Annotated in this window: 57 protein-coding genes (1 of these 57 cut by a window edge); 36 read left to right on the top strand and 21 right to left on the bottom strand. The window is 62.0% G+C overall.

Annotated features, from left to right (window positions below):
- The 8 genes from GSQ88_RS08590 to GSQ88_RS08555 form a co-directional block, all read left to right on the top strand.
- Window positions 1-1,149 carry the 3' portion of an ABC transporter substrate-binding protein gene (locus tag GSQ88_RS08590; RefSeq protein WP_159007348.1) on the top strand. It extends 51 nt beyond the left edge of the window, so the window shows 1,149 of its 1,200 coding nt (coding positions 52-1,200); the start codon falls outside the window, past its left edge; it ends in the stop codon at window positions 1,147-1,149.
- A 44-nt stretch (window positions 1,150-1,193) separates the two neighbouring features.
- Window positions 1,194-2,543: an aromatic ring-hydroxylating oxygenase subunit alpha gene (locus GSQ88_RS08585; protein WP_159007084.1), complete on the top strand. Its 1,350-nt coding sequence runs from the start codon at window positions 1,194-1,196 to the stop codon at window positions 2,541-2,543.
- A complete protein-coding gene (locus GSQ88_RS08580) occupies window positions 2,540-3,355 on the top strand; it encodes an SDR family NAD(P)-dependent oxidoreductase (RefSeq protein WP_159007083.1) in 816 nt (271 codons plus the stop codon). Before GSQ88_RS08585 ends, GSQ88_RS08580 begins: the two co-directional genes overlap by 4 nt.
- A gap of 30 nt (window positions 3,356-3,385) precedes the next feature.
- Window positions 3,386-3,997 (top strand): 3-phenylpropionate/cinnamic acid dioxygenase subunit beta, encoded by a 612-nt coding sequence (locus GSQ88_RS08575; RefSeq protein WP_159007081.1) that lies wholly within the window; start codon window positions 3,386-3,388, stop codon window positions 3,995-3,997.
- Between the two features lie 33 nt (window positions 3,998-4,030).
- Window positions 4,031-4,237 carry a hypothetical protein gene (locus GSQ88_RS08570; RefSeq protein ID WP_246735133.1) on the top strand — a complete coding sequence of 69 codons (207 nt, stop codon included), beginning with the start codon at window positions 4,031-4,033 and terminating at the stop codon, window positions 4,235-4,237.
- Between the two features lie 16 nt (window positions 4,238-4,253).
- Window positions 4,254-4,649: a hypothetical protein gene (locus tag GSQ88_RS08565; protein ID WP_159007079.1), complete on the top strand. Its 396-nt coding sequence runs from the start codon at window positions 4,254-4,256 to the stop codon at window positions 4,647-4,649.
- Window positions 4,650-4,679: 30 nt separating this feature from the next.
- On the top strand, window positions 4,680-5,879 hold the full coding sequence (locus tag GSQ88_RS08560; protein WP_159007077.1) for an FAD-dependent monooxygenase: 1,200 nt from the start codon (window positions 4,680-4,682) through the stop codon (window positions 5,877-5,879).
- 68 nt (window positions 5,880-5,947) lie between these two features.
- Window positions 5,948-6,778 carry an aspartate dehydrogenase gene (locus GSQ88_RS08555; protein WP_159007075.1) on the top strand — a complete coding sequence of 277 codons (831 nt, stop codon included), beginning with the start codon at window positions 5,948-5,950 and terminating at the stop codon, window positions 6,776-6,778.
- A gap of 3 nt (window positions 6,779-6,781) precedes the next feature.
- Here the strand turns inward: GSQ88_RS08555 and GSQ88_RS08550 are convergent, their stop codons facing one another.
- Window positions 6,782-7,684 carry a LysR family transcriptional regulator gene (locus GSQ88_RS08550; protein ID WP_159007073.1) on the bottom strand — a complete coding sequence of 301 codons (903 nt, stop codon included), beginning with the start codon at window positions 7,682-7,684 and terminating at the stop codon, window positions 6,782-6,784.
- 177 nt (window positions 7,685-7,861) lie between these two features.
- Here GSQ88_RS08550 and GSQ88_RS08545 point away from each other — a divergent pair, with 177 nt between their 5' ends.
- From GSQ88_RS08545 to cnbZ, 6 genes are read left to right on the top strand one after another with little or no spacing between them, the layout of a single operon-like run.
- Complete coding sequence (locus GSQ88_RS08545; RefSeq protein ID WP_159007071.1) at window positions 7,862-9,082, top strand: amino acid ABC transporter substrate-binding protein; 1,221 nt, start codon at window positions 7,862-7,864, stop codon at window positions 9,080-9,082.
- Between the two features lie 31 nt (window positions 9,083-9,113).
- On the top strand, window positions 9,114-9,980 hold the full coding sequence (locus tag GSQ88_RS08540; RefSeq protein WP_159007069.1) for a branched-chain amino acid ABC transporter permease: 867 nt from the start codon (window positions 9,114-9,116) through the stop codon (window positions 9,978-9,980).
- A complete protein-coding gene (locus GSQ88_RS08535; protein WP_159007067.1) occupies window positions 9,977-10,912 on the top strand; it encodes a branched-chain amino acid ABC transporter permease in 936 nt (311 codons plus the stop codon). The genes GSQ88_RS08540 and GSQ88_RS08535 overlap by 4 nt, the downstream gene beginning before the upstream one ends.
- A complete protein-coding gene (locus tag GSQ88_RS08530; protein ID WP_159007065.1) occupies window positions 10,905-11,654 on the top strand; it encodes an ABC transporter ATP-binding protein in 750 nt (249 codons plus the stop codon). The genes GSQ88_RS08535 and GSQ88_RS08530 overlap by 8 nt, the downstream gene beginning before the upstream one ends.
- On the top strand, window positions 11,647-12,378 hold the full coding sequence (locus tag GSQ88_RS08525; protein ID WP_159007063.1) for an ABC transporter ATP-binding protein: 732 nt from the start codon (window positions 11,647-11,649) through the stop codon (window positions 12,376-12,378). Before GSQ88_RS08530 ends, GSQ88_RS08525 begins: the two co-directional genes overlap by 8 nt.
- 43 nt (window positions 12,379-12,421) lie before the next feature.
- On the top strand, window positions 12,422-13,177 hold the full coding sequence (cnbZ, locus tag GSQ88_RS08520; protein ID WP_159007061.1) for a 2-amino-5-chloromuconate deaminase CnbZ: 756 nt from the start codon (window positions 12,422-12,424) through the stop codon (window positions 13,175-13,177).
- Here cnbZ and GSQ88_RS08515 read toward each other — a convergent pair whose 3' ends face one another.
- Window positions 13,178-13,669: an Lrp/AsnC family transcriptional regulator gene (locus tag GSQ88_RS08515; RefSeq protein WP_159007059.1), complete on the bottom strand. Its 492-nt coding sequence runs from the start codon at window positions 13,667-13,669 to the stop codon at window positions 13,178-13,180.
- Window positions 13,670-13,813: 144 nt separating this feature from the next.
- Here GSQ88_RS08515 and GSQ88_RS08510 point away from each other — a divergent pair, with 144 nt between their 5' ends.
- The 4 genes from GSQ88_RS08510 (at window position 13,814) to GSQ88_RS08495 (ending at window position 18,010) form a co-directional block, all read left to right on the top strand.
- Entirely contained in the window at window positions 13,814-14,827 is a 1,014-nt protein-coding gene (locus tag GSQ88_RS08510) for a 1-aminocyclopropane-1-carboxylate deaminase (protein WP_159007057.1), read from the top strand.
- A gap of 67 nt (window positions 14,828-14,894) precedes the next feature.
- Window positions 14,895-16,061, top strand: coding sequence for a transporter substrate-binding domain-containing protein (locus tag GSQ88_RS08505; protein ID WP_159007055.1), 1,167 nt, complete (start codon window positions 14,895-14,897; stop codon window positions 16,059-16,061).
- A 10-nt stretch (window positions 16,062-16,071) separates the two neighbouring features.
- The gene (locus tag GSQ88_RS08500) at window positions 16,072-16,680 is read left to right on the top strand and encodes an ANTAR domain-containing response regulator (RefSeq protein WP_159007053.1); all 609 of its coding nucleotides are present in this window, start codon (window positions 16,072-16,074) and stop codon (window positions 16,678-16,680) included.
- A 292-nt stretch (window positions 16,681-16,972) separates the two neighbouring features.
- On the top strand, window positions 16,973-18,010 hold the full coding sequence (locus tag GSQ88_RS08495; RefSeq protein WP_159007051.1) for an aliphatic amidase: 1,038 nt from the start codon (window positions 16,973-16,975) through the stop codon (window positions 18,008-18,010).
- A 188-nt stretch (window positions 18,011-18,198) separates the two neighbouring features.
- Here GSQ88_RS08495 and GSQ88_RS08490 read toward each other — a convergent pair whose 3' ends face one another.
- The 3 genes from GSQ88_RS08490 to GSQ88_RS08480 all read right to left on the bottom strand — a co-directional run bounded on the left by GSQ88_RS08490 (window position 18,199) and on the right by GSQ88_RS08480 (window position 22,184).
- Window positions 18,199-20,490 carry a nitric oxide reductase activation protein NorD gene (locus tag GSQ88_RS08490; RefSeq protein WP_159007049.1) on the bottom strand — a complete coding sequence of 764 codons (2,292 nt, stop codon included), beginning with the start codon at window positions 20,488-20,490 and terminating at the stop codon, window positions 18,199-18,201.
- A 29-nt stretch (window positions 20,491-20,519) separates the two neighbouring features.
- Complete coding sequence (locus GSQ88_RS08485) at window positions 20,520-21,320, bottom strand: CbbQ/NirQ/NorQ/GpvN family protein (protein ID WP_159007047.1); 801 nt, start codon at window positions 21,318-21,320, stop codon at window positions 20,520-20,522.
- A 261-nt stretch (window positions 21,321-21,581) separates the two neighbouring features.
- Window positions 21,582-22,184 carry a helix-turn-helix domain-containing protein gene (locus GSQ88_RS08480; protein WP_159007046.1) on the bottom strand — a complete coding sequence of 201 codons (603 nt, stop codon included), beginning with the start codon at window positions 22,182-22,184 and terminating at the stop codon, window positions 21,582-21,584.
- Between the two features lie 333 nt (window positions 22,185-22,517).
- Here GSQ88_RS08480 and GSQ88_RS08475 point away from each other — a divergent pair, with 333 nt between their 5' ends.
- The 5 genes from GSQ88_RS08475 to GSQ88_RS08455 all read left to right on the top strand — a co-directional run bounded on the left by GSQ88_RS08475 (window position 22,518) and on the right by GSQ88_RS08455 (window position 26,464).
- Window positions 22,518-22,865 carry a RidA family protein gene (locus tag GSQ88_RS08475; RefSeq protein ID WP_159007044.1) on the top strand — a complete coding sequence of 116 codons (348 nt, stop codon included), beginning with the start codon at window positions 22,518-22,520 and terminating at the stop codon, window positions 22,863-22,865.
- A 131-nt stretch (window positions 22,866-22,996) separates the two neighbouring features.
- The gene (locus GSQ88_RS08470; RefSeq protein WP_159007042.1) at window positions 22,997-24,307 is read left to right on the top strand and encodes an MFS transporter; all 1,311 of its coding nucleotides are present in this window, start codon (window positions 22,997-22,999) and stop codon (window positions 24,305-24,307) included.
- A 186-nt stretch (window positions 24,308-24,493) separates the two neighbouring features.
- Window positions 24,494-24,913, top strand: coding sequence for an MOSC domain-containing protein (locus tag GSQ88_RS08465; protein ID WP_246735170.1), 420 nt, complete (start codon window positions 24,494-24,496; stop codon window positions 24,911-24,913).
- A complete protein-coding gene (locus GSQ88_RS08460) occupies window positions 24,910-25,866 on the top strand; it encodes a PDR/VanB family oxidoreductase (protein WP_159007040.1) in 957 nt (318 codons plus the stop codon). Before GSQ88_RS08465 ends, GSQ88_RS08460 begins: the two co-directional genes overlap by 4 nt.
- A gap of 433 nt (window positions 25,867-26,299) precedes the next feature.
- Window positions 26,300-26,464, top strand: coding sequence for a hypothetical protein (locus tag GSQ88_RS08455; protein WP_159007038.1), 165 nt, complete (start codon window positions 26,300-26,302; stop codon window positions 26,462-26,464).
- Between the two features lie 42 nt (window positions 26,465-26,506).
- Here GSQ88_RS08455 and GSQ88_RS08450 read toward each other — a convergent pair whose 3' ends face one another.
- From GSQ88_RS08450 to GSQ88_RS08440, 3 genes are read right to left on the bottom strand one after another with little or no spacing between them, the layout of a single operon-like run.
- Window positions 26,507-26,722, bottom strand: a complete 216-nt coding sequence (locus GSQ88_RS08450) for a hypothetical protein (protein ID WP_159007036.1) — start codon at window positions 26,720-26,722, stop codon at window positions 26,507-26,509.
- Window positions 26,723-26,743: 21 nt separating this feature from the next.
- Complete coding sequence (locus tag GSQ88_RS08445) at window positions 26,744-27,142, bottom strand: hypothetical protein (RefSeq protein ID WP_159007035.1); 399 nt, start codon at window positions 27,140-27,142, stop codon at window positions 26,744-26,746.
- Window positions 27,143-27,165: 23 nt separating this feature from the next.
- Window positions 27,166-27,969 (bottom strand): sterol desaturase family protein, encoded by an 804-nt coding sequence (locus tag GSQ88_RS08440; protein WP_159007033.1) that lies wholly within the window; start codon window positions 27,967-27,969, stop codon window positions 27,166-27,168.
- A gap of 213 nt (window positions 27,970-28,182) precedes the next feature.
- Here GSQ88_RS08440 and GSQ88_RS08435 point away from each other — a divergent pair, with 213 nt between their 5' ends.
- Together GSQ88_RS08435 and GSQ88_RS08430 are read left to right on the top strand one after the other, a co-directional pair.
- Window positions 28,183-28,491, top strand: a complete 309-nt coding sequence (locus GSQ88_RS08435) for a DUF6166 domain-containing protein (protein ID WP_159007031.1) — start codon at window positions 28,183-28,185, stop codon at window positions 28,489-28,491.
- Window positions 28,491-29,603 carry a Zn-dependent alcohol dehydrogenase gene (locus GSQ88_RS08430; protein ID WP_159007029.1) on the top strand — a complete coding sequence of 371 codons (1,113 nt, stop codon included), beginning with the start codon at window positions 28,491-28,493 and terminating at the stop codon, window positions 29,601-29,603. The genes GSQ88_RS08435 and GSQ88_RS08430 overlap by 1 nt, the downstream gene beginning before the upstream one ends.
- A 12-nt stretch (window positions 29,604-29,615) precedes the next feature.
- Here the strand turns inward: GSQ88_RS08430 and GSQ88_RS08425 are convergent, their stop codons facing one another.
- Together GSQ88_RS08425 and GSQ88_RS08420 are read right to left on the bottom strand one after the other, a co-directional pair.
- The gene (locus GSQ88_RS08425; RefSeq protein ID WP_159007027.1) at window positions 29,616-30,302 is read right to left on the bottom strand and encodes a GntR family transcriptional regulator; all 687 of its coding nucleotides are present in this window, start codon (window positions 30,300-30,302) and stop codon (window positions 29,616-29,618) included.
- Between the two features lie 110 nt (window positions 30,303-30,412).
- Entirely contained in the window at window positions 30,413-32,494 is a 2,082-nt protein-coding gene (locus tag GSQ88_RS08420; protein WP_159007025.1) for a methyl-accepting chemotaxis protein, read from the bottom strand.
- A 332-nt stretch (window positions 32,495-32,826) separates the two neighbouring features.
- Here GSQ88_RS08420 and GSQ88_RS08415 point away from each other — a divergent pair, with 332 nt between their 5' ends.
- Complete coding sequence (locus GSQ88_RS08415; RefSeq protein ID WP_159007023.1) at window positions 32,827-33,927, top strand: amidohydrolase family protein; 1,101 nt, start codon at window positions 32,827-32,829, stop codon at window positions 33,925-33,927.
- Between the two features lie 278 nt (window positions 33,928-34,205).
- On the opposite strand, the gene GSQ88_RS08410 is transcribed toward GSQ88_RS08415, so the two are convergent.
- The 3 genes from GSQ88_RS08410 to GSQ88_RS08400 form a co-directional block, all read right to left on the bottom strand.
- A complete protein-coding gene (locus GSQ88_RS08410) occupies window positions 34,206-35,219 on the bottom strand; it encodes an NHL repeat-containing protein (RefSeq protein ID WP_246735131.1) in 1,014 nt (337 codons plus the stop codon).
- A 313-nt stretch (window positions 35,220-35,532) separates the two neighbouring features.
- Window positions 35,533-36,102 (bottom strand): methylated-DNA--[protein]-cysteine S-methyltransferase, encoded by a 570-nt coding sequence (locus GSQ88_RS08405; protein ID WP_174247955.1) that lies wholly within the window; start codon window positions 36,100-36,102, stop codon window positions 35,533-35,535.
- Between the two features lie 141 nt (window positions 36,103-36,243).
- Complete coding sequence (locus tag GSQ88_RS08400) at window positions 36,244-36,669, bottom strand: GFA family protein (protein WP_159007022.1); 426 nt, start codon at window positions 36,667-36,669, stop codon at window positions 36,244-36,246.
- A gap of 165 nt (window positions 36,670-36,834) precedes the next feature.
- On the opposite strand from GSQ88_RS08400, the gene GSQ88_RS08395 reads away from it, so the two are divergent.
- A complete protein-coding gene (locus tag GSQ88_RS08395) occupies window positions 36,835-37,539 on the top strand; it encodes an L-2-amino-thiazoline-4-carboxylic acid hydrolase (protein ID WP_159007020.1) in 705 nt (234 codons plus the stop codon).
- A 65-nt stretch (window positions 37,540-37,604) separates the two neighbouring features.
- On the opposite strand, the gene GSQ88_RS08390 is transcribed toward GSQ88_RS08395, so the two are convergent.
- Genes GSQ88_RS08390 through GSQ88_RS08375 form a run of 4 tightly spaced genes read right to left on the bottom strand, consistent with a single transcriptional unit; the run spans window position 37,605 to window position 41,214 of the window.
- The gene (locus GSQ88_RS08390; protein ID WP_159007018.1) at window positions 37,605-38,360 is read right to left on the bottom strand and encodes a GntR family transcriptional regulator; all 756 of its coding nucleotides are present in this window, start codon (window positions 38,358-38,360) and stop codon (window positions 37,605-37,607) included.
- Window positions 38,350-39,324: a Gfo/Idh/MocA family protein gene (locus GSQ88_RS08385; RefSeq protein ID WP_159007016.1), complete on the bottom strand. Its 975-nt coding sequence runs from the start codon at window positions 39,322-39,324 to the stop codon at window positions 38,350-38,352. Before GSQ88_RS08385 ends, GSQ88_RS08390 begins: the two co-directional genes overlap by 11 nt.
- The gene (locus GSQ88_RS08380; RefSeq protein WP_159007014.1) at window positions 39,321-40,214 is read right to left on the bottom strand and encodes an NAD(P)-dependent oxidoreductase; all 894 of its coding nucleotides are present in this window, start codon (window positions 40,212-40,214) and stop codon (window positions 39,321-39,323) included. The genes GSQ88_RS08385 and GSQ88_RS08380 overlap by 4 nt, the downstream gene beginning before the upstream one ends.
- 34 nt (window positions 40,215-40,248) lie before the next feature.
- Window positions 40,249-41,214, bottom strand: coding sequence for a Bug family tripartite tricarboxylate transporter substrate binding protein (locus tag GSQ88_RS08375; protein ID WP_159007012.1), 966 nt, complete (start codon window positions 41,212-41,214; stop codon window positions 40,249-40,251).
- Between the two features lie 154 nt (window positions 41,215-41,368).
- On the opposite strand from GSQ88_RS08375, the gene GSQ88_RS08370 reads away from it, so the two are divergent.
- Entirely contained in the window at window positions 41,369-41,788 is a 420-nt protein-coding gene (locus tag GSQ88_RS08370) for a carboxymuconolactone decarboxylase family protein (protein WP_159007010.1), read from the top strand.
- Window positions 41,789-41,800: 12 nt separating this feature from the next.
- Entirely contained in the window at window positions 41,801-42,694 is an 894-nt protein-coding gene (locus GSQ88_RS08365) for an amidohydrolase family protein (protein ID WP_159007008.1), read from the top strand.
- Window positions 42,695-42,942: 248 nt separating this feature from the next.
- Here the strand turns inward: GSQ88_RS08365 and GSQ88_RS08360 are convergent, their stop codons facing one another.
- The 4 genes from GSQ88_RS08360 to GSQ88_RS08345 form a co-directional block, all read right to left on the bottom strand.
- Window positions 42,943-43,824 (bottom strand): Bug family tripartite tricarboxylate transporter substrate binding protein, encoded by an 882-nt coding sequence (locus tag GSQ88_RS08360; protein WP_210253771.1) that lies wholly within the window; start codon window positions 43,822-43,824, stop codon window positions 42,943-42,945.
- 116 nt (window positions 43,825-43,940) lie between these two features.
- On the bottom strand, window positions 43,941-44,786 hold the full coding sequence (locus GSQ88_RS08355; RefSeq protein WP_159007005.1) for an alpha/beta fold hydrolase: 846 nt from the start codon (window positions 44,784-44,786) through the stop codon (window positions 43,941-43,943).
- On the bottom strand, window positions 44,779-45,177 hold the full coding sequence (locus tag GSQ88_RS08350) for a carboxymuconolactone decarboxylase family protein (RefSeq protein ID WP_159007003.1): 399 nt from the start codon (window positions 45,175-45,177) through the stop codon (window positions 44,779-44,781). The genes GSQ88_RS08355 and GSQ88_RS08350 overlap by 8 nt, the downstream gene beginning before the upstream one ends.
- 34 nt (window positions 45,178-45,211) lie before the next feature.
- Complete coding sequence (locus GSQ88_RS08345; protein WP_159007001.1) at window positions 45,212-46,354, bottom strand: FAD-dependent monooxygenase; 1,143 nt, start codon at window positions 46,352-46,354, stop codon at window positions 45,212-45,214.
- A gap of 453 nt (window positions 46,355-46,807) precedes the next feature.
- Here GSQ88_RS08345 and GSQ88_RS08340 point away from each other — a divergent pair, with 453 nt between their 5' ends.
- The 7 genes from GSQ88_RS08340 (at window position 46,808) to GSQ88_RS08310 (ending at window position 54,480) form a co-directional block, all read left to right on the top strand.
- The gene (locus GSQ88_RS08340; RefSeq protein WP_159006999.1) at window positions 46,808-47,737 is read left to right on the top strand and encodes a LysR substrate-binding domain-containing protein; all 930 of its coding nucleotides are present in this window, start codon (window positions 46,808-46,810) and stop codon (window positions 47,735-47,737) included.
- Between the two features lie 246 nt (window positions 47,738-47,983).
- Window positions 47,984-48,970 (top strand): ABC transporter substrate-binding protein, encoded by a 987-nt coding sequence (locus GSQ88_RS08335; RefSeq protein ID WP_159006997.1) that lies wholly within the window; start codon window positions 47,984-47,986, stop codon window positions 48,968-48,970.
- Window positions 48,967-49,782: an ABC transporter permease gene (locus GSQ88_RS08330; RefSeq protein ID WP_159006995.1), complete on the top strand. Its 816-nt coding sequence runs from the start codon at window positions 48,967-48,969 to the stop codon at window positions 49,780-49,782. Before GSQ88_RS08335 ends, GSQ88_RS08330 begins: the two co-directional genes overlap by 4 nt.
- Window positions 49,779-50,549 carry an ABC transporter ATP-binding protein gene (locus GSQ88_RS08325; RefSeq protein WP_159006993.1) on the top strand — a complete coding sequence of 257 codons (771 nt, stop codon included), beginning with the start codon at window positions 49,779-49,781 and terminating at the stop codon, window positions 50,547-50,549. The genes GSQ88_RS08330 and GSQ88_RS08325 overlap by 4 nt, the downstream gene beginning before the upstream one ends.
- 168 nt (window positions 50,550-50,717) lie before the next feature.
- Window positions 50,718-51,479 (top strand): gluconate 2-dehydrogenase subunit 3 family protein, encoded by a 762-nt coding sequence (locus GSQ88_RS08320; RefSeq protein ID WP_159006991.1) that lies wholly within the window; start codon window positions 50,718-50,720, stop codon window positions 51,477-51,479.
- Window positions 51,479-53,242, top strand: coding sequence for a GMC family oxidoreductase (locus GSQ88_RS08315; RefSeq protein ID WP_159006989.1), 1,764 nt, complete (start codon window positions 51,479-51,481; stop codon window positions 53,240-53,242). Before GSQ88_RS08320 ends, GSQ88_RS08315 begins: the two co-directional genes overlap by 1 nt.
- On the top strand, window positions 53,239-54,480 hold the full coding sequence (locus GSQ88_RS08310; RefSeq protein ID WP_159006987.1) for a c-type cytochrome: 1,242 nt from the start codon (window positions 53,239-53,241) through the stop codon (window positions 54,478-54,480). The genes GSQ88_RS08315 and GSQ88_RS08310 overlap by 4 nt, the downstream gene beginning before the upstream one ends.
- Window positions 54,481-54,612 lie beyond the last annotated feature (132 nt).

The raw sequence follows: 54,612 nt of genomic DNA, 5'->3' as shown, positions 1-54,612 counted from the left end.
CAGCAAGACGGCTCCGCCATTTCCGACGGCGTGGTTCGCATCGGCGTGCTCGGCGATTACGGCAGCGGCCGCGACCTCGGCGGGCCGGGGTCGGTGACCGCGGCAAAGCTCGCTGCCGAGGATTTTAACAACAGGGTGCTGGGCAAACCGATCGAGATCGTCGCGGCGGACCATCAGAACAAGCCCGACGTTGCGGTCGGGATCGCGCGGCAATGGTTCGACATCGATCACGTCGATGCGGTGACGGATCTTGCGGTGAGTTCGGTTGGCCTGGCGGTGGCCGGCCTTGCCACCCAAAGCAACCGAACCGTGCTGGTGTCGGGCGCCGCGACCTCCGAACTGACGGGATCGAAATGTTCACCGGTCATCACGCACTGGGCTGACGATACTTACGCACTATCCGCGGGTCTGGTGAACGAATTGGCCAAGCGGGTCGGCAAGGATTGGTTCTTTGTCGCGGTCGACTATTCGTTCGGCACCGCGATGGTGCGCGATGCATCCAAGGCGGTGACGGACGCGGGCGGCAAAGTCGTCGGCGCCGTGCGCTATCCCTTCAATACCACCGACTTCTCGTCGTTCCTGCTGGCGGCGCAAGGCTCGGGCGCCAAGGTCGTAGCGCTGGCGGGCACCGGCGCGGACACGGTTGCGGCAGTGAAGCAGGCCCACGAATTCGGCTTGCAGGCGGCGGGACAGACCATCGTCGGCATGCTGACGTTCATTTCCGACGTTCATTCGATCGGCCTGAACGACGCGCAAGGCATGTACATCGCGGCGCAATATTATTGGGACGATGATGACGGCACGCGGGCTTTCGCCAGGCGTTTCTTCGAGATCGAAAAGCGCGAGCCGACCAAGCTGCAGGCGGCGACCTATGCCGCGGTCCGCCATTACCTGAGGGCGGTCGAAGCGGGCGGCACCGATGAGGCGAAGGCCGTCAACATCCAGATGCGGAAGATGCCGGTCGATTTCTTCGGCAGGCCCGGGCACATCAGGCAGGACGGCCGCGTGGTCTACGATCTCTCGCTCTATCGCGTGAAAACGCCGTCTGCGAGCCGCACCCCCTGGGACTATTACGAAAAGATCTCGGTCATTCCAGGTGAAACCGCGTTCCGTCCCGAGAGCGACGGCGCCTGCAAGTTCGATAGATGATGCCGACCAGATCCGCTGCTGCGTTCTTGAACAAGGAGAAATCCATGGCCGTGAAGAGCGATTTCGACCAGCTCGTCGATCTCAACAGAGGCTTCATCAGCCGCGAGATCTTTGTCGATGCCGATATCTACCGAGAAGAGCTCGACAAGGTGTTCACGCGGGCCTGGCTCCTGGTCGGCCATGAGAGCCTGATCCCCAATCCCGGCGATTTCTACACCTCACGGATGGGAGAAGAGTCGGTCATCCTCTGCCGCGACAAGAAGAGCGAGATCCACGTCTTCCTGAACTCGTGCCGGCATCGCGGCATGAAGGTGTGCCGCTACGAGTCCGGCAACACGTCGCTGTTCACGTGCCCCTATCATAGCTGGACCTACACCACGGACGGCAAATTGCAGGGCGTTCCGCTCTATCGATCCCTGTATGACGGCGTGCTGGATCGCGACGCCAACTCGCTGGTATCGGTAGCCAGGCTTTGCAACTACAAGGGATCGATCTGGGCCACCTGGGACAAGGATGCGCCCGACTTCATCACCTATCTCGGCGATGCCAAGGTCCATCTCGACCAGGCGCTCGACTGCCGCGACGGACGTGAGGGCGGCTCCGAGGTGATCGGCGTGCACAAATGGGTGTTTCCCGCCAACTGGAAGTTCGCCGCTGAAAACTTTCTCGGTGACACCTATCACAACCCCAGCCATCGGTCGGTCGACATGATCGGCATCGGACCGAGTGCTGCCGCCGGCAAGAAAGGCCGCCGCGACGACGAACTGGAAAAGGCCCAGCACGTCTGGATCAGTTTCCCGGAAGGCCATGGCGTGCACAGCGCGATCCAGCCCGATGCCAACGAGTATGTCGAATCGTTCCTCGATAACCCCGTGCTCGAACAATATTTCCGGCACTGTTTCGAAGAACGCAAGCGCCGGCTTGGCGAACAGGCAAAACTGTTGCCGTTCGTCGGCACGATCTTTCCCAACACGTCCTATCATGGACGCCAGCCGCGCGGCCTCTGCGCCTGGCATCCGCACAGCCCGACCTCGACGGAAGGATGGCGCTTCTTTCTCGTCGACAAGGACGCGCCGGCCGAAGTCAAAGACTATCTGCGCCGTTACTACATGCGCTATTCCGGACCGGCCGGCATGACCGAACAGGATGACATGGAGAACTGGCTCTATGCGACCGCCGCCTCGACCGGCACGGTGGCGCGGCGCTACCCCTTCAACTATCAGCAGTCGATGGGAGCGTTCGCGACCGATCATCCGCTCGGTGGCGAGGTCAGCACGCAGATCACCGAACAGATCGCGCGTGGCTTCTATCGCCGCTGGACCACCTATATGCAGGGCGGCGACTGGAATGAACTGCTCGGTGCGCCCGCCGGCAACCGGCAGGCCGCGGAATGAGCGGCGCGGGCAAAGTCGTTCTGGTCAGTGGCGGCACCTTCGGGATCGGGCGCGCGATCACGCTTGGCCTCGCGGCGCGCGGCCATTCCGTGGTGGCGTTCGGGCTGGAAGCGCCGCAGGTCTCCAGCATTGCGCAGGCGGCGATTCCGGGTTTACGCGGTGAACTCGCGCAGCGCGGACTCTCAGCCGAATTGATGGAAGCCGATGTCTCGCAATCCCGCGACGTCGCCAGGGTCGTCGATGCGGCGTTGGCAAAATTCGGCCGCATCGACGCGATCGTCAACAACGCCGCGATCGGTCCGCTGGGCACGGTGCTCGACACCGATGAGGCGCTGTTCGACCGCGTCGTTGCCGTTAATCTGAAGGGGCCCTATCTGATGAGCCGTGCGGTGCTGCCGCACATGATCCGCCAGGGCGGCGGCTCGATCGTCAACATCGGCTCCGGCGCCGGCTGGGGCAAGCCGAATATGGCGGTCTACAGCGCGAGCAAGGGCGGGCTCGCGGCGTTGAGCACCGCGATGGCCTACGACTTCATCCACGACAGGATCCGCATCAACACCGTGATCCCCGGCGGCGGCGGTATCGTCAGCGGCATGAGCCTCGGCCGCGTCGGCGGCGACGAGAGCCGCTTTGGCAAGGGCACGCCTGGCACCGCGGCGGGACGGGCGGCGACCGGCGACGATGTGGCCAATGTGGTTGGGTTCCTGCTGTCGGCGGAGGCGGAAACCCTGTCGGGGACCGTGATCGACGTCGGATGCTTTTCGCATCAGGGCGGTCCGGTGCCGCCGAAACCAGCGGCCAAAGCCAGCTAGCACAATGCGTTTCTCGCAGAGGACATGCTCATGAGTGCGATCGTTCAGGATAAGGAAAAGGGCGCAATGGCGCCCGTCGCGAATTCATCGATCGAGAGATCGGCCGCCTATTATCGGCTGAAGGCCGATATCGAAGATTTCTACTATCATGAGGCGGACCTGCTCGACGATCGGCGGTTCCGCGACTGGCTGGATATCCTGGCCGAGGACATCAGCTACTTCATGCCGATCCGGCGCAACGTGAAGTTCGGTCAGCACGCTACCCGCGAAAACACCAGGATCGGCGAAGGCATCAGCTGGTTCGACGAGGACAAGTGGACGCTGACAAAGCGCGTCGAGCAGATCCTCACCGGCGTGCACTATGCCGAAGAGCCGTTGTCGCGGATCAGCCACATGGTCAGCAATGTCCAGATCAAGGCGGTTCGCCCGAACCCTGAGCAGCCGGCGGAAGTCGACGTCATCAGCCGCTTTCTGGTGTATCAGAACCGGGTCGAATACGAGACCTACACCTTTGTCGGCCGGCGCAATGACACGCTCCGCGCGACGCAAGGCACGACACAGGCCAACTGGAAGGTCGCAAAACGTGAAATTCTCCTGGAGCAGAACATCCTGCTTGCCAAGAATTTGACGATGTTCTTTTGAGCGAGACGAGACGCACGGGCCGAGCGTGACGCCATGATCAATGTGATGACCATCAAGGTGGGCGAGCGCCTGCAATTGCGCGAGGGCATCGTGGCCGAAGTGCTGGAAAACATGGAGGACGGCATGTGGCTACAGGTGCGCTATCTCGAATTTCCAGGCAGCCCACAGGATGTAGGGACGGAGGAACTCTGCCATGCGCAGGATATTGTCAGGGTTCTGGGCGGTCCCGAAGCTCAGTAGATGTCAGAAGCGGATCATGCTGCGATTTGAATACATGCCGAGCGACTTCAATCCGCTGTTCCTGTTCATCGGGGAGGGCGCGGATCTCGCGGCATTGGCAAAACTGCTGCGCCGTTTTGCCGATCATCCGCAGGAAATCGCAATTGCCGAGCGAATTCCCGGCGCCACATCGCGGGCGCCCCTGGTGTTGGCGCCGGCCGATCATGAGTTCGGCATGCGTGATCTCGGCGGCAGCTTTCGCTGGAAGCTGAACGGCTGGCAGGCGGCGCGGATCGCCGAACGCATCGAGCTCTTGACGCCGCAGCACGCCAAATCGGGCTCGGACATCATCGAGGTCGGCAGCGACGGCGAAATCCCCGTCAAGGTATCGCGCGGCGAGTTCACCGACGATTTCCTGATTTCCAAACGATGACACGATGAGCCAAGGCGGAATGGAGATGATATGACGGAACGGATCGTCGTTTCCGGCGCAGGCATCGGCGGATTATGCGCGGCACTCGCGCTGATCCAGCGCGGCTTTGCCGTCACCGTTTGTGAGCAGGCCTCGCAATTGAAGGAGGTCGGGGCCGGTGTGCAACTCAGCCCGAACGGAACACGCGTGCTGGCGTCGCTGGGTGTTCTGGAAGACCTCCGGGCGGTCGCGGTGGAAGCGGAAGCCAAGGAAATCCGGCTGTGGAATTCCGGGGAGAAATGGCCGCTGTTCGATCTCGGCGCTGCGGCGATGGCGGAATACGGCTTTCCGTATCTGATGGTGCATCGCGGCGACCTGCAAACGGTGCTCGCCAACGCCGTCGAGCGTGTGGCGCCTGGTACCATCAAGCTGGGCGCCGAAGTAGTAGATGTCAGGGACCGCGGCGAGTTCGCCTCTGCCATCCTCGCCGATGGCAGCGCGATCGACGGCCGATTGGTGATCGGCGCCGACGGCATTCATTCCAAGCTCAGAGCCCGCACGCTCGGCGCGGGCAAGGCCGCCTTCACCGGATGCATCGCCTGGCGCGGCGTCGTGCCGTCCGGTCGGCTGCCGGCTCATTTGCGGCGCGCGGTCGGCGCCAATTGGGTCGGTCCCGGCCGTCACGTCGTTACGTACCCGCTGCGGCGGGGTGAGCTCGTCAACTTCGTCGGCGTGGTCGAACGCCAGGGCTGGGAGACGGAATCATGGACCGCGCGCGGCAGCCGGGAAGATTGCGCGGCGGATTTTGCGGGCTGGCACCCGGACGTTCATGCGCTGATCGACAATATCGACGAGCATTATCGCTGGGCGCTGATGAGCCGGCCGCCGATCGAGCGCTGGTCGAGCGGAAATGTCGTGCTGGTGGGTGACGCCTGCCATCCGATGCTGCCGTTCATGGCGCAGGGCGCGGTGATGGCGATCGAGGACGGGCTGTTGCTGGCGCGTTGCATCGAGGCGCATCGCGACGATCGCGCGGCGGCCATTCGGGCGTATGAAACCCTGCGTGTCGAACGCGCCAATCGTTGCGTGCGCGCCGCGGATCGTAACCGCGAGGTATTCCACAATGATCGTCTGCTCGATCGCGAGGATGCGACGCGCTACGTCTCGACCCAGTGGAATGAGGAAAAAGTTCGCGAACGCTATCACTGGCTGTTCTCCTATGACGCCGTCGGCTGTCCGCTCGAAAGCTAGAGTGGCTTGACTCGCGCCGAGACCGATGGGATGCGATATCTGTATTCAGGTGATCGAGAGACCGGGCAATGGCAGATTCAGCAGCAAATAGCCGCAACAACCAGCGTGTCGCCGTGGTCGGGCTCGGGCCGATCGGCAGGAAAGTGGTGGAAGCCCTCGACAAGGGCATCGACGGACTGGTTCTGGCGGCGGTGTCGGTCCAGGACCCTGCCAAGCATCGGGACTTTCTGGCTGGGCTGAGCAAGCCGCCGGCGATCCTGCCGATCGACGGCCTTGTCGATATCGCCGACCTCGTCATCGAATGCGCGCCCGCCAAACTCGTCAGATCGATCGTCGCGCCCTTTGTCAGCCGCGGCAAAACCGCCGTCGTGCTCAGTGCCGGCGCGCTGCTGGAGAATGAAGACCTGATCGCGCTCGCCAAACAAAACGGCGGCCAGATCGTGGTGCCCACCGGGGCGCTGATCGGCCTCGACGCGATGACCGCGGCGGCCGAGGGCAATATCCTGTCGGTCAGGATGGTGACGCGCAAGCCGGTGAAAGGCCTGGTCGGCGCGCCCTATCTTGTCGCCAACAACATCGACATCGAAGGCATCACCGAGCCGCTCAGGGTGTTCGAGGGCACGGCACGGGAGGCGGCAAAAGGCTTTCCCGCCAACCTCAACGTCGCGGTCGCGCTGTCGCTGGCCGGTCTCGGACCCGACCGCACCCGGCTGGAGATCTGGGCCGATCCGGCATTGACGCGCAACGTGCACCGGATGGAGGTGGACTCCGATTCGGCGCGCTTCTCGATGTCGATTGAAAATATTCCGTCCGAAAATCCGAAGACCGGACGCATCACGGCGTTGTCGGTGATCGCTTATTTGCGCAAGCAGCGTTCGGCGTTGCGGGTCGGGACTTAAGCTTCAATCCTTCACCGCCTTCATCCTGCCGACCAGCAAATCGGCGACCAGGCGGCCGGACGGCGACATGTTGCGCGCCGCCAATTGCACGAGCGTCACTTGCGTTGCTTCCAGCCGCGCGTCGCGCAGCGGCACGGCCACCAGCAATCCCGCGTCGAGCGAGGGCATCGCCGTGTCGCGGGGTAAGAAGGTGGCGAGGTCGGTGCGCGCGGCGAGCGTCTGGGCGAAATTGAGCGAATTGGTTTCGTTGCAGATTTCGAGCCGTATCTTGTTGTTGGCGCAGGCCCGATCGATTTCCTGCCGGATGCCAAAGGATGGATCCGGCACCACCACGCGCAGACCTGCGAGATCCTTGACCGAACAACTGTCGCGGTTTGCCAGCGGATGGCGCGGCGAAACGATCAGGCACAATGATTGCCGCATTCGCGCCAGTTCGATCAGGTCGCGCCGCGGCGAACGGCCGAACACCAGACCGAGATCGACGTCGTTGTGTCCCACCATCTCGGCGACGTCGCGGGAGCCCACCACCGTGGTGGAGATCGAAATACCGGGATAATCACCGGCCAGCTCGACGACGAAATTCGACAGGAAGTTCGCCAGCATCCCCTCCACCGTCGCGATCTTGACCTGACCGCGGCGCATGGTGTCGAATTCCTGCACCTTGACCCGGATGCCATCGAGCTGAATGCGGTTGTCGACGGCATAGCGATAGAGCAGGTGACCGGCGTCGGTCAGAACCATGCCGCGGGCGCTGCGTTCAAACAGTTTGACCGACAATTCCTCCTCGATCGCCTGCATCTGCCGGCTGATGGCGCTGGGCGCGATTCGCAGCGAGGTCGCGGCCTTCTTGATCGAGCCGCTCTCGGTTACCGCGCGGAAATATCTGACCGCGGTCGATTCAATCATGCTCTGTCCCCGTCTTGACTTGCTCAAGATCGCTTGGCCTGCTCAAGATCGCGGCAGGTTTTGGCTAGCGTTCGAATTATTCGACCTCATACCTCTAATTTCAATGCTTTTATTCGAATGCGCGATTTGCCATGCTGGATCGCCGTCACCATTGCCGGTTCCGAAATGGGGGTCTGGATGTCTGGTTCGAAGTTGATCCATTGGTCGGCCGTGCTGGGTACGGCCGTCATGGCGATCGCGTCCTGGAGTGCGTCGGGATCCCCGGTCAGGGCTGAAGACGTTATCCGGTTTGGCGCGCCGCTGCCGTTGACGGGACCGCTGGCACCCGAGGGCATCAAGCAGCAGCAGGGATATGACCTCTGGGCCGAGCAGGCCAACAAGGCCGGCGGCATCTCGGTCGGCGGCAAGAAATACAAGGTCGAGATCGTCTACGCCGACTATCAATCCAGCACGCCGCGCGCGGTGCAGACCACCGAGCAGATGATCACCCAGGACAACATCAACTTCCTGTTCGGGGCGTTCGGCTCCGGCGCTGCGAAAGCCGCGAGCACGGTCTCGGAAAAGTACAAAGTGCCGACCATCGCCGCCGCGGCGTCCTCGTCGCAGGTCTACGATCAGGGCTACAAATATTTGTTCGGCACCTTCACGCCGAACGATACGCTGACCACGCCGCTGACACAGATCATCAAGTCCAAAGCGCCCGACGTCAAGAAAGTGGCCATTCTCGCGCGCAACGACCTGTTCCCGCTGGCGATCGCCCAGGAGATGGAAAAGTCGGCCAAGGCGAATGGGCTGGAGGTGGTCTATTTCGAGAAATACGCCATCGGCACGCTCGATCACTCGGCCGCGTTGTCGCAGATCAAGTCGCTCGATCCGCAGTGGATATTCATCACCGGCTACATCAACGATCTGTTGCTGGCCCGCAAGCAGATGGTCGATCAGGAATTGAAGGCGCAGGTGGTCACGATGATCGCAGGTCCGGCCTATCAGGACTTCATTGAATCGGCGGGCGAGAGCGCCGAGAATGTCACCAGCGCCTCGTGGTGGCATCCCGCCGAGCGGTATGACGGCAAGGATATTTTTGGCTCGACCGAAAATTTCGTGAAACTGTTCCACGACAAATACAAGAGCGACCCGGATTACGGTCAAGCGTCGGCGGCGGTTTGCGGTGCGTTGTTCCAGATGGCGATCGAACGCGCCGGCTCGCTCGATCGCGACAAGGTGCGCGACGAACTGGCAAAGCTCGACGTCGTGACGTTCTGGGGTCCGGTGAAATTCGGCCCCAACGGCCAGATCAACTCGCTGGAGCCGCCGGTATTCCAGATCCAGGGCAGCAAGCCCGTCGTGCTTTTCCCGCTGGCGATCAAGCAGGGCGAGCTGAAGCTGGGCGTGAACTGAACCATCGTCGCGACCGGCGAAGGGCCCGGATATGCTGGCTGCGCAGATCATCATCAACGCCCTGGTGCTGGGCTGCCTCTACGCCTGCATCGCGATCGGCTTTTCGCTGGTGTGGGGCGTGCTCAACGTCATCAACCTGATTCACGGATCGATCATCGTTCTCGGCGCCTATCTGGCCTGGGGCGCGTATCAGTCGATGGCGATTTCGCCGTGGTACGTGCTGCCCGTGGCGGTGCCGGTGTTTTTCGTGTTCGGCTATCTCTTGCAGCGATTGCTGCTCAATCGCGTGCTGCATGCGCCGGTATTGGTGACGTTGACGCTGACATTCGGGCTCGATCTGATCCTGAACAACGCGATGATTTACTTTTTCAAGGCGGATTATCGCAAACTGACCTTGAAGCCGCCGATGGGTTCGGTCTCGCTGTTTCATGTCGTCGTCCCCGTCGACCGGCTGATCGCAACGGTGCTGGCGCTGGCGCTGACCGGGCTGCTTTATCTGCTGCTGCGCCACTCGCGGATCGGGCGCGCCATCGTCGCGGTCAGGCTCGATCGCGATGCGGCGATCCTGATGGGCGTCGATGTCCGGTCGATCTATGCGATCGCGTTCGGGATCGGCGCGGCGCTGGCCGGCTGCGCAGGCGTGCTGATGGCGCTGATTTTCCCGATCTCGGCGCTGACGTCGTCCTCCTATCTCGACAAGGCCTTTGTCGTCTGCGTGCTCGGCGGGCTCGGCAGCGTGTCCGGCGCGCTGGCCGGTGGACTGTTGTTGGCGCTGGTGGAGGGCATCGGCTCGGCCGCGATCGGGCCGGCTTACGCCACGACGTTGTCGTTCGCGCTGCTGATCGTGTTCCTGCTGTTCAGGCCGCAGGGACTGCTCGGCCGGAAAGGCTTCGAATGAAGCGAGCCAATCTGGCGCTGCTGATCGTGCTGGCCTGCCTGGCCGCGTTACCGCTGGTCGGCGGCGCTTACGCGTTGCGGCTTGGGACCATGGCCTGCATGTACGCGATCCTGGCGCTGTCGTGGAACGTGGTCGGCGGCCTCGCCGGCTATCCCTCCTTCGCGACGGCGGCGTTCTTTGGCTTCGGCGCCTATGCGACCGGCGTGTTGCTCAACGCAGGCCTGCCGCTGACCGTGTCGATCCTGGCGGCGCTGATTGGCTCATTCGTCCTTGCGGGCCTGCTTGGCGCGGTGTTGTTGCGCTTGCGTGGCCATTACTTCGCGATCGCCAGCCTTTCGCTGGTGGGCGTGTTGCGCGAACTCGTCAACAACGCCACGGATCTCACCGGCGGCGGCATGGGGCTGAACATCCCGCTGGCGTCCGGCTCCAGCATCATGGCCGATGCCTTGTTCTTCTTCTACGGCATGTGGGGATTGCTGTTGGCGACCGCGCTGATGGTGATCGCGGTCTCGGCATCCAAACTCGGCTTCGGACTGGTCTGCATCCGGCAGAATGAAACCGCGGCCAACATGATCGGCTTAAACGCTACGCTTTATAAAAGCATCGCGTTCGGATTATCGGCATGTTTCGTCGCGGCCGCCGGCGGCCTCTATGCCGCGTGGGTGCATTACATCGACCCATCCGACGTGTTCGACATCCTCTATTCGGTCAAGCCGATCGTGATGACCCTGATGGGCGGCCTCGGATCGCCGCTCGGCGCGGCCTGCGGCGCCTTTCTTTATTTGGTGCTCGAGGAAGTGGTCTGGCGCAACTATATCCAGATTCACAGCGGCGTGCTCGGTGTGCTGATCGTGGCGCTGTTGCTGCTGTTGCCGCATGGCCTCGTTTCGCTGCGCTTCCGCAATTTCTGGCGAAAGGCGAAGCATGTCTGAGATCCTGCGCCTCGATCGCGTATCACGCCGGTTCAGCGGCCTTCAGGCGCTGCGTGAGGTCACGCTCGGGATCAACAAGGGCGAAGTGCTGGGCTTGATCGGCCCCAACGGCGCCGGCAAGACCACGCTGGTCAATACCGTCTGCGGCGTGACGCCAGCCAATTCCGGCACCATTACGTTCGATGGCCAGGACATCACGCGCATCAAGACCTTTCAGGCGGCGCGGCTCGGGCTGTCACGCACGTTCCAGATCGTGCAGCCCTTCGCCGAGTTCTCCGCGCTCGACAATGTCGCCGCCGCCGCGCTGTTTTCGCAGCCCGGTGAGAGCTTGAAGTCCGCCCGGGAGGAAGCCCGGGCGCATCTGGCGTTCGTGGGCCTAGAGGCGCAGGCCAGCCAATCCGCGGCGACGCTGACCTTGGCGATGCGCAAGCGGCTGGAACTGGCGAAAGCGCTGGCGATGAAGCCCAAGCTGTTGTTTCTCGATGAGGTCAATGCCGGGCTGAATAGCGCGGAGGTCGAGCGGGCGACCAAGCTGATTCACCAGTTGGCGGCGGACGGCATCACCATCGTGATGATCGAGCACCTGATGAAAGTCGTCCTCAACGTCTGTACCCGCATCGTCGTGCTCCACAACGGACAACTGATCGCCGACGGGGAGCCGCGCGACGTCATCAAGAATCCCGCCGTGGTCGACGCCTATCTCGGCCAGCAATACGCGCAACGGAATGCCGCCAATGGCTGATTCACCGATCGTCGAACTGCAGGGCCTGTGTGCCGGCTATGGCGAGATCCAGGTGCTCTGGGGCATCGACATCGCGGTGCGCCGCGGCGAGATCACGGCACTGATCGGCTCCAACGGCGCCGGCAAAACCACCCTGATGCGCGCGTTGTCCGGCCTCATCCCAACGCAGGGCGGCATCTATTTCGCCGACGACAAGGATGTCACGGGGGACCGCGCGGCGCAGATTCTCGCCCGCGGCATCGTGCACGTCCCGGAAGGCCGGCGACTGTTCGGCGCCATGAGCGTCGAGGACAATCTGTTGATGGGAGCCTATTCGCGAAAGGTGTCGAGGGGCGAATTGAACCGTGATCTCGACCGGGTCTATGGCACGTTCCCGAAATTGTGCGATCGCCGGCACCAGGCGGCGGCGACGCTGTCCGGCGGCGAGCAGCAGATGTGCGCGATCGGCCGTGGGCTGATGAGCGCTCCCCGGCTCCTGATGATCGACGAATTGTCGCTCGGATTGTCGCCGCTGCTGGTCGAGCAACTCGTCGCCGCGTTGCGCGCCCTGAACGCCGAGGGGATGTCGATCCTGCTGGTCGAGCAGGATGTGATCACCGCGCTCGATCTCTGCCATTCCGCCTTCATCATGGATATGGGCCGCATCGTGCGGCACGGCGAGGGCGCGCAATTACTTGCCGATCCCATCATTCGCGACGCCTATCTCGGCGTGCTCGAGACGTGAAATTCAAATCCGACAGAAAATGTCGACAATTTAGAGAGGCACTATGATCGAGACGGTTGAAGCGCCAAATGGCGGCTACAGGTTCATGCCCGGCGTCAGTCAATATTCATGCGGCATCGGCGCGCTGCCCGGCTTTGCGATCGAGCGGGTTCGTTTTGCAAAGGTGGTCCCGCTGAAGCAGGGGTTCGAGAAGATCGCGGAAATCATCAGGGCGACGGGCCGGCCGCTGACGGCGTTCGGCGCCTGTGAGTTGCGCTCTCCCGCGCCGTTCACCGAAGAGGGTTTTAAGGCCTTTAACGAGATCTACATCAAGACGCTGGTCGATTGGGGGCTCATGAAGGACGGCGTCAATCCGGTGGCGCGCAGCAATGTCTGTCCGAAGATCGATCCGCCCTCGGAACCGGGTTTTCATGCCTTTTCGTTTACGACCGTCGCGCTCAACGCGCCCGCGTCATTCGTCGTTGCCGGCAGCGGCGAGTCGGTGGAAGGCAAAGCCAACTACCGCGACCATACGGTTCGCCTCGGTGAGACCAGCCCTGAAGCCATGCTCGAAAAGGCAAAGTGGGTGCTGGATGAAATGGAGCGGCGCATGGGCGCGTTTGGCGGCGATTGGAGCCAGACCACCGGTGTTCAGCTCTACACCGTGCAGGACGTCTATTCGATCCTTGAAAGCGAGCTCGGCCGGCGCGGCGTATTTCGCAACGGCCTGACCTGGCATTTCAACCGGCCACCCGTCGTCAACCTCGAATACGAAATGGACTGCCGGCGCGTGCATGTCGAACGCGTCGTTGAGGTGTAGCTAAAAATCCAGCGGCGCGTTGTCGACGACTTCCTTCATCACGAAAAATGTTCGCGTTTGCCGCACGCCCGGCAACGCGATCAGCTTCTCGCCGTGGATCCTGTTGAAGTCCGCCATATCGCCGACCCGGATTTTCAGGAAGTAATCGAAGTCTCCGGCTACCAAATGGCAGTCGAGAACGAATTTGAGCTTTGCCGCCGCCTTTTCGAAGTCGGCGAAACTCTCCGGTGTGGAGCGGTCGAGCACCACGCCGACCATCACCAGCGCGCCACGATTGACCTTTTTGGGATTGATCATCGCGCGCACCTGCGTGACATATCCCTGCTCCAGCAGCCGTTGGGTTCGCCGGTGGCAGGTCGCCGGGCTGACATCAACCGCTTGGGCGAGCTCCGCGTTTGAAATTCGGCCGTCCTTTTGCAGCGCGCGCAGCATCTTGAGGTCGATGCCGTCGATCGCCTCGGGTGTGAAAGAATCTTTCAGATTTGTTGCCATATTGATACGATGTCGCAGATGGATGCCGAGAAATCGAGATGGAATATCATATTTTCCTACAAACTTGAAAGCACCATTCGTGCGGAAAATGCTAGGCATCGTGGCGCCGGAATACTAGACCGATCAGACACAAGAGGTTGCCCCATGCTGAAGAAGTTCGCGCGATATCCCCTCACATTCGGGCCGACCCCGATCGAGAAGCTGGAGCGCCTGAGCCAGCATCTCGGTGGCAAGGTGCAGCTTTACGCCAAGCGCGAGGACTGCAATTCCGGTCTCGCCTTCGGCGGCAACAAGCTGCGCAAGCTCGAATATATCATTCCCGACGCCATCGCCTCCAACGCCGACACCCTGGTGTCGATCGGCGGCGTTCAGTCGAACCACACCAGGATGATCGCCGCGGTCGCGGCCAAGATCGGCTTCAAGTGCCGGCTGGTGCAGGAGAGCTGGGTGCCGCATGAGGATGCCGTCTATGACCGCGTCGGTAATATCTTGCTCAGCCGGATCATGGGGGCCGACGTGCAGATGGTCGACGAAGGATTCGATATCGGTATTCGCCAAAGCTGGGAAGACGCCATCGCCGACGTCAAGGCCAAGGGCGGCAAGCCCTATGCGATCCCGGCCGGCGCCTCCGTGCACAAATTCGGCGGCCTCGGCTATGTCGGCTTTGCCGAGGAGGTTCGCGCACAGGAAAAGGAACTGGGCTTTGCCTTCGACTACATCGTCGTCTGCACCGTGACCGGTTCAACCCATGCCGGCATGCTGGTGGGCTTTGCCGCGGACGGACGCGAGCGCCGCGTGATCGGCATCGATGCGTCCTTTACCCCAAAACAGACCAAGGCGCAGGTGCTGGAGATCGTGCGCAGGACGGCCGAACTGGTTGAACTCGGCAAAGAGCTCGGCGAAGACGACGTTGTGCTGCTGGAAGACTACGCCTATCCGGCCTACGGCGTGCCTTCCAACGAGACCAAGGATGCGATCCGCCTCAGCGCACGGCTGGAGGGCATGATCACCGACCCGGTCTATGAGGGCAAGTCGATGCAGGGCATGATCGATCTGGTGCAAAAGGGCTACTTTCCCGAAGGCTCGAAAGTTCTCTACGCCCATCTCGGCGGCGCGCCGGCGCTCAACGGCTACGCTTATGCGTTCCGCAACGGCTGACCGGTGATTTGAGTTTCCCGGGATCTGACGTACAGTCGCCGGATCTCAGGAGTGGTTCAAGTCGGTCATGAGTTCCAGCGAAGATAGCAAAGCGCCGTGGCGCGTCGGCGTATTGTTCTCACAGACCGGGGTGACGTCCGCGGTCGAGCAATCCCAACTGAATGCGACGCTGCTCGCCATCGGCGAGATCAATTCCGCCGGTGGCGTGCTCGATCGCCTGATCGAACCCGTGATCTACGATCCGGCCTCCGACCCGAAGCAGTTCCGCTCCTTGGCGGAGCGGCTGTTTCAGGTCGATCGCATCCGGCTGTTGTTCGGCTGCTACATGTCGAGCACGCGCAAGGCCGTGCTGCCCGTCGTCGAAAGCCATCGCGGGCTGCTGTTTTACCCGACGTTGTACGAGGGCTTCGAATATTCACGGCACTGCATCTATGCGGGTGCGGCGCCGAACCAGAATTCGCTGCAACTGGCAAAATTCCTGCTGTCGACCTATGGCAATCGTTTCCTGCTGGTGGGGTCGAACTACATCTATCCTTACGAGTCCAATCGCCTGATGGCCGACTTCGTCGTGCAGGGCCGCGGCGAGGTGCTGGACGAAATCTACGTTCCGCTCGCAGCGGAGCCGAAGGATTTCGACAAGGTCATCAACCGGATCAAGAAGACCTCGCCCGACGTGATCTTTTCGACGGTGGTGGGGAAGGGCACCTCGGTGCTCTACGAGGCCTACCGAAAGGCAGGATTCGACTCCGCCAAGATGCCGATCGCAAGTCTCACCACCAGCGAGGCCGAAGTGGCGGAGATGCACCAGGAAGCGGCCGAGGGTCATATCACCGCGGCGCCCTTCTTCGAAACGTCTTCTTCGCCTTCGGCGCGGCGCTTCGTGGCGAGCTTCAAGGAAAAATACGGCGCCGATGCGCCGGTGACGGCAGCGGCGGAAGCCGCCTATTTCCAGGTGCATCTGGCGATGCGCGCGTTGGCGCGCTGCGGTTCGGATGATCCGGAACGCGTGCTGCCGGAATTACGCGATTCCGAGTTCGACGCCCCGCAGGGACGGGTTCGGATCGATCCGGAAAACAACCACACTTATCTCTGGCCGCGGATCGCGCGGCTGGACAAATCGGGTCGCTTCCAGACGGTCTGGAATCCCGGCGTGCGGATCAAGCCCGACCCCTATTGCGTCGTGCAGAGCCTCGACGACTGGTCGGCCGAAGACCTCCAGACCGTCAATCACTGAGGACCCGGTGGTGGCGATCCAGATCCTTCGTGACCTTCGCGGACTTCGGGTCCAGGTGGTTCACCCGCCGGACAGTGAACGCGTCAGCCTTGTCGAACATCTGCGCCGCATCGGATGCATGGTCGAAACGCAATGGCCGGTTCCGGAATGCTGGAGCGACAGCGCCGATGTGATGCTGCTGGCCGTCGAACACGATGTTCGCGGCGACATTCAGCGGCTCCTGAAGTCGGGTGACGGCTTGCGTCCGACGCTGATCGCGATCGTCGGTTATGAGGATCCGTCGACGCTGCAACTGGTGCTGGAGGCAGGCGCGGTCGCCGTCATCGAGCGCCCGATCCGCCCGTTTGGCCTGCTCACCAATTTGACCATCGCCCGCAGCATCTGGCTCGAGAAACGCGAAACCGACAAGCGCATCCGCAAGCTCGAGCGCAAGCTGTCGGGCATCCAGCGAATCCAAAAGGCGAAATCGATCCTGATGGATGGCCAGGGACTGAGCGAGGCGGAAGCGTATGAAAATATCCGCCGCCAGGCGATGGCCAAGCGGTTATCGATGGACGACATGGCATCTGCGATCATCCACGCAAATGAACTCTTGCAGTACCGAATAAAAGATGTTTAGTTTTGCACCTGACTGCGATTGGACAAGGATGTTTCAACCGTAGTCATTTGCCGAACCACCAGTGACGTTGGTTTGGCGTTGGCTAGGTAGCCCGAAGAATCCGCGAGGATTCGTCGGGCTTTTTTGCGTTTGGCGACCTGCGATCGGCACGGATTGAATCGGATCCGCGGGCCTCGGACGACTTTGGAATTTTTTCGGGGCGGGATGCGCGCTATCTGCGGGCGCGAACCGGACCGGCGGACTGAACCGACGAACTGAGCGGATTTGCAAACAGCGCTAAGGAGAGAGCGACATGATGCACGGCGATATTTCATCGAGCAATGACACGGTCGGCGTTGCCGTCGTGAACTACAAGATGCCTCGCCTTCACACCAAGGCGGAGGTTTTGGCGAATGCCAGGAAGATCGGCGAGATGATCGTCGGCATGAAGACCGGCCTGCCCGGAATGGATCTGGTGATCTTCCCGGAATATTCGACCCACGGCATCATGTACGACTCCAAGGAAATGTACGACACCGCGTCCGTCGTGCCCGGCGAGGAGACCGAGATTTTCGCCGAAGCTTGCCGCAAGGCGAAAGTCTGGGGCGTGTTCTCGCTCACCGGCGAACGTCACGAGGAACATCCGAAGAAGGCGCCCTACAACACGCTGATCCTGATGAACGACAAGGGCGAGGTGGTTCAGAAATACCGCAAGATCATGCCGTGGGTTCCGATCGAGGGCTGGTACCCCGGCAACTGCACCTACGTCTCCGACGGGCCGAAGGGCATGAAGGTTTCGCTGATCATTTGCGATGACGGCAACTATCCGGAAATCTGGCGCGACTGCGCCATGAAGGGCGCCGAGCTGATCGTGCGCTGCCAGGGCTACATGTATCCGGCCAAGGACCAGCAGGTCATCATGGCGAAGGCGATGGCGTGGGCGAATAATTGTTACGTCGCGGTTTCCAATGCCGCGGGCTTCGACGGGGTCTATTCTTATTTTGGCCATTCGGCGATCATCGGCTTCGATGGCCGCACGCTCGGCGAATGCGGCGAGGAAGAATACGGCATCCAGTATGCCCAGCTTTCGAAGATGCTGATCCGCGATGCCCGCCGCACCGGACAATCGGAAAACCATCTCTTCAAGCTGGTGCATCGCGGCTACACCGGGTTGATCAACTCCGGCGAGGGCGACCGCGGTCTCGCGGCCTGTCCTTATGAGTTCTACAACAAATGGATCGCCGATCCGGAAGGCACCCGCGAAATGGTCGAGTCCTTTACCCGGCCGACGGTGGGAACGGATGAGGCGCCGATCGAAGGCATCCCCAACAAGGTCGCAGCGCACCGCTAGCTGGAGCGGCGTTTCTCCGTCATTGCGAGCCAACGGGTCGGGCGAATGCCCGCCCGATGACAGGCTCCGCGAAGCAATCCAGGGCAAAAAGCAAGGACTGGATTGCTTCGTCGCAAGGGCTCCTCGCAATGACGAACAAAAAACCCAAACTCTATTGACTGCCTTTCAAGTCAGACATCGATGATGCTCTACCGCCGCGCCAGTCGGAAATACAATTCCGACAGGCGCGCCGGCAGATCTTCGACCCGCGGCACCAGCATGGTATTGCCGCGACCGAAAATACGCGCGGCCGAATTCACCGCACTGGAGCCGAGCACGACACCGAACCCGTCGATGCCGCGCGCGCGCAGACCGATCGCGGCGCGCCGGGCGTCCTCGACAAGATCGAGCGGGTCGGCGACGTCGATATCGGAGGGCTCACCATCGGTCAGGACGATGACGAGCTTTCGGAAGCTTTTGACATGGCTGATCGCCTCGCCGGCATGACGAATAGCTGCGCCTAGCCGGGTCGACAGCCCCGACGATAGCGCCGCCAACCGGCCGATGCAGGCGCGATCATAGGGTTGATCGAACGCCTTGACGGTCGTCATCTCCACATCCTCCCGTCCATTCGAGGCAAAGGCGAGCAGGCTGAAGGGATCGCCGAGCGCGCCCATGGCTTCGGCCAGCACCGCAACCGCCAGCCGTTCGACGTCGAGGATCGAGGCCCCGGATGCGAGACGATCCCGCGTCGATTCCGAGATATCGAGCAGCAGCAACGCTGCGAGGTCGCGATGCTTGGAGATCGTCGCGCGAAAGATGCGTGGATCGGGTTGCTGGCCCATGCGCAGCGCGATGCCGGCATCGAGCATGGCATCGACGTCGAGGTCATGGCCATCGAGCTGGCGCTTGAGCCTGATGGCGCGGCCGACGCTGATACCACGGACCAGCCGGCGGATCCGGTTTCGCAGCACGTCGGCGCGATCAAGCGCTTCCTCCACAATGAGCGGATCGCCCTGCCGCGCGGCGACTTCCCGCACCGTCGTCCATTCCGGCCGCTCGACATGGTGGGCGCGGTCCCATTCCGGATATTTCGCGATCACGATGCCGCGCTGGTCCGGCGGCACCGGGCGGGCGCGGCCGGCGGCATTTTCGCCTGCCTGCACGTCGGGATGCAGCGACGGCTGATCGGGATCCTCGCGCTGTTCAAGTCGCGCTGCGTCAACCGCGAGATCGGGCGTCTCGGCGGAGGCGGGTGCATCGTCGCCAAAGTCCCACAGGCCCAGCCCGTCGTCGCGATAGACCGGCTCGACCACATAGGTCTTGGCGTTGAACTGGATCCGCATCTGGCCGAGATCGTTGCCAAGCAGCATGCCGACCTCGCGGCTGATGGACGGGTCTTCGAGGCGCGAGATTCGGCCCTCGAACATCAGGCGTCCTTTGGCAACAAAGCTGTCATCGTCCTCATAGGACGGGTCGAACAGCGCGCGGGCCAGCCGGGCGAGCAAGGTCGGTGCGGTGGCGACCCCGGCCGGCGTGGCGACGTGATAGGACGACCACAGTCTTCGCAGACCGGGTAGTTGCCGCACCGCCAGCGATTCGATGCGGGCATCCTCGATCAGGGTGACCAGCGCGATCTGCAGCGGTTTCAGGGTTCCGACCGCAAACCGTGTGCCGCCGAACATCAGATGGGCCTGCGCGTGCGCCGCCGCCGCGCGGTATAGCGCGTAGGCGGCGTCGCCCTGCACGCCGCGATAGATCGCGGGCAGGCGGATCAACGGTCCCGCGATCCCGGCGCGGCGTTGCGGGGCCTGGCCGGTGCCGCCTGAAAAACTGCGCAACAGCGGCGGGCGGCCCCATAACGCCGTGACGAACGCCTTGGTCTGGCGCTCGGTCTCGGCGAATCCGGCGCCAGCCGTGGCGCGTTCCACCAGTTGCTGCGCGAGTTCATCCTGCAACGTGAAGAAGGCCAGCCGCTTCTGCTTGTTGCCGGCTGCGAGCTTCAGGCCCGCCGCGATAAAACTCTCAAAGGATTGGATATCGCCGGCGCCGAGGATTTCGGCCATGCGCGCCGCCGCGGCCACTACCGATTCCGGTGCGCGCTGCGCCAGATCGTCCATCGCGCGCCACCACCGCGACAGGCCAGGCGCCGCGGTCAGGATCTTTTTGGTGACCGCGACGGCGTTGAGCGTCGCCGCGGCGGCCTGCGCGCCGGCGTAACGGCAGATATTGGCCGATGTCTGCGCCGCCACGATCAGCGGCGCGATGCCATCTGCGGTCGGCTGGTCGCGGCTGACCTGCCAGAACGCCACCAGGCAGGAGGGGCCGGCATTGACGTCGGCGAGATCAAGCACGCCGGCCGCCCAGCCCTCAAGCTTGTCGGCGTGAAAGCGCGCCGCCAGATTGTCCCAGGCCAGCCGAAACGGCGGCCGCAACGCTTCGCGCTGTCGCATCAAGAGATGAACGCGGCGGGCCGCGCCGCCGGCTGGGGCAGCAACCATGCGCAGCGATGCCAAGCGGGGCGCAGCACTCACCGGATGCAGGCCTCGATCGCGGCGCTGAGGGCTTCGCGGATATCGTGATTGTCGGTGATCGGCAGCACGATGCTCGATCGCACCGCGGTTGCAAGCGGCAGGCCGGCGCGGACCAGCCGGCCGGCATGGATCAGCATCCGGGTCGAGGCGCCTTCCTCAAGCCCATGCCCCTGCAGATGCCGCGACCGCTCGGCGATTGCGACCAACGTGCCGGCCAACTCGACATCGGTTCCGGCCTCGCGGGCCACGATGGCGGCTTCGACCGCGGCCGGCGGATAATTGAAATCGATCGCAAGGAAACGCTGCTTGGTCGATTCCTTCAGATCCTTCACCGCGCTCTGGTAGCCGGGATTGTAGGAGATGGTGAGCTGGAAATCGGCGTGGGCCGGCACGATCTCATTGTGCTTCTCCAGCGGCAGGATGCGCCGCGCATCGGTCAGCGGATGGATCACGACGGTAGTGTCCTGGCGCGCTTCGACGATTTCATCGAGGTAGCAGATCGCGCCGTACCTGACGGCCATGGTCAGCGGGCCGTCGTGCCAGACGGTGCCGCTTGGCTCCAGCAGGTACCTGCCGGCGAGGTCCGAGGCAGTCATGTCCTCATGCGCGGCAACGGTGACCAGCGGCTTTGCCAGCCGCCAGGCCATGTGTTCGACAAAACGGGTTTTTCCGCAGCCGGTCGGCCCCTTCAACATCAAGGGAAGCCGCTCGGCGAAGGCCGCTTCAAATATCGCGATCTCGTCGCCGACGGGCTGGTAATAGGGTTCCGAAGCGATCCGGTAAGCATCGAGGTTCATGCGCATCTCCACGAATGGGTCGTGGGGAAAAGCGCCTGCCCATGTCCCGAGCCTATGTCCCGAGCTCATGTGACGACATCTCCTCCCCCTTTCGAAAGCGGGTTGGGCAAACATCGCCTTATGGGCGCGCCACGGCCTTGGAGCGCGCGAAACAGGCATTCTTTCGAACGCCTCGGTCAATATTAGATCGTTAATCCCGATGTCGCACAAGTGGCCAAGGGACGGACGTCGCCGGATGCGACCAGCGCCTGGTTTACTGGCCTATGCGCGGTCGGGCTGCACAACCCCGATAACGACAAGGACTTCTGCCTTTTGACGTCCGAGACTGTGCACCTGATGAGGGGTCTCGCCGGAAAAATACAGGCAATCTCCTTTTTCCAGCTCAAACTCTTCGCCATCAAGTTCGATTGCGACCCGCCCGCTGACAACGAACAGCATTTCTTCGCCGGAATGAAATGACCTTTGAATTTTCTGGCGGGCGCGAGCCGAGTTCGGCGTTGATTTGAACGGAGGCGTCAGAAGAAACGGCGCCATGCTCTTATGTGGACGCGCCGCGGCGAGGGCGAACAAGCCATAAGACTCGTCCTTCATCGGGAGCGCATCTTCTTGCTGACGCCGGTGAATCGTATAGCGCGGCGCCGATGTCGGCTGCGGGTCGAAGAAATACGCCACGTTGACGTCCAGCGCCGCCGCCATGCGCAGCAGCGCGGCAATCGAGGGAGTTTTCAGGCCTCGCTCAACAAGCGAAATATATCCGCGGGTCAATTCGCTGAGGCTTGCCAGGCGATCCATCGTCAGACCCTTGGCCACGCGCAATTGCCGGAGATTGGGGCCTACTCCCGTGGTTCTGCTGACGTCCAACAATGCTTGTCTCCCTGCCGGGCAATTGAGCTTCGGCACGCGATGTTTTGCATCAGGCCTGTGAAGGGCGCCAGCGATAAACTTTCGCTCCGATCGGGAGTATCTCATGGCTCCATGAGACTGCCAGTAAACTTACGGTGCGGAAATTTCATCCAATTCGTGAAGAAAGTTTAGGCAAATCAGGGCCAAAATCGATGATTTTAGCATATTTATTGGTCTCTTTCGCGATTCAGTGGGTTTTGACGTCGTTTTCGGCCATTTTGGCCATTTGATTTCTGACAGTAAACATGGTCGATTTTCGGCGTGCACAATCCGTGCATCCGAAAGGGTGGCGTCATGATCAAGCGGTTGGGAGCCGGAAAGCGGCTCAGCATGGCCACGATCCATAATGGCCTTGTCTATCTCGCGGGCCAAGTACCCGACGATCTGTCGGTCGGCATCGAAGCCCAGGCATCGCAGGTGCTGGGCAAGATCGACGCGCTCCTTGCGGAAGCTGGAACCGGCAAGTCGTCGATTTTGACGGCGACGGTCTGGCTTCCGAACATTGCCGATTTCGCGGTGTTCAACACGGTTTGGGATGCATGGGTGCCCGCGGGCGCGTCACCGGCGCGGGCCTGTGTTGAAGCTCGCCTCGCCAATCCATCGATCCGGGTCGAGATCGCGGTGATCGCCGCCATTCTTTAAGCGCCGACGCCCGCGCTGGGGCGAATGAGGTCCAGCGGAAGCAGCAGACTTTCCTAGCTACGCCCCGATAGCCGGGGCGGAGAACGACGATATGCGTCCGGAAGTTGGCCACAATCCTGGAGAGGATCATCATGACCGTTGCCGAGCAATTCACGACAGTTGAAATCCCCGATGACGGCGCAGCGTTGCGCCGCATCGTCTGGTCGAGCGTCATCGGGACCGCGGTCGAGTGGTACGACTTCCTGATTTACGGTGCGGCGACCGCGCTGGTGTTCAACAAGATCTTCTTTGCGGCCGGTGATCCCGCTTTGGCGACCATTGCCGCCTTCGGAACCTATGCCGTCGGCTTTCTGGCGCGTCCGCTCGGCGCCGCGATCTTCGGTCACTTTGGCGATAAAGTGGGCCGCAAGGCGATGCTCGCGATCACCATCATTGTCATGGGGCTGGGAACATTTCTGATCGGGTTGCTGCCGACCTATCAGCAGATCGGCGTCGCGGCGCCGGTGCTGCTGATTGTTTTGCGCTTCCTGCAGGGCATTGGTCTCGGCGGCGAGTGGGGCGGTGCCGTGTTGATGGTGGTCGAAAACTGCCCGACCCATCGGCGAGGCTTCCTCGGCAGCATGGTGCAGGTCGGAAATCCCGTCGGCAACCTCGCCGCGATTGGTGTGTTCGGCCTGGTATCGCAACTGCCCGATGCCCAATTCACGGCATGGGGATGGCGCATTCCTTTTCTGCTCTCCATCCTGCTGGTAGGGGTTGGGCTCTATATCCGTCTGCGGATGGAGGAAACCGCGGCTTTCAGCCAGGTCAAGGCCAAGAACGAAGTCGTGCGGATGCCGATCGTCGAAATCTTCAGGGATCACCGCCGGCCGTTCTTCACCGCGGTCGGCCTGAAGATCTCCGAGATCGCTTATGCCAGCATCGCCGGCGTCTTCATCATGTCTTACGCAACCTCGCATCTTGGGCTGTCGCGCGCGCTGGTGCTGAATGGCGCCTTCATCGCCTCCTTTGTCGCGTTGTTCTCGATTCCGCTGTTTGGATGGCTGTCCGACAGAGTCGGCCGCAAGACGATGTTTTATGCCAGTTGCACGTTCTCCGCATTGTTCGCATTCCCGATGTTCTGGCTGCTCGACACCCGCGATCCGACCATCGTGATCCTGACGATCGTCGTTGCCATCTCGTTCGGCCAGATGGTGATGTTCGGGGTCGGCGCGCCCTGGTATTCCGAACTGTTCACGACGCGGCTGCGTTACAGCGGCGCCTCGCTGGGCTTTCAGGTCGGCGCCGCCATCAGCGGCGGGCTCAGCCCCCTGATCGCCGCGCTGCTGATGACGTGGGCGGGAGCCACTTGGCCGGTCTCGATATTTCTCATCCTGTGCGCGCTGGTCACGGCCATCGCGACCTTTGCAGCGCCAGAGATGGCGAACCGGGAACTGACGTAATGACGGCGCGGTGCCTTGACGCCGGCAATTCAATTCACAAGAAACCATCCCTCAGGGAGAAGTTGGACCATGCTTGACGTACTCGAAACCCAAGGAAATGCCGCGGGAGCCGGCGACAGAACGATCAGCCCCGCCTGGACGGGTCTGGTCCGGCACCTGCACATCACGCCGAGAGCCTTCCTGCCGATGCGGGCGATGCCGGAAATCAAATTGATCGCCGGCCGCGGTATCGAGGGCGATCGCTATATGATCGGCCGCGAAGAAGGTTTTTATTCGCACAAACCGGAGGAAGGCCGACAGGTCACGCTGTTCGAAATCGAGACCCTCGTGGCGTTGAAGCGCGACCATAATATCGAACTCGGGCCGGAGGAGCACCGGCGCAACGTGACGACCGTGGGCGTGCCGCTCACCCATCTTGTCGGTCGCAAATTCTGGCTGGGTGAGACGCTGCTGGAAGCAACTCGGCTGTCGATCCCCTGTCGGCATATCGAGGAAATCACAGGCAAGGCGATCTTCGATCCGCTGATCAACCGCTCCGGGCTGAATTGCAGGATATTGCAAGGCGGCGTGGTGCGGATTGGCGATACCATGCGGAACTTTCAATGAAGGCGGCACCCATCACGACGATCAAAACGATCGTCGAGAAAATCGATGACGGCGGTCCGGACGTAAAGGTGTTTTCCCTGGTCGATCCCGATCGCTGGGAATTGCCACCGTTCCGGCCGGGTGCGCATATCGACCTGCATTTGCCGGGGAAAGTCGTTCGCACCTATTCGCTTTGCAATGACCCTGCGGAAAATTCGCGTTACGTGGTCGCGGTCAAGCGCGAGCCTTCGGGGCGTGGCGGTTCGATCAGGCTGCACGATGATGTCAGGCAAGGCGATACCATCGGCGTCAGCCTGCCACGTGGAGGCCTCCAGCTCGACAACAAGGTGTCTCGCTTCACCTTTGTCGCAGGCGGAATCGGCGTAACGCCGTTTCTGTCGGCGGCGGCGTATTTGATGCGAACCGGCGGTGCGGATTTCAGGCTGCATCTGATGGTGCGTGGCGAGCCACCGGTCGCCGGCTTGCTCGCTCCCTTGTTGCAGAAGGGGCATGTCGTCATTCACAACACCGTCACGGCGGCGCGCCCGGAAGTCGCATCGCTGATAGGGCGGACGCCGTCCGATGAGATGGTCGGCTGCTGCGGTCCGCAAGGCATGATCGAGGATTTCGAGCAGGCGACCCGCGGCTGGCCGGACGAGCTTGTGCATATCGAGCGCTTTGTACCGCTCGCGAGGCCGCTCGATCCCAATGAGAAGCCGTATACCCTGGTGCTGTCGCGATCCAGGCTCGAGGTGGCCGTCACAGCCGGTCAAACGATGCTCGCGGCACTTATCGACGCCGGCATCGATATTCCCGCGTCCTGCTGCGGAGGCATTTGCGGTTCATGCAAGGTGGATTGGCTTCAAGGAGAGCCGGTGCATCGCGATCGCGTGCTGTCCCCGGCGGAACGTGGGAAAAGTCTGATGGTCTGCGTTGCCGGATCGGCGACCGATCGCCTCATTCTGGATCTCTAGAGTGGGATGACTTTTAATCGAGTCGGTCGGGGCCGGTGTTTCGGCCCACCTCTCCCCGTCGGGGAGAGGTCGATTTGCGCAGCAAATCGGGTGAGGGCGCTTAACGAGAGGTCGTAACCCCTCACCCCAACCCTCTCCGAACGGGAGAGGGAGCGCGCTTCTGTTGCCGCTACCGCTTAATCCAATCCCATCCCGCGCTAGATAGCCTGAGGTGAATCATAACTGTCTAAAGGGAGAGCCTCGGCTTCTCTCGACATTTAAGGCCGCATCGCGCTTCGGCCGCTCGATGCCCTGCGAATGCCGTGCTTTCGCCAAATGCGTCATCCCACCGACACACTTGGTAATACACATTTCGTAACATGACCGAACCTTAAGGTGTCGATCGTACCAACTGAAGGTATTCTTAGCTCAGGGGCAACCACGGAGCGCGACCATGAATCCCATTTCACAGTCCGCGTTATCCGACCACGCCGTCCTTGCGGCCGTCGGTTACGATCAATGCGTCGAACGCTTGGCCTATACAGTCGATCATCGCGATGAGGCCGAACTCGAAGAGGTGGCCTACCTCATCAGCCAGTTGGCTGTTGTGATCGAGTAGACCACCGCCGTCTGTTCGATCCGGGCGCCGCGCCAACAGGGGCTAACCCTGTCGCGGCAGGCTGTCGCGCCGAACGCTGCCGGCGCTATCTTCGCGTTTGACTTCGGGAAACAGCCACATCGCGAAGATCATGAAGCATCCGAGGAACGCGACCACGTACTGGATGCGGTCATGGCCCAGAATATGCTGAAAATATGCGGCGATGGCAGCCACAATGACGACGCCCAGCGACAGGCCGAGCTTAATTCTAACAGGCATCGCTCAACCCTCCGAAACACGTCACGATAGATTTGCCCACGATGGAGCGGCGATCTTGGCGAGCGTCGCCAGCGCCAACGCCTGAATTCCGATCAGCGCGACCAGACCCATTCTTCCATCGCGCTGCGACGGCGGCCAGGCCTGGAACAGCCCCGGCGCGAACAGCACGATGAGCCCGGTGACGACGATCAAGCTGCTCCACCGAAGTTCGATGCAGCCGTAACAGCCGGTCGCGATCAAAAGGCTCACCAGCAAAATCGCATTGCCGGCGATCAAGGGCGTCATGCCGCGCGATCGTACCGCCTCCGGACGCGCGCGCAGCGGGAACATGCCGGCGACCACGAGAAACGCCAGCATGCAGATCGTCGCATAGGCAGCGAACCACAGCAGTGAAACCCAGTTTGGCTCGATGGCGCTCATACAGGCTCTCCCGCCGCTCCGTGCTACTCGGCCGGCGTGGCAAAGCCGGTCGGCTGCCCGGTCATCGCAGGCCGCGGCGTGCGCGCGGTCTTGCGCATGTCGGTTTTGACGAAACGGTTGTCATAGCCGTTGAGCAGATGGCCGATCAGGCCGCGATTGAGGTCCGAGGTGCCCATCAGCCAGTCCATCATTGGGAAGGTCAGGTTCATGTTGCGCTCCATCATGATCGATTGATCGTGATGGGCGGCGTGATGGCGCCGGATGGTGTTGACGAAGGGCGCGTGGCGAACGAACCAGTTCTCTTCGACGTGGCAGCAGAAATGCATGAACTCGTAGATCAGGTACATCGACGTCGTCGTCGAGATCAGCAGCCAGCCGACGTTGGGGGAAATCAGCCAGCCGCAAATCAGCGCCGGCAGGATCGACATCATGGTGAAGGTCACCAGCGCGTAGGGCGGAAAGAACGTCACGCGCCAGTCATGATGGTCGGCGAACCGCATCTCCTTTTCGGTGAAGAACTGGTGATGCATCAGCGTATGCCGGTTGTAGATCGCCCGAAACGCCTTGACCTGCGACGGGCGGTGCATGACGTAGCGATGGATCCACCATTCGAAGAAATTCGCGAACAGGAACGTCACCGGCACGATGCCGAGCTCCCACCATCTGATATCGCGGACGTTGCCGAAATACACCGACAGCGCGGTCAGTCCGATCACATAGATCACGAACACATGCAGCCAGCCATTGTACCAGCCGGCGATCCGATAGCGATAGGTCGCCCGGTAATTCCGCTGCCGCTCGGTCATGACGCTCGATGACAATTCCATCGCGTTTCTCCGTATTTTGCCGGCTTGCGCCGCCCTTTTCTGTAATATATCACCAATCTATTAGTGCGGCAAAGGGCTTTTGCGGCGGGGCCAGGGCTTTTTACATCTGGTTTTGCCGCCGGGTCGGTCCGGCCGGGTTTACCTGCCGGCGGACGGCGCGGTACTGTTTGCGTCGGCGCGGACATATTGGGTGCGGCAAAATCGGGAGGCGGGATGAAGACCTATGTGGGAGACCGGACCATTGACGGGGTCAAGGTGACGGTGGACGGCGCGGCGCTTGATCCCTGCGTCAACGTGATGGAATTCAGCAAAAACGGTTTCGAATGGAGCTATGAAGGACCGGAACCGCGTCAGCTCGCGCTGGCGCTGCTGGTCGATCATCTCGGCGACGCCAACGCCGCCAAATCCATGGTCGAGCCCTTCATGAAATCCGTCGTGGCGAATTTCGGCAACGAGTGGGAGATGACATCATCCGACCTCGATCTGGCCGTGACCGCGCTGGCCGGGCAGGCGACGATCTGATGCCGCTGCGATACCGCGCGGCGGTTCTGCGCGCGCCGCAAACGCCGTTGTCGATCGAAGCCGTCACTGCCACGGCGTTGAAACCGTCCGACGTGCTGGTGCGGATCCGCGCCACCGGATTGTGTCACACCGATCTGGAAGTGATCGAAGGCGGGTTGCGCTATCCGATGCCGATCGTACTCGGACATGAAGCCGCCGGGGTCGTCGAACAAATCGGGCCTGCCGCGCGCGGCGTCAAGGTCGGCGATCACGTCGTGCTGTCGTGGAATCCGCATTGCGGGCATTGTTTCTATTGCGATCGCGACTCGCCGATCCTGTGCGAGGAATATCTCGGCAATGGACCGCAGGCTCTCTCGTTCGACGGCGAGAGCCGCGCCGTGCTCGCCGATGGCAGCGAACTCAAGCAGTTGATGTATCTCGGCTCGTTCGGCGAGTATTGCATCGTGGCCGACCAGCAGGCCATCATCGTGCCCCAAGAAATTCCATTCGACCGCGCCTGCCTGATCGGCTGCGGCGTGATGACCGGCGTCGGGGCTGCGCTCAATCTCGGCGCCATCGCGCATGGCGATACCGTGATGGTGATCGGCTGCGGCGCGGTCGGCCTTGCGGCGGTGCAGGGCGCCCGGCTCGCCGGCGCCGGCCAGATCATCGCGGTCGATGTTGCGCCGGCGAAATTGACATTGGCGGCGAAAGTCGGCGCGACCCTGGGCATCGACGCCTCGAAAGAGGATGCGGTCGCCATCGCCAAACGCGAGACCGGTGGTCGTGGCGCCGACGTCGTGATTGAATCCGCCGGTAGCCCTGTGGCGTTTCGCACCTCCACCGAAGCGGTGCGGCCGGGTGGCCAGGTGATCTGGCTCGGCAAGATCGACGTCAACCAGGACGCATCGTTTCGTTGGGGCTCGTTGATGCAGGAGAAGCGCATCCGACGCGTCAGCTACGGCAACACGCGCCCGCGGCGCGATTTCCCGCTGCTGGCGCGGGCCTATCTGGAGGGATCGCTGCTGCTCGACGATTTGATCTCGCGCCGGATCGGCCTTGATGAGATCAACGACGGCTTTGCTGCGCTGAAGCGCGGCGAGACCATTCGCAGCGTCGTCATGTTCGATTAAGGTGGCGTTGCTCTAGGTATCGAGCGTCTTGCGCGCAAAATCCTCGATATAGTCGATCAGCCGGTCTGACGCGGTCGCGGCCGCCTTGGCTTTCTTTTGCGACACCGCTTCGGCGACGGCGGCATGAAGCTTGGCCGCCAGCGGCAAGTCGGCGACTTCCTGATAGTGCTGATACCAGAACCGGCGCGACAGTGCGTTCATCAACCCCATCGATCGCCGGGCGAATTCGTTGCGCGCGGCTTCCGCGATCAGGATGTTGAAACGCTGATCGAGCCGCATGAAGGCGAGGTCGTCGGCCTTGGCTGCCGCGGCGAGCATCGCTTGCGCCATCTCGGCGAATTCGCGGCGTTCCTCCGGCGTGGCGCGCTCGGCGGCGAGGCTTGCCATCAGGCGCTCCAGTTCGCGCCGCACCTCGAGCAACCGCAGTTGCAGTCGCAGATTGATCTCGGACACCATGATGCCGCGCCGGGGCATGATCACCACGAGGCCATCGCGGGCCAGCCGCTGCAAGGCCTCGCGGATCGGGGTGCGGCCGATCTTGAGGCGAACCGCCAGCGCCTGCTCCGACAGCACGGTGCCGGGTGACAATTGCAGCGTGACGATCATTTCCTCGAGTTCGCGATAGGCGCGGTCCGTCAGCGTGCCGTCCTTGACCTTGCCGGCCCGCGCCGGGCGCTTTGACGGAGTTTTTGGCGTCAATGTTCCTCGCAAACCGTCGTCGTCGAGCGTCGCAGATCAGGGTTCCATGAACCCATCCCAAGCGTATATTGGTCATATATCAGAGGCAAGCGAGCCGGTATGGCGGCGGTTTACGCCGCCCTGACGTCGGCAAGGAAGCGATTGACCTGGCCGGCCAGCTCGTTTGACTGCTGCGACAAATGCTCCGCCGCACCCAGCACCTGGGTCGCCGCGGCGCCGGCGTCGGTTGCGGCCTGCTGGACGCCCGAGATGTTCGAGGCGACATCCTGGGTGCCGTTCGCGGCCTGCTGGATGTTGCGGGCGATTTCCCTGGTCGCGGAACCCTGTTCATTGATCGCCGAGGCAATCGCGCCGCCGATTTGATCGATCTCGGTGATGACCTCGATGACGTTCTTGATCGCGACCAGTGTTTCGTCGCTGGCACCCTGAATCGCGGCGACCTGCTCGGAGATCTCGGTGGTGGCCTTCGCGGTCTGGCCGGCCAGCGATTTGACTTCGGAGGCGACCACCGCAAAGCCCTTGCCGGCTTCGCCGGCGCGCGCGGCCTCGATGGTCGCATTGAGGGCTAGCAGGTTGGTTTGAGCGGCAATGTTCTGGATCAGTGTCACGACGTCGCCGATCTTCTGCGCGCCGGCGGCGAGCGACTGCGCGATATCGCCGGTGCGCCGCGCATTGTCGACGGCGCGCGCCGAGATCTGGGCGGATTGCGCCACCTGGCGGCTGATTTCGCTGATCGAGGAGGTCAATTCCTCGGTGGCACTCGCAACCGTCTGCACATTGCTGGTGGTCTGCCGGGACGCGCTGGCAACGACGCCGGCCTGACGGTCGGTGACATCAGCGGTCGACGACATCGAGCGCGCGGTCTGCTCCATCATCGACGACGATGACGACAGGCCGCTCACGAGTTCGCTGACCTTGGACTCGAACGACCTGGTTAATTCATCGAGCGCTCGCGCGCGGCGCATCTTGATGTCGTTCTCGGCCGACTGTTCCGCCGACAGCCGCTCGGCCTTGATCATGTTGTCCTTGAATACCTGGACGGCGGCTGCCATGGCGCCGATTTCGTCTTGGCGGTCGCTGGCCGGAATTTCTCCGGCCATGTCGCCGGCCGCCAGCCGCGACATCGAGGCGGTGATATCGACGATCGGCCGGCAGACCCGGCGGCGCACCATCACGACAAGGCCGGCGCTCGCGGCAACCACGGCAACAAGGCCAGCCAGCGCGATCAGGAAGCTGAAACGCGCGTTGGAATAGGCAGCAGTCAGGATTTCTCCGGCATTGTCGTAAAAGGCCTCGCGCACGGTGATGATGGCGGCAAGCCCGCGCTGCGATTCGACGAAGAACGTATCGACATCATGCTCGTATTGGCCGCTGGCGGCGCCGGCCTTGGCCAGCTTCAATTCCTGGCCGAAACGGTCGACATAGGCTTCCTGCATGCCGACGAGTGCGGCCTCGACATTCTTCGGGGTGGAAGGGTTGCCGCGCAATTCCGTCAGCGCGATCAGGATCTGATCGCTCCGCCCTTGCGAGCGGCTGAGTTCCAACCGCTCCGCCTCGGTCGCCACCCGCCTGGCGCCGACGAGACTTTTGTGCAGGCTGGCGTTGAGGCCGCCGATGTCGCGCAAGGTCCAGGCGACATTGGCGTAGTTCGATTGCCGGTAGGCATCGCCGTTCAGGATCGCCATCCTGCGGACCTGCTCATTGAGCAAGGTGGTGACGTTGGTGTTGAAGACGGCATTGTCGGCGACGATCTTCTTGGCGGCGTCGCGGCGGGCTTCGGCCGGGCCGTCGATGGCCTTGTCGATCGCGCTGCGAAGCGCATCGAATTGCGTCTTGAGTTCGCCGATCCTGGCAACGATGGCCTGACCGTCGTCGAGCGCATCGGCCGAAGTCTTCCTGATTTGATCCATCTTTTCAACGGCGCCGTCGGTCTGCTTGCGGTAGTTGCCGAGGTCGCTGCGTTGCTTCTGCTCGATCACCGCCGGCCCGAACAGGATGTTGGTCGCAAAGCCGCGTTCCGGATTGAGATAGCGCGGAATGTCGCCGACGGCCCGGACGATTTCCAGCCGCTGCTGCGCTTCGGCAAGCCTGTTCATCGAATCGTGTTTGGTGGCGGCCACGTAAACCGCCAGGCCGCCGCCGACGGCCGACAGCGAGAGGATAACGGTCGTCAGCAAGGAGCCGATTTTCATGGGAATGCCAGTCGAATGCAGGGGGACAATGAGACTACAACCCAAGATAAAGGTGCTGTCCTAACCGCTCATTAATGTTTGGGCATTTGGCGGGCAGATCGGGCCCATCGGTGGGCGGCGTCGGCTATTGCGCGGCATCGCGAAGCCGAGAAGCCCCGCAAGCAACAATCTCGTGACCGCCTACGCGCCGACGGCCGGTTGCTGCCGGCTTGCCGAATGTCATAGGCTGCCTATCGGATCTGGCCATCCGCCGGCTACGGCGGAAATTCCAAAACAAAAACACAGCATGACCTGGTGGGCAGCCAGGATCAGCGAACAGGGAGAAGCCCATCATGACCACGCGCCGTGATTTTCTGAAAACAGGCACCGCCGCGGTGGCCACCGGCATCGTTTTTTGCAGTTGCGGCCTGCTGCAAAGCGCCCACGCGCAAGGATCCGCCCAAGGGCCGTCGCGGCAGAAGCTGCCCGTGATGGTCGGCGGCAAGCGGGTCAAGACCATTGACGTGCATGCCCATTGCTCGATCCCGGAGGCCAGCAAGCTGCTCGGCCCGATCCCGCCGGTAACGGTCAGAGGCAACGACGAGGCCGTGATCGACATCGACAAGCGGTTCGCGGCGATGGACGCCCAGGCGGTCGACATGGAAGTGCTGTCGATCAACCCCAACTGGTACGACCGCGACCGCGATTTGGCGGGACAGGTGGTCAAGCTCCAGAACGAGAAGCTCGCCGAACTCTGCGCTTCGAAATCCGACCGCTTCGCAGGCTTTGCCTCGCTGACACTACAGGCGCCCGATCTGGCGGTGCAGGAACTCGAAACCGCGGTGAAAAAGCAGGGATTGAAGGGGGCCGCGATTGGCGGCAACGTCAACGGTGTGGCGTTCTCCGACCCGAAATTCAATCCGGTGTGGGCCAAGGCGGAAGAACTCGGCGCGCCGCTGTTCATTCATCCGCAGGGCGTCCCCGAACTCAACAAGCTCGTCGCTGGCAATGGCTGGCTCGCCAATGCGGTTTCGTATCCGGTAGAGACGACGATCGCACTCTCGCATCTGATTTTTGAGGGCACGTTTGATCGCTTTCCGAAGCTGAAAGTGATCGCCGCGCATGGCGGGGGTTTTCTGCCGTCCTACGCCGACCGCTCCGATCACGCCTGTCTGGTCAACCCCGGCGGTTGCAATCCCGATATCAAGTTGAAGAAACAGCCCACGGAATATCTCAAGCAGATCTATTTCGATTCACTGGTCTTCACCCCGGAAGCGATCCGCCATCTGGCGACGCAAGTCGGCGCCGGCCAGCTCATAATGGGCAGCGACTATCCGTATCCCTGGCAGCTCGAGCCGGTCGCTCACATTTTCGCCTGCACGTCGCTCAGCGAAGACGAGAAAGCCGATATCCTCGGCCGTACCGCGGCAAAGCTGTTCAATATCGAGACCTAGCACCGGAATTACAAATCGGTATTGCGGCCCATCCTTCGAGACGGCCGCTTCGCGACCTCCTCAGGATGAGGTGTAACGAGTCGAAGCACAACAAACCTCATGCTGAGGAGCGAGCATCGCGAGCGTCTCGAAGCATGGGCAACGGACGACTCATGAATCTCTCATAGTCAGCACGAGCACTGGCTCACCAGCGGTTCGTTCGCGTAAATCGACCGGCCGATCGTTGCGTTCTCGCGCAATGTCGGCCGGTCTTGTCGCCTGATCTAAATCTGTTGGTCTTACTTCGGCAGCGCGACCGGCTTGAGCTCGAACGGGCCCGGGTCCTTCCCCTTGTTGTCGCCGATGATGTAGGACAGCTTGCCTTCGGCCACCCAGCCGGTATTGCCGACCTGCGTCACCGAGACCGGTTCGGTCAAACCGTCCTTGATGGTTTCGATCGTGGCCTCGTCGCCCTTGACGGTGACCTTGTCCAGCCTGCCGGCGCCTTCGATCAGCAGAAAGCTGTCGCCGAATGCGCGCATCGCATCCGCATGGTCGATGGCGCGGGACGGTTTCAATTCGGTGACCGCGCCGGCCTTGCCGTCCTTGACCGAGATCCTGAACAACTTGGCCGGGATAAAGGTCGTGACATAAAGATTGCCGTCGGAACCGACCGCGATGCCGTCGAGGCCGACGCCATCCTTGGCCGGCGTCAACGCCGGGTCGGTCGACCACGCTTCGAGCGCAGTGCCGCCCGGTTTTAGGCTGTAGACAACCGGATTCAAGGAGTCGCTGATATAGGCGGTGCCGTCGCTGCCGATGGCGATATCGTTGCAGAGCGATTTTGGATCCTTGAACGCAAAGCTGCCCTTCGGTGCGCCGGTGGCGAGGTCGAAGGTCTTCAGCCAGGTGCCCTTGGCGTCGCCCGGGCCGGGAACGCCGAAGCCGGTGATGTCGTTGGAGCAGACATACAAGGTGCCGCTCTTTTCGTCGGCGAGGACGCCGAGCACCGAGCGGCTGTCATTGGCGCCGGGCTTGATGAATTGTTCCGGCTTGCCGCCGGGCGTGACCTTGACCACGCCGCCAAGATTAAAACTCCCCGCATAGAGCGTGCCGTCCTTGGTCGACGTCAGGCTTTCCGGAAAGCTTTTGTCGGGAACAGGGGCGGTCGCGCTCTGGGCGGAGGCTACGCCGCCGGTGGCGATGCCAAGCATCAATAACAATCCGGTGGTGCCGAGCGCACGCGCGCGGCGGTTCTTGAACGGTTCTCCCAAGGTACGCGTGCTCGTGGCAGCGCTATATTTTTGATTCATGGTTGAGATTCCTGATCGACATGAGTTGAAGGAAACAACAGCTCAGGGGCCGATCATCACCAGCCATCGGTTCGCTGCGTTGCGATAACGCGAGCGAGGGGCCGCGATCCATCGAGCGCGGCCAGCAGGAGCCCGATCCACTCATCCTAAGTCAGCATGCGACGGCTTGAAAGCGATATCGGTCGATCCGCGCGCGGCGATGGCATGGCGCCCGGCGCAGGCTCGCTTGCGGGAACCGCGCCGTTCAACCGTACTTGAAAGCGCACTCGGTAGAATTTTTCTGTTGCGTTTGATTCAAAGAGAACGATCGCTGCTACTGCGCGATCCATCTCGATTGGTTTTGTTCCTTTCGCGCGCCTTGTCGTAAGCCTTGGCCGGCGAGGCCGAGCAGGGGATCGCGGCCTTCCAGCTTCAAAAGCTGATCCTTGGCTTCGAGTCCGCCCGCGAATCCGGTCAACTTGCCGTTGCTGCCAAGCACGCGATGGCACGGGGCGATGATCGAGATCGGATTGCGGCCGTTCGCCGCACCGACGGCGCGGGATGCCTGCGGCCGGCCGATTTGTCTGGCGATGTCGCCATAGCTGCGGGTTTCACCAAACGGAATGGTCAGCAACGCCGCCCAGACGCTTTTCTGGAAATCGGTTCCCTTGAAATCCAGCGGCACCGTGAACTTCTTCAATTGGCCGCTGAAATAGCCGGTCAGTTGCTTCTCGGTCTGTTTCAGGAACCGGTTGTCCGGATCGGCTTTCATCGGGCCCAGCGGAACGCGGCGCGGATCGTCCTTCTCCCACAGAATCGCGGTCAGTCCTTTTTCGGTGGCGACCAGCTTGAGCTTGCCGACCGGCGACTTGATGATCTTGTAGAAATATTTGATCTCGTTCATGACAACCCTCCAGGCGGCCGTTGTTTTCATGCCACCAATCTGGGCTTCCAGGCGAGTTTTCGCCACCCGAAACCTGACATGACGGCGAGCGCGGCCATAGCGTTTTCGGGGGAGGTGGCGGTCGTTGGCCGGCAGCGATCGTTAGTCAGTCGGGATGAAGCGGAGGGTGCCTGCTCGACGCGTTGGCCTGCCGGTGTCGCTCGTGTGATTGACGCCATCCATGACAGGCACCTCGGAGAAATCGAATGGGCTTACCCCGTCCAGGCAAGCCACGTTGACGGCATACAGGTCCTGGTTAGACCGCCGTTGATGATGTGTGTATATTCCGCAGCGAGAACAGAAGAAGTGCTGCGCTGATCCGGTATGAAAGCGGTAGCTTGTTAGCGCATCCTCGCCCCGCAGCAACTTGACCCCACCCATCTCCGCCATGACAACGACGGCGCCTCGCATCCGGCAGTAGGAGCAGGTGCAGCGGCGGATCGAATTGAAGCCGTCGCTGAGCGACGCCTCGAAACGCACCGCGCCGCAATGGCACTGGCCAGCTTGAACGTTGATGTCGCTCACCATGTTGCCTGCGTCTCCTGTTAAGATCGCTTCCACGCGTACCCCTGGAATTTGAGCCGCACAATCCAAAAAAAATCACGCATCAGGTGAGAAAAATTCGCGTGAAGGCTCTGCAAACTTGAACGGTGCCCTGTGTGAACCAGGCTAATTGTGTTAGAGAGGTGTCCAATGGCTGAGATCATCCATCCCTTTTACGAGTCGCATCGCGGTGCCATGGAGGCTGCCATGCGCCATCGCCTCGACTTAGCCGAAGCGATGTTGCGCGAGCGCGCGCATCTATCCAATATGGATGGGATTGGGCAGGAGGTGATGGACGAATTCGAAATCGTGCTCACCCAAATGCCCTATGTCGGAGGCGCGGCAAGTCGTATGAGCGATTTCTTCATGCGTCTCATGGGCTTTATGGCCATCAGCCGAGTGCTCCGGCGACACGGCGTGTCGCTGTCCGTGATCGGGGAAATCGAGCGAGAAACCTACAAGGCGCAATTGCTCACCGTGCCCGAAGCGGAACGCCTCGCCTCGGGGCGTCAATTCATGTCGTCAGAGAATCAGACTTTGCTGCGCGAGCAGGCGACAAAAAGCCATCGACAAGAGTTTTCGGAAGATTTCGTCTACGATTTCGTCGAGCCGGGCCCGGGTGACAATTTTGAATTCGGCATCAACTACAAAGCTTGCGGCTTTTGCAAATTCGCGGCTCGCCACGGAGATAAAGAAATCTTGCCGAACATTTGTGGGCTTGATTTCGACGCCTATGCAACGCGAGGCATCCACCTGGAAAGGACACAAACCTTGGCCGGCGGCGCGAGCCACTGCGATTTCCGATTCTCGCGGCTCCCGTCGGACCATGTGGTGCCACCCGACTCTGTGCCATGAGGCTGAGATGGACTCCTTGGGGCCGGAAGCGGAGCGCTGTCCTCGGGCCGGGTTGAGTCCAAACTCTACACCCGTGGCCGCAGCGAGCGCTGCATGTCCATCGAATAGGTATATCGCCCTTCCGGATGCGTGGTGACGGTGACTTCGAACAGTTCTTCCCGCACGCCGTAATAGCGCCGCACCACGGTCAGAGCGGGAGAGCCCGGCTTGACCCGCAACGTCCTCGCCAGGGCCGCGGGCATCGCGCGCGCGAAAATCTCCATTTGGGCATATTCGGTGGTCTGGCCGAACATCTTGGCGATCTGCTCGTGCACCGGCGTGCGGCCGTGATCGCTGCGCTTCACCACGCCGGCGAATTTTCGCAGCACGTAGATTTCGACCCAGCCAAGCGGATCGGCGAATTGATCGGCGCGGCGGATAGCCTCGATCAGGAACCAGTGCTTGCCGGGTTCGCATTTCAGCAGCGCGGCCAGTTTGCCGGTCGCGGTGATCTCGCGGCTATCGACGAGGTCGCGATAGGTCTCGTTGGAATATCTGAGCCACTCGCCAAGCGATTTGACGCTGTGGGTGAACAAGACAGGCGGTTCGGTCGCGATGATCACCGAGCCCAGCCCGGCGCGCCGGACGATCAGGCCCTGATCCATCAGGATCCGCAGCGCCTCGCGAACGGTCTGGCGACTGGCCGAGCACTGCGCCATCAATTCGGTTTCGGTCGGCAGCAGATTTCCGATCGGATATTTGCCGAGCCGGATTTCCTTTTGCAGCCGGGCGGCGATATCGCGGTAGCGCGACGGCTTTTGTTTGCGGGTGTTATCCGCCATCGCAGGCCACCGGATGCCCTGATGCCATCGATTGCAGCGCTGCCTCGAACGCCGACAGGGTTGCGAGCACTTCGACCTCGCGCGCCGGGAACGCGCGCTTGCCCTCGATTGCGTCCGCGAAGGCGTCCAGTTCGGCCGCGAGTACGTCGATGGCGGGATAGGTGATTGTCTGCGGGGGAATGCCGGATGTACGCAGCACCAGCGTGGCCTCATCGAGCACTTCGGCCGAGCCTTTGGTGCCGAACACATGAACTCTCCAATAGAATGGCGTCGCTCGCACGGTCGCTAGCGTGCCGGTGACGCCGCTGGCAAAATCGATCGCGAGCACGGAACTATCCCGCGGCGGTGGACCGGGCTCACGCGAACTGAAGCGCGCGTAGACTTGGCGGACCGGTCCCAGCATACTGACAAAGCCGTCGAGCACATGCAGCCCGGCTCCTGTCAGTCCGCCGCCGGGCGACTCCTCCGGCGACAGCCGCCAGCCCTCGGTGATCTTCTCGGAGTTTTCGTTGCTGTTGTGGCCCTCGACGTGAAGGATGGTTCCGAGTTCGCCGCTGGCGACGATGTCGCGCAGCGCCTGCATCGAAGGCCAGAACCGGCGATTGTGCCCGACCGCGAGCACGACATTTGCGTCGCGGCAGGCCTTGAACATCCGCATCGCATCGGCGCGGTGCAGCGCCAGCGGCTTCTCGCAGAACACCTGTTTGCGCGCGGCTGCACAGGCGATCACCTGGGCCATATGCAGGGAATGCGGCGTCGCCAGCAGGACGGCATCGATCGCGGGATCTGCCAGCACGGCGCCGAGATCGTCGGTCAGATCGAGTTGATATTCGGCGCAAAAGCCGCGCGCGCGGTCGAGGTCGGTCTCGACCGCCCGGGTCATCTTCAGCCGGCCATGGCCGTGCGCGGCCTCGACAAGGTTGCGGCCCCAGCGCCCGAGACCGATAATGGCGCAATTGATCATTTGGAATCCTCGGGCCTGCTACGTGACGGCCGGACGGCTTCGATGATAGCAGAGCTATCGCTGTCCGGCCCTTCCAGCGCGATGGCGGTGCGAAGCAGGGTGGCCTGGGTCAATGTCATGGGCACGAACAGGTTGCGGCGGCTGGCCTCGGCGAGAATGAGCTCGGTGTCCTTTAAGGTCTGCGACATATGCGATTGCGGCGTGAAATCCCGCTTCACCATCTTGTCGCCCTTGGTGTCCATGACCCCTGAATAGGCTGCGGACTTTCGCGCGGTAGCGAGAAAGACCGCTGGGTCCAGGCCCAGACCCTCGGCGAAGGCGATGCCCTCCGCCAGTGCCGCGCGGTTGTTTTGCAAAATCAGGTTGATCGCGAGCTTGGTCCGGCTGGCGTCACCGATCTTTCCGACGTTTACCCGTTGCGGACAGAGAATATCGAACAGGGCGGCCACGGCCGCGATGGCCTCCGGCGGGCCCGCGATCAGCGCCATGGCCGAGCCGTCGCGCGCTTGCGCGCTGGTGCCCGATATCGGCGCCTCCACCAGCGACAGGCCGGCGCCATCGGCGCGTTTTGCGATCCGGACGATCTCTTCCGGCGCGCAGGTGGTGGTGCAGATCAAAATGGTATCCGCCAGTTTTTCGCTTCGCTCCAGTTCGGCGAGCAGCGATTCGATCTGTTCGGCACTATAGACCGCAATGACGATGGTCCGGCATTGCGCCGCCAGTTCGAGGGCGGAAATCGCGAGCCCGCCGCCGATCGCCTTCAACGCCTTGCACCTGCCGGCGTCGATATCGAATCCGGTCACGGCAATCCCGGCATCGATCAGGCGCGCGGACAGCGCGCTCCCCATCAAACCGAGCCCGATCATTCCGACTGGCGCAGGAGATGTCATCTGCCGATCCATATCCCGCTCTGCGTTTCCGTTTTTACTGCGGCTCGATGCCGGCAGCTTTGGCGTCCGCGGTCCAGCGGACGATTTCGCTTGCAATGAAGCTGCCGAATTCCTTGGGCGGCATTGTCGCGACGACCACGCCGACATCGGCGAGCTTTTCCCTGGTGGCCGGCAGCGAAAGGAATTTCTCGCTCTCCGCATAGAGCTTGTCGACGATCGCGTCCGGCGTCTTGGCGGGCGCGAGCAATCCATACCAGATCGTCGCTTCAAAGCCCGGCATCGCCTCGGCAAGCGCGGGCAAATCGGGTGCCAGCTCACTGCGCTTCGGCGAACTGACGCCGATGCCGCGCAGCGTGCCGCCCTTGATCTGCGGGATCGACAGCGACAGGTCGGCAAAAGTGAGGTTGATGGCGCCGGCCATCACGTCGGTGACCGCTTGCGGCACCCCGCGATAGGACGCCGCGATCACCGTCAGGCCGCCGCGCGATTGCAACTGCCCGATGCAGATCTGCGACGCGCCCGAGCCATAGCCTGCGGTCAAATTGGGGTGGGCGCGGGCGTAGCTGAGGAACTCGGCGAGATCCTTGGCGGGGAAGTCCGGCTTGACCAGCAGCACCGTGGCGGTGGTGGTGGTCCGGATGATCGGCGAGAAATCCTTGATCGGATCGTAGGGAAGATCCTTCATCATCGAGACATTGCTGGCCTGGGTCGTGTTGGTGCCCATCAGCAGCGTGTAACCGTCGGGAGCACTGTGCGCGACCTCCACGGCGCCGATCGTGCCGAGCGCGCCGGCGCGGTTCTCGATCAGCACGGTCTGGTGAAACACCTCCTGAAGATGCTGGCCCAGCATCCGCGCGACCTGGTCCGGACCGGCGCCGGCGGGGAACGGCACCACGATCTTGATTTGCCGGCTGGGATAGTCGTCAGCGGCCCTGACGCCGGGGGAGACCGCGCAGCCAAGCAGCAACAGGCCGGCGAGCAAACGCCATCGCGAAATCATCGATGTTCTCCTCCCATGATGGTCAAAAGTTTATACGGACAAATGACCAGGGAAAGCAAGAGATGGCATAAATAGCCTGATTTTTACAATTGAGCTCTTCTAAAGTTGTTCGTATAAACTCGTATCCACCTACCCAACGCCAGACGAGGTCGAGATGACCGATACAACTGATCTATACGCACGCGGTCTGCGCCGCCGCAAAAAGATGTTTGGCGAGGCCGACGTCGAGAAACGGATGGCGGCATCCGGCGAATTCGGCGCGCCGCTGCAGAACATCATCAACGCCTATGTGTATGGCGACGTCTGGGAGCGCAACGGGCTTTCCGACGCCGTCCGCAGCCTGGTGATGCTCGGCATCACCGCGGCGAGCCACAAGCCCGCCGAATTCGCGGTGCATGCCAAGGGTGCGCTGGCCAACGGATGTACGCAGGCGCAGGTGCAGGACGTGCTGCTGCTGGTCGCGATGTATTGCGGGATTCCGGCCGCGATCGAAACCAACCGGATTGCCGCGGAGATTTTCGGCAAGGATGCTGTCTCGTCCGGCGACGTTTCGTCCGATGCTGCGAAAGCCTGAGCGGAACAAGCGATGAAGCCCGTTCCGACCATCGACGCCCACCATCATATTTGGCGGTTGAACGATCTGCCGTGGTTATCGGGACCGCAGGTGCCGCGCATCTTCGGGCCCTATCAGCCGATCTGCCGCGACTATACGATCGAGGAATATCGCGGCGATATCGCCGGCTGCGATATCGTCAAATCGATCTACATCCAGACCAACTGGCCCGCCGGGCAAAGCTATGACGAGGCGCGATGGGTCCAATCGGTCTCGGATGAGACCGGTTGGCCGCATGCCAATGTCGCTCACGCCGATCTCGCCGACGCCGATGCCGGTTTGCTGATCGCGCGTCTGGCAAAGCTGACCGCGACGCGCGGAATCCGGCAGCAATTGCACTGGCACCGCAATCCGCAATATTCGTTTGCGCCAGGCCCCGAGGTGATGAACGGCGCCGAATGGCGGCGTGGCCTCGCGATGCTGGGGGATCACGGGTTGCTGTTCGAGATCCAGATTTTTGCGGACCAGATGGCGGATGGTGCCCGGCTGGCGAAATCGTTTCCGGCGACGGTCTTCGTGCTCGAGCACGCAGGCATGCTGGAAGATATGTCGCCGGGCGGATTGCAGGTGTGGCGCGAGGGATTGAAATCCCTGGCGGACTGTCCGAACGTGAACGTCAAGCTTTCGGGGCTCGGCACCTTCGTCCATGCCTGCCGCGAGGACCTGATGAAATTCATCGTCACGGAGACCGTGGCGCTGTTCGGCGCCGATCGATGTTTTTTTGGCAGCAATTTTCCGATCGAGAAGCTCTGGACCGACTACAAGACACTGTACCGGACATTTCGAAGCGCAATCGCCGATTTGAGCGATCGCGACCAGGCCGCGATCCTGCACGACACCGCGGCCCGCCTGTACCGGATCGGGTAGCGCCTTTTCCGTTCCGATGAAGCAATCGCCGACGTCATCCTGAGGAGGCCGCATCGCGGCCGTCTCGAAGGATGGTGTTCAGTGTCGCGCTTGCGGCCATCCTTCGAGGCGCGCAAGAAAGTGCGCGCACCTCGCGGGCGAACGCTCGGCGTTCGTCCCGGGGATGACGAATTGCTTGCTTCCGTCATCCCGAGGAGGCCGCGAAGCGCGCCGTCTCGAAGGGGTGCCGTGGTCTCAAAAGCGGCCGCTCATTCCGACGACGCGCCGCTGGCCTTGATCGGGGCGGCCCATTTGACGATTTCGCTCTGGACGAAGGATGCGAGATACTCCGGCGTCGTGCGGTCGTCCGCGACCAATTGCAGGCCGGCGGCCTCGAGTTTCTCGCGCACCGCAGGGGTCTTCATCGCCGCCAGCGTCGCTTGCCGCAATTTTTGCACGATCGGCTCGGGCGTGCCCTTGGGCAGGAAGAAGGCGTTCCAGGTATAGGCTTCGACGTCAAAGCCCTGCTCGATGGCGGTGGGAACATCGGGCAGCGCCGCGGAGCGTTCTTTGGTCAGGACCGCGATTGGCTTGACGGACCCGGCGTCGATCTGCGGTTTTGCGCTGGTGATGATATCGCAGAGGTAATCGACACGGCCGCCGATCAGGTCCTGCATCGCGGGGTTGGCGCCGCGAAACGGCACATGGACCACGTCGAGCCCGGTGACTAGGTTAACCAGCGCGCAGCCCAGATGGATCGCCGAACCGGTGCCGGCGGAAGCGAATTGCATGCTGTCCTTGTGGGCTTTGGCGTAGGCGACGAATTGCTTCATGTCGTTGACCGGAAGGTCCTTGCGGGCGATCAGCACCAGCGGCGCTTCCAGGATTAACGCCACCGGCGCGAAGTCGGTCGTTGAATTGTATGCGGGTTTTTTGAACAGCGTCTGGTTCTGGGCCTGCGTGCCGACCGTGCCTTGCAGGAAGGTGTAGCCATCGGGGGCAGCCTTCGCGACCCGGTCGGCGCCGTTCATGCCGCCGGCGCCGCCGATGTTTTCCACGATGATCGGCTGACCCAGCACTTCGCCCATCCGCTGCGCGAACAGCCGCGCCACCACATCGTTGGGGCCGCCCGCGGCGAACGGATTGATCATGGTCAGCGGATGGGTGGGCCAATCGGCGGCATGTGCCGTTGCAACGAGACCGAGGTGGAAAGCAACAAGCAACGCGGCGCGCGCAAGCGATACTCGGTAACGAACCACGCTTGAATTCATCTGGCAACGCGCCGTAAATGTTCAAACAAAACCTGATCGAACTCCGCCGGACGATCGATCTGAGGAAGATGCCCGGCGCCGTCGATTTCCGTGTAGGCGCTGTGCGGCAATAGCTTCCCAAGGTGCCGCATCGGTTCGAGCAGGGCCTCGTCGCGAGAGCCGATGACAAGCGACACCGGACTTGTAATCGCGGAAACGCCGTCGAGATAGTTCAATCCCTTGATCGCTTCCGCGCAACCGACAAACCCTTCGGCCGATGTCTGGCGAATGCAGGCGAGCAGCTCGGCTGCGACCGCGGGATGGCCCGTCAGGAAGTCGTTGCCGAACCACCGCTCGGCGGTCGGCCCCGCGAGGGCATCGATCCCCTTGGCGCGGACGAGAGCGATGCGGTCATCCCAGGCCGCGGCGAATGGTGGCGGCGCGTCGGCGCGGGCGGCAACGATACAAAGGCTCGCGATACGGCCGGCATGTTGAATCCCGAGACCAAACCCGGTCATTCCGCCCTGCGAGACCCCGACATAATGCGCCTTCGCGATGCCGAGCGCATCGAGCACCACGATGTTGTCGGCAACCAGATCGTCCATGGTGTAGGGCGCAGGAGACGCCGCCGAGCGGCCATGTCCACGGGTATCGAGGCAGATCACGCGCCAGCCGTCAGCGACGAGACGGCGAGCCTGGCGATGCCAGATCGCGCTCCCGGTCAGGATGGAATGGTTGAACAGCACGGTTTCGGTGCCGGCCGCGTTGCCGAGGCGAAGGCTGAGCGGTCCCGTCGCAGTTTGCACACTACGGCGCTCGAAGCCCGGCCATTCGCTGGTCTCGATCAGGGAAGCGTCAGTCACTGATACCCATCTCCGTGAAAACTTCCTTCGCATTGCGAAAACTGTCGAGGCCTGCCGGCACGCCGCAATAGACCGCGATCTGCAGGAAAACCTCGCGCAGCTCGGCTTTGGTGATGCCGTTGTTGAGCGCGCCGCGAACGTGGATCTTGAATTCGTGCGGACGGTTGAGCGCGGCGATCATGCCGAGATTGAGCAGGCTTCGGCTTCGACGGTCGAGGTCAGGCCTGTTCCATATCTCGTCCCAGCAATATTCGGTGGCGAGTTGCTGCATCGGCCAGTTGAAGTCGTCGGCCGCTGCCAGCGAACGATCCACATAGCTGTCGCCCAGCACGCCGCGTCGGGTCTTCAGTCCGCGTTCGAATTTTTCACTGCGTGGCTTGCTTTTGCTCATCGAGTTTTCTCCAGTGTCGGACACAGGCCGGCGGTCAGGCCGTTTCGAGCTCGGCGAGCGGCGCGTTCCATGCGTCGTGGCCATAGACCCAATCCGGATCGGTCGGATTTTTCAGCCAGGTATTGGTGCGTGAGCTCAGTTGCATGCGCGAGGTTCGCGGCTTGCGTGTCGCCTCGAAGCGGCGGAAGGCATCGGAAACGCCGTCGCGTTCGACGCCGACGAGGCAGCGCGACAGCACCGCCCCGTCCTCCATCGCCATCGCGGCGCCCTGCGCCATGTAGGGCGTCATCGGGTGGCAGGCGTCGCCGAGCAGCGTGACGTTGCCGTCGCTCCAGCGCGGCAGCGGATCGCGATCGAACAGCGCCCATTTATGCACCGACGGGCAGGAGGCCAGGACATGGCGAACCTGCGGATGGAACGCTGCGAAATCCTTGCGCAGCTCGTTGACGTCGCCCATCGCCGACCACGATTCGACCGTGAAATTGGGTTCGGGCTGGCTGGTCACGAAGTAGATTTCGCTGCGGTCCGGCTTGACGTAATAGATCACGATATGGCGATCCGGCCCCCACCATTTGGTGCAGTCGTCGATGGGATAGCCGCCCAGCAGGGAAGCCGGAAACACCGTTCGGTAGGCGATACGGCCCGTAAAATTGGCATCGTCCTTGCCGAACAAACTATCCTTGACGAAGGAATGCACGCCGTCCGAGGAAACCATCGCGTCGGCTTCCACCTTGTTGCCGTTCGCGAAAGTCAAACTGACGCCACCATCCGCCTTCTGTTCGAAGCCGACCAGTCTGTGGTCGAGATGGATCGCCTCGTCGGGAACGGCGCTGGCGAGCGCTGAGTGTAAATCGCCGCGATGTCCGAGCAGATAAGGCGCGCCATACTTCGCTTCCGCCGCCTCACCAAAAATCATGTCGAAACGAATCTCTCCAGTGTCGTATTCCTTGTTGTTCCATGAACGGGGGTAAAACGATTGCGCGCGCATCGCGCCTTCCAGCCCGAGGCCGCGCAACGTCTTCATGGCGTTGCAGCCGATCTGGATGCCGGCTCCCAGCCGGGTAAATTTCGACGCCTGTTCGTAGACATCGGCTTTAATGCCGGCGCGATGCAGGGCCGCGGCAGTGGCAAGCCCTCCCATTCCAGCCCCGATGATGGCCACGGAAAGTTTTGTCATGAATATTACCCCGTCGAATTGCTTGGTACGGTTTGATGAAACGCGTTGCCTCACGGCCTGCCATGACTATCGGCCATGGGCGCTCGCCTTCGCAAACGAGTAATCCTGACCGGGCGTGAGTTTCTTTCCGCCGTTTCCGTGAACTGGGATCACTCGGGGCGATGCTTCAATATTCTTCGAGGCCCTGAATCCGGATCCTTGAGCCGAACGAGCCTTGGATTACGGCATTATTCACCGCAGCGAAGCCGCCATCGTGACCGGCGCGTCACGTCTTCCGGCCCGCGCGTAACGATTGGGCGCCTGCCGTGTGATTAAAACTCACGGCCCGACAGTTTTATGGGGTTGCCGTTCGACGCCCTCGCCACTAACTTGAGCCGTCAAAATCAGGCGTAACCGTCGCATCGGAACGATCGGCTGGCGCGAATTGCAACAGGGCCGGAGGCGGGATAGGGCGTGAGAAAATTGCCGCCGCTCAATGCCGTCCGGACCTTCGAAGCGGCGGCGCGCCACGTCAGCTTCACCAACGCCGCCGAAGAGCTGCATGTCACGCACGGCGCGGTGAGCCGGCAGGTCGCGCTGCTGGAGGACTGGTTCGGCGTCAAACTGTTTCGCCGGGCGCCGTCGCAACTCAGCCTGACCGATGCCGGGCAGATCTATTTTCGCGAAGTGACCGCCATCCTCGATCGGCTGGCGCTGGCCTCGATGGACATGCAGCAGCACGTCGCGCCGGCGGTATTGCGGGTCAATGCGCCGCCGACCTTTACGATGCGTTGGCTGCTTGGCCGCATTTCCTCGTTTCAGCGCAAACGACCCGACGTCGAGTTGCGCCTCACCACCTCGCTCGGCCCGGTCAATGCCAACGATCTTGGCTCGGATGTCGCGATCCGGGGTGAACAGCCGGCGATGCCGGGCTGGCAATCGATCCATTTCATGACCGAATTGATCGCGCCGGTCTGTCATGTCGAGCTGTTGGAACAGGGGCAGTTGCGAACGCCGGCCGATCTCACCAACCATACGCTGATCACCTATCTGACCGAACCCTATGACTGGAAGCAATGGCTGTTGTCCGCCGGCGGCGAGATGTCGAGCAACCAGAGGAAGTTGCGGTTCGAGCAGATGTATTTCGCGCTGCAGGCGACACAGGAGCGGATGGGGGTCGGATTGTATCCGCTGTTCCTGGTGATCGACGAGTTGGTCGACAAGCGGCTCTGTGTCCCCTTTGGCTCGCTCGGCATCCGCAAAAGGTCCTACAGCGCCTTGTTTCGCGATGACGTAAAGGACTGGAGCGCGATTGCGGATTTTTGCGCATGGTTGACGGAGGCCGGCCGCGAGACCGAGCAAGTGACCAAGGCGTGGGCGCAGTCGATGGGGTGGAAGTTCTAGAGCCTGTTCGGTTCTGATTAAATCAGAACTGGGCTCTAGATTCTTGTTTTGACGCGTTTTCTTGACGCGAACCGGCATCCACTTCGCTTGAAAACGCTATAGAGCCGCGAACGCTTAAAAAAGCGGCTCGGTTGAGATAAACTCACGCTCGGTCAGGATTAGTCGTTTGCAGGCAAGGCCGCCCAACCGATAACTGCGTAGGGCAAGAACTGCGTAAGGTAAGGCGAGTTCGAGGGGACTTCATCGATGGGCCGCAAACTGGCAACGCGCAAACTGGCAATGATCGCGTTGCTTTCCGGGTTCGCATTCGCAAATTTGGCGGTCGCGCAAGCGCCGGAAAAGCTGTCGATCGTGGTGTTCGGCCCGCCGTCGCTCGGTGCGTTCCTGCCGCCGGTGATCAAGGCGTTCAAGCTCGACGAGAAGAACGGCCTGGCGATCACCTTCGCGGAGCGCACGCCCGACGCCTATACCGCGCAATTCAATTCCGGTGAATTCGAGCTTGGCGGCAGCGCCTCGCTGCTGACGGTCGGCCTTGCCGATACCCGTGGCGTCAAGGTGACGTATCTGTTCAATCTGTTCGACTATTGGGGAGCCGTGGTGACGTCGCGGCCCGAGATCAAGACCTTGAAGGATATCGAGGGCAAGGACCTCGCCGCGGCCAAGGGCACCACCAATTACGTGATGTTCGACTGGTTCGCCCGGCAGCTCGGCGCCGATACCGCGAAGTTCTCGGTGATCAACACGGCGACCCCGGGATTGATCGGCTACGCGATGGCCGATCGCGCGGCGGCGGTGCAACTCTGGGAGCCCGCTTATACGACGCTGCTGTCGAAAAAGAGCGAGATGCGGACGGTCGATATCGGCATCGCCGACAGTTGGATGAAATTCACCGGCAGCCACAACATCCCCTACCTCGGCGTCGCAGCCCATCTCGATTGGGCGGAAAAGAACCCGACACTGATCCCGAAATTATACGCGGCCTACAAGGAAGCCGCCGAGTGGGTCACCGCGCACCCGGACGAGGCGTCCAAGCTGATCGCGCCGAAGGGGACGCCGGATGACCAGAAGGCGATCGCGGATCTGGTGCGCGCCAATGACCGGCTCGGCATGAATGTGAAATGGGCCTCCGACGTGCGCAAGGAAATCAATTCGGTGTACGCCGCCGGGAAATCCATCGCCTTCCTGCCGTCGGATCCGGCGGCCTCGACCATCTATCAGGCGCCCGGGCAATGAGCGACGCCATGCCGCAGGCCGCGACGCCGTCGCTGGCAGACAATGTGCTGGGCATGGCCAAGCGGCTGGGGATGTCGGTGTTGCCCTTTGCCGTGGTGATCGCGCTCTGGCAGTTCGCCTCGCTGTTTTTTCCGCGCTTCCTGTTTCCGTCGCTGATCGACGTGTTCTGGCGCTGCATCGACATCTTCTCGACCGGATCGATGTTCGCCGACGTGCTGGCGACGGTGTTTCGTATTCTGGCGGGGCTTGCCGGCGCCTTCATCGTCGGCGGATTGCTGGCGTTGCTGATGGTGCGCTCGCGCGCCATCGACCGGTTCCTGTCGCCGATCCTGTCGTTGTTCCAGGGCATTCCCGCGCTGTCCTGGGTGGTGTTCGCCATCATCTGGTTTCATGGCGTCGAGTTTCGCATCTTCTTCATCATGGTGATGACGACATTGCCGTCGTTTACCTTTCAGGTGCTCGGCGCGCTGCGCGCGATGTCGCGGGATTTGATGGAGATGGTGTTCAGCTTCCGGCCGACGCGCATGAAACTGTTTCGGGTGATGATCGCGCCGGCGATCCTGCCGGACATCCTGACCGCCTGGAAGGTCAATCTCGGCAACGCCTCGCGCGTGGTGGTGGTCGCCGAACTGGTCGGCGCCACCGGCGGCGTCGGCTATGAATTGTTGCAGCAACAGCAATTGTTCGACATGGCCGGCGCGCTGGCCTGGACGCTGCAACTGGTGTTCTTTGTGCTGATCGTGCAGGGCATCCTGACCTTGATCGAGAATACCGCGTTCCGTTACCGCGCGGTGTCGGAGCGCGTGATATGAGGGACATCGTCACGCCGAACGACGCGGCGATCCACCTCGATCACGTCTCGAAGGTGTTCGGCAAGCCGGGCAGCAGTGGCGCGTATCGTGCCGTCGACAATATCAATCTCGATGTTCGCCCCGGCCAGATGCTCGCGATCCTCGGCAAGACCGGCTGCGGCAAGTCGACGATCTTCAACATGATCGCGGGGCTGACCGAGCCGACCACCGGCACCGTGCGTGTCGACGGCCGCGATCCGTTCGCGGATTTCGATTCGTTTCGCGGCAAGATGGCGATCGTGTTCCAGAGCGACCGGCTGCTGCCGTGGCGCAGCGCGATCCAGAACGTCGAACTCGGCCTCGAGATGCTCGATACGCCGGTGGCGGAGCGGCGGGCCGCGGCGCAACACTGGCTGACCAAGCTCGGGCTCGGCGGACACGAGAATGATTATCCGCATGCGCTGTCCGGCGGCATGCGTCAGCGCGTCTCGATCGCCCGCGCCTTTGCGACCAACGCCAATATCATGCTCTGCGACGAGCCGTTCTCCGCGCTCGATGAATCGACCGCCGGGCGCCTGCGCGCCGAATTCGTCCGGCTGGTGAAGGAGAATGGCAAGACCGCGGTGTTCATCACCCATTCGATCAGTGAAGCGCTGGAGATCGGCGACCGCATCGTGGTGCTGAAGCGCCCGGCGATGATCGCCTATGACGTCAGTTTCGACACCGCGACCGATCAGCAGCAGCGCGAGCTCATCCGCAGCCGGATCGGCGAGGTGCTGGCGGCCTGAGGCCGGTACGCTCTCGACGCGTTATGTCATTGAGCGAAGTTTGCGAGCGGCACCCACAAGAAAATCCAGCCGCCGATTGTCACCCCGCTGACATCCAGGCAAGAAAGGTGCAGACTGCCGGGAGTCGGGCTTGAGAAATCGACTTCAAAAAGGGTTTTGGGGGTATCAATGAAGCATTCGGGCAGTGGTTCGCCGAGGCACCCCGGTCATCTCACCCGCCGAAGCCTGCTGGCAAGTGCGGCTCTCCTGATTACGACCGGCGGCGCGCGCGCCCGTGTGGTGACGAAAGTTCTGCCGTGGGATCCGAACGAAGCCTATCCCGTGGTGCCCGTGAAGCCGGGCGGCTATCTCTTCTTCAGCGCGGCAGAAGCCGCTGCCGTCGATGCCATCGTCGACCGGCTGATTCCGACCGATGAACTCGGCCCCGGCGCCAAGGATGCCGGCGTCACCACCTTTATCGACCGGCAGTTGATGGGTCCCTTTGGCGGCCATGACTGGCTTTATATGCAGGGCCCGTTTGCCGCGGCTCCGTTGCCGAGCCAGGGTTTGCAGTCGTCGCTGACCCCGCGGCAACAATATCGCCAGGGGCTGGCGGCGCTGGAATCGTATTGCAAGACCAGCTTTGGTGGTCGCGATTTCGTTCAGTTGAACGCCGATGAGCAGGACAAACTGCTGACCGGCATGGAGAAGGGCGACGTCACGCTGCCGAATTTCAGCAGCAAGATGCTGTTTTCGGCGATCCACGCCAACACACTGGAAGGCTATTTCGCCGATCCGATTTATGGCGGCAATCGCGACATGGCTGGCTGGAAACTCGTCGGCTTCCCCGGCGTCCGTTACGATTATCGCGACGTGATCGAGAAGCCCAATCAGGCCTACACGCTGCCGCCGGTCGGCATGCAGGGTCGCTCGGCGTGGGGACCACGCTGATGGTCCGCCGCCTGCCGCGCAAGGATGTCGTCATCGTCGGTCTCGGCTGGACCGGATCGATCCTGGCCTATGAACTGTCGCGCACCGGCCTGGAGGTGGTCGCGATCGAGCGCGGCCCCTGGCGCGATACCGCGACCGATTTCAATATCGGCACCGCGCCGGACGAACTGCGCTACGCCGTGCGCCACGATATCTTCCTGCGTCCGAAGCAGGAAACGCTCACCATGCGCAACAACCCGTCGCAGACGGCGTTGCCGATCCGCAAATGGGGCAGTTTCCTGCCTGGCAATGGCGTGGGCGGTGCGGGCGTCCATTGGAACGGCCAGACCTGGCGTTTTCTCCCCGATGATTTTCGCATTCGCAGCCACATGCTGGAGCGATACGGCGAGGGGATTTTTCCCGAGAACCATCACATCCAGGATTGGCCGGTTAGCTACGATGAACTTGAGCCGTATTACGACAAGTTCGAATATCTCGCGGGCATCTCCGGCAAGGCCGGCAACGTCAAGGGGCGGATTCAGCCCGGCGGCAATCCGTTCGAAGGGGTGCGTGAGCGGGATTATCCGACGCCGCCGATGCAGCAAGGCTACGCCCAGAATTTGTTCACGAAGGCGGCGTCCGGTCTCGGCCTTCATCCGTTCCCGCGGCCGTCCGCCAACATCTCGGTGGCCTACACCAATCCTTATGGTTGCAGTATGGCGCCCTGTACCTATTGCGGTTTTTGCGAGCGGTTCGGCTGCGCCAATTACTCCAAGGCATCGCCGCAGACCTGCGTCTTGCCGGTGCTGGTGCGACAGCCGACCTTCGAGGCGCGCACCGAATGCGAAGTGACGAAGGTGAACCTGTCCGGCGACGGCAAGACCGCCACCGGCGTCAGCTATGTCGATGCCGCTGGCGAGGAATGGGAGCAACCGGCGGATGTCGTGCTGGTCTGCGCCTACGCGCTGTTCAACGTGCGCCTGCTGCTGCTGTCGGGCATCGGAAAACCCTACGATCCCGCGAGCAATGAAGGCGTCGTCGGCCGCAATTACGCCTATCAAACCGGCTCCGGCTCGACCGCGTTCTTCGAAGATGCCAAATTCAATTCGTTCGCCGCGGCGGGATCGCTCGGCGTCGCCGCGGATGATTACAACAGCGACAATTTCGATCATGGACCGCATGGCTTCGTCGGCGGTGCATCGATCACCAGCGCTCATACCAACGGGCGCCCGATTCAGTTTCACCCGACGCCACAGGGCACGCCGAATTGGGGCAGCCAGTGGAAGAAGGCGGTCCGCGATACCTACCAGCGTGTCACCAGCGTTAGCGCTCAGGGTAGCGTGATGAGCTACCGCAATAATTATCTGGACCTCGATCCGACCTACAAGGATCCGCTCGGCCGCCCCCTGATGCGCATGACGTTCGATTATCAGGATAACGAGCGCAAGATGGCGAACTGGATGGCCGATCGCTGCGATGAAATCGCCAAGGCGATGGGCGCGAAGACGACGCAGGTCAATCGCCTGGTCGGCCCATGGTCGGTGGTGCCCTATCAGTCGACGCATAATACCGGTGGCGCGGTGATGGGCAGCGATCCCAAAACCAGCGTGTTGAACCGCTATTTGCAGTCCTGGGACGTGTCGAATGTGTTCGTGATGGGCGCGTCGGCGTTTCCGCAAAATGCCGGCTACAACCCGACCGGCACGGTCGGCGCGCTAACCTATTGGTCGCTCGATGCGATCAAGAAATATCTCAAATCGCCCGGCCCGCTGGTGCAGCTATGAGGTGGCGCAGCGCGATCCTGTTCGCCGCGCTGGCGGCCATCGGCGGCGCGAAGGCCGATCCGGACAATTATGTGATCGCCCGGCGAGGCCGCGCGCTCGCGATCGCCGGCGATTGCGTGGCCTGCCACACCGCGCCGGGAGGAGCGCCGCTGGCCGGCGGGCTGGCGCTGGCGACGCCGTTCGGCGTGATCATGACGCCGAACATCACGCCCGACGATGCGAGCGGGATCGGGCGCTGGACCAAGGTGGAGTTCGCGCGCGCGATGCATGAGGGGCGGGGACGGAACGGCGCCTACCTCTATCCGGCGTTTCCGTATCCTTATTTTACCAAGGTGACGCGCGAAGATACCGATGCGATCTTTGACTATCTCAAAACGCTCGCCCCGGTCACCAACGCCGTCAACCGCAGGACGCTGCCATTTCCGTTCAGCGTTCGCGCGCTGATGATCGGATGGAATTCGCTGTTCTTCAAACCGGGCCCGTTCGTGCCTGATCCGCAGCATTCCCCGGAATTCAATCGCGGCGCCTATCTGGTGGAGTGGCTCGGCCATTGCGGCGCGTGCCATACGCCGCTGAACGCCTTCGGGGCGAACAAGGCCGACCAGTTTCTGCAGGGCAACCGGATCGACGAATGGACCGCGCCTGACATCACCAACGATCAGCAGTCGGGTCTCGGCAAATGGTCGGTGGATGAAGTCGTCCAGTATCTCAAAAACGGTCAGACCCGGACCACGACCGCGAGCGGTCCGATGAGAGATGTCGTCGAGCATTCGACCTCGAAGATGCCGGAGGCGGATTTGAGGGCGATCGCGGTCTACCTGAAAGAACGCGGCGCGGCGGGCGTGCCTGTGCCTGCGGCTGTTCCGGCATCCGATCCTCGCATGCAGGTCGGGGAAGCCATCTTCGTCGACACCTGTTCGGCCTGCCATACCCGCAACGGCGCGGGCATCGAACACCTGTTTCCCCGTCTCGCTGACAATGCCATTGTCAGGCAGAGCGATCCAACGACGTTGGTTCGGATCGTTCTGACGGGTGTCAGAGGTGCCGGCACCGATGTGTTTCCGACCTCGCCCGCGATGCCGTCTTTCGGCTACCGTCTTGACGACGATCAGGTGGCCGCGGTCGTCACCTATATCAGAAACAGCTGGGGCAACACGGCGTCACCGGTTGATGCGGAGTTGGTCAAGACCTTGCGGAGCCATGTCGCCGGGCCGGTTGAACGTTCCGCTGCGCAGTAATATTCAGGGGTGGGTTATGGCCGATGCATCGGCCGAACCATCCGGCAAGGAAATCATGACGCAACCCGCGGATTCCTCGATCACCGCTGTCTTCGAGACGCTGCCCGAACTGCTCGAGGCTGATACCGGGCT

The organism is Bradyrhizobium sp. S69 (assembly GCF_009766005.1).
In the GTDB taxonomy this organism is placed as follows: domain Bacteria; phylum Pseudomonadota; class Alphaproteobacteria; order Rhizobiales; family Xanthobacteraceae; genus Bradyrhizobium.
Note: the sequence above shows the minus strand (reverse complement) of the source record. Positions and strands in the feature narration are given on the sequence as shown.

What these genes read in the sequence shown, in the direction of transcription:
- GSQ88_RS08585 (WP_159007084.1), top strand. Translation starts at nt 1,194, where the DNA reads ATGGCCGTGAAGAGCGATTTCGACCAGCTCGTCGATCTCAACAGAGGC.
- GSQ88_RS08580 (WP_159007083.1), top strand. Translation starts at nt 2,540, where the DNA reads ATGAGCGGCGCGGGCAAAGTCGTTCTGGTCAGTGGCGGCACCTTCGGG.
- GSQ88_RS08575 (WP_159007081.1), top strand. Translation starts at nt 3,386, where the DNA reads ATGAGTGCGATCGTTCAGGATAAGGAAAAGGGCGCAATGGCGCCCGTC.
- GSQ88_RS08570 (WP_246735133.1), top strand. Translation starts at nt 4,031, where the DNA reads ATGATCAATGTGATGACCATCAAGGTGGGCGAGCGCCTGCAATTGCGC.
- GSQ88_RS08565 (WP_159007079.1), top strand. Translation starts at nt 4,254, where the DNA reads ATGCTGCGATTTGAATACATGCCGAGCGACTTCAATCCGCTGTTCCTG.
- GSQ88_RS08560 (WP_159007077.1), top strand. Translation starts at nt 4,680, where the DNA reads ATGACGGAACGGATCGTCGTTTCCGGCGCAGGCATCGGCGGATTATGC.
- GSQ88_RS08555 (WP_159007075.1), top strand. Translation starts at nt 5,948, where the DNA reads ATGGCAGATTCAGCAGCAAATAGCCGCAACAACCAGCGTGTCGCCGTG.
- GSQ88_RS08550 (WP_159007073.1), bottom strand. Translation starts at nt 7,684, where the DNA reads ATGATTGAATCGACCGCGGTCAGATATTTCCGCGCGGTAACCGAGAGC.
- GSQ88_RS08545 (WP_159007071.1), top strand. Translation starts at nt 7,862, where the DNA reads ATGTCTGGTTCGAAGTTGATCCATTGGTCGGCCGTGCTGGGTACGGCC.
- GSQ88_RS08540 (WP_159007069.1), top strand. Translation starts at nt 9,114, where the DNA reads ATGCTGGCTGCGCAGATCATCATCAACGCCCTGGTGCTGGGCTGCCTC.
- GSQ88_RS08535 (WP_159007067.1), top strand. Translation starts at nt 9,977, where the DNA reads ATGAAGCGAGCCAATCTGGCGCTGCTGATCGTGCTGGCCTGCCTGGCC.
- GSQ88_RS08530 (WP_159007065.1), top strand. Translation starts at nt 10,905, where the DNA reads ATGTCTGAGATCCTGCGCCTCGATCGCGTATCACGCCGGTTCAGCGGC.
- GSQ88_RS08525 (WP_159007063.1), top strand. Translation starts at nt 11,647, where the DNA reads ATGGCTGATTCACCGATCGTCGAACTGCAGGGCCTGTGTGCCGGCTAT.
- cnbZ (WP_159007061.1), top strand. Translation starts at nt 12,422, where the DNA reads ATGATCGAGACGGTTGAAGCGCCAAATGGCGGCTACAGGTTCATGCCC.
- GSQ88_RS08515 (WP_159007059.1), bottom strand. Translation starts at nt 13,669, where the DNA reads ATGGCAACAAATCTGAAAGATTCTTTCACACCCGAGGCGATCGACGGC.
- GSQ88_RS08510 (WP_159007057.1), top strand. Translation starts at nt 13,814, where the DNA reads ATGCTGAAGAAGTTCGCGCGATATCCCCTCACATTCGGGCCGACCCCG.
- GSQ88_RS08505 (WP_159007055.1), top strand. Translation starts at nt 14,895, where the DNA reads ATGAGTTCCAGCGAAGATAGCAAAGCGCCGTGGCGCGTCGGCGTATTG.
- GSQ88_RS08495 (WP_159007051.1), top strand. Translation starts at nt 16,973, where the DNA reads ATGATGCACGGCGATATTTCATCGAGCAATGACACGGTCGGCGTTGCC.
- GSQ88_RS08490 (WP_159007049.1), bottom strand. Translation starts at nt 20,490, where the DNA reads ATGGTTGCTGCCCCAGCCGGCGGCGCGGCCCGCCGCGTTCATCTCTTG.
- GSQ88_RS08485 (WP_159007047.1), bottom strand. Translation starts at nt 21,320, where the DNA reads ATGAACCTCGATGCTTACCGGATCGCTTCGGAACCCTATTACCAGCCC.
- GSQ88_RS08475 (WP_159007044.1), top strand. Translation starts at nt 22,518, where the DNA reads ATGATCAAGCGGTTGGGAGCCGGAAAGCGGCTCAGCATGGCCACGATC.
- GSQ88_RS08470 (WP_159007042.1), top strand. Translation starts at nt 22,997, where the DNA reads ATGACCGTTGCCGAGCAATTCACGACAGTTGAAATCCCCGATGACGGC.
- GSQ88_RS08465 (WP_246735170.1), top strand. Translation starts at nt 24,494, where the DNA reads ATGCGGGCGATGCCGGAAATCAAATTGATCGCCGGCCGCGGTATCGAG.
- GSQ88_RS08460 (WP_159007040.1), top strand. Translation starts at nt 24,910, where the DNA reads ATGAAGGCGGCACCCATCACGACGATCAAAACGATCGTCGAGAAAATC.
- GSQ88_RS08455 (WP_159007038.1), top strand. Translation starts at nt 26,300, where the DNA reads ATGAATCCCATTTCACAGTCCGCGTTATCCGACCACGCCGTCCTTGCG.
- GSQ88_RS08450 (WP_159007036.1), bottom strand. Translation starts at nt 26,722, where the DNA reads ATGCCTGTTAGAATTAAGCTCGGCCTGTCGCTGGGCGTCGTCATTGTG.
- GSQ88_RS08445 (WP_159007035.1), bottom strand. Translation starts at nt 27,142, where the DNA reads ATGAGCGCCATCGAGCCAAACTGGGTTTCACTGCTGTGGTTCGCTGCC.
- GSQ88_RS08440 (WP_159007033.1), bottom strand. Translation starts at nt 27,969, where the DNA reads ATGGAATTGTCATCGAGCGTCATGACCGAGCGGCAGCGGAATTACCGG.
- GSQ88_RS08435 (WP_159007031.1), top strand. Translation starts at nt 28,183, where the DNA reads ATGAAGACCTATGTGGGAGACCGGACCATTGACGGGGTCAAGGTGACG.
- GSQ88_RS08430 (WP_159007029.1), top strand. Translation starts at nt 28,491, where the DNA reads ATGCCGCTGCGATACCGCGCGGCGGTTCTGCGCGCGCCGCAAACGCCG.
- GSQ88_RS08420 (WP_159007025.1), bottom strand. Translation starts at nt 32,494, where the DNA reads ATGAAAATCGGCTCCTTGCTGACGACCGTTATCCTCTCGCTGTCGGCC.
- GSQ88_RS08415 (WP_159007023.1), top strand. Translation starts at nt 32,827, where the DNA reads ATGACCACGCGCCGTGATTTTCTGAAAACAGGCACCGCCGCGGTGGCC.
- GSQ88_RS08410 (WP_246735131.1), bottom strand. Translation starts at nt 35,219, where the DNA reads ATGAATCAAAAATATAGCGCTGCCACGAGCACGCGTACCTTGGGAGAA.
- GSQ88_RS08405 (WP_174247955.1), bottom strand. Translation starts at nt 36,102, where the DNA reads ATGAACGAGATCAAATATTTCTACAAGATCATCAAGTCGCCGGTCGGC.
- GSQ88_RS08400 (WP_159007022.1), bottom strand. Translation starts at nt 36,669, where the DNA reads ATGGTGAGCGACATCAACGTTCAAGCTGGCCAGTGCCATTGCGGCGCG.
- GSQ88_RS08395 (WP_159007020.1), top strand. Translation starts at nt 36,835, where the DNA reads ATGGCTGAGATCATCCATCCCTTTTACGAGTCGCATCGCGGTGCCATG.
- GSQ88_RS08390 (WP_159007018.1), bottom strand. Translation starts at nt 38,360, where the DNA reads ATGGCGGATAACACCCGCAAACAAAAGCCGTCGCGCTACCGCGATATC.
- GSQ88_RS08385 (WP_159007016.1), bottom strand. Translation starts at nt 39,324, where the DNA reads ATGATCAATTGCGCCATTATCGGTCTCGGGCGCTGGGGCCGCAACCTT.
- GSQ88_RS08380 (WP_159007014.1), bottom strand. Translation starts at nt 40,214, where the DNA reads ATGACATCTCCTGCGCCAGTCGGAATGATCGGGCTCGGTTTGATGGGG.
- GSQ88_RS08375 (WP_159007012.1), bottom strand. Translation starts at nt 41,214, where the DNA reads ATGATTTCGCGATGGCGTTTGCTCGCCGGCCTGTTGCTGCTTGGCTGC.
- GSQ88_RS08370 (WP_159007010.1), top strand. Translation starts at nt 41,369, where the DNA reads ATGACCGATACAACTGATCTATACGCACGCGGTCTGCGCCGCCGCAAA.
- GSQ88_RS08365 (WP_159007008.1), top strand. Translation starts at nt 41,801, where the DNA reads ATGAAGCCCGTTCCGACCATCGACGCCCACCATCATATTTGGCGGTTG.
- GSQ88_RS08360 (WP_210253771.1), bottom strand. Translation starts at nt 43,824, where the DNA reads ATGATCAATCCGTTCGCCGCGGGCGGCCCCAACGATGTGGTGGCGCGG.
- GSQ88_RS08350 (WP_159007003.1), bottom strand. Translation starts at nt 45,177, where the DNA reads ATGAGCAAAAGCAAGCCACGCAGTGAAAAATTCGAACGCGGACTGAAG.
- GSQ88_RS08345 (WP_159007001.1), bottom strand. Translation starts at nt 46,354, where the DNA reads ATGACAAAACTTTCCGTGGCCATCATCGGGGCTGGAATGGGAGGGCTT.
- GSQ88_RS08335 (WP_159006997.1), top strand. Translation starts at nt 47,984, where the DNA reads ATGGGCCGCAAACTGGCAACGCGCAAACTGGCAATGATCGCGTTGCTT.
- GSQ88_RS08330 (WP_159006995.1), top strand. Translation starts at nt 48,967, where the DNA reads ATGAGCGACGCCATGCCGCAGGCCGCGACGCCGTCGCTGGCAGACAAT.
- GSQ88_RS08325 (WP_159006993.1), top strand. Translation starts at nt 49,779, where the DNA reads ATGAGGGACATCGTCACGCCGAACGACGCGGCGATCCACCTCGATCAC.
- GSQ88_RS08320 (WP_159006991.1), top strand. Translation starts at nt 50,718, where the DNA reads ATGAAGCATTCGGGCAGTGGTTCGCCGAGGCACCCCGGTCATCTCACC.
- GSQ88_RS08315 (WP_159006989.1), top strand. Translation starts at nt 51,479, where the DNA reads ATGGTCCGCCGCCTGCCGCGCAAGGATGTCGTCATCGTCGGTCTCGGC.
- GSQ88_RS08310 (WP_159006987.1), top strand. Translation starts at nt 53,239, where the DNA reads ATGAGGTGGCGCAGCGCGATCCTGTTCGCCGCGCTGGCGGCCATCGGC.